The sequence below is a fragment of the Acidimicrobiales bacterium genome (genome assembly GCA_035294085.1).
GTDB lineage: Bacteria > Actinomycetota > Acidimicrobiia > Acidimicrobiales > Bog-793 > DATGLP01.
This window is the reverse complement of sequence record DATGLP010000027.1, coordinates 1-57671: the sequence shown is the minus strand read 5'-3', so window position 1 is coordinate 57671 and position 57671 is coordinate 1. Positions and strand designations below refer to the sequence as shown.

Annotated in this window: 55 protein-coding genes, 1 tRNA gene and 1 pseudogene; 22 read left to right on the top strand and 35 right to left on the bottom strand. The window is 73.6% G+C overall.

What is annotated here, in order from left to right:
- Nucleotides 1-368: 368 nt before the first annotated feature.
- From VKV23_10075 to VKV23_10035, 9 genes and pseudogenes are all read right to left on the bottom strand, one after another.
- The gene (locus VKV23_10075) at nucleotides 369-875 is read right to left on the bottom strand and encodes a hypothetical protein (GenBank protein ID HLI16383.1); all 507 of its coding nucleotides are present in this window, start codon (nucleotides 873-875) and stop codon (nucleotides 369-371) included.
- 111 nt (nucleotides 876-986) lie between these two features.
- A complete protein-coding gene (locus VKV23_10070; protein ID HLI16382.1) occupies nucleotides 987-2000 on the bottom strand; it encodes a trypsin-like peptidase domain-containing protein in 1014 nt (337 codons plus the stop codon).
- 135 nt (nucleotides 2001-2135) lie between these two features.
- On the bottom strand, nucleotides 2136-3509 hold the full coding sequence (gene dnaB / locus VKV23_10065) for a replicative DNA helicase (GenBank protein ID HLI16381.1): 1374 nt from the start codon (nucleotides 3507-3509) through the stop codon (nucleotides 2136-2138).
- Between the two features lie 331 nt (nucleotides 3510-3840).
- The gene (gene rplI, locus VKV23_10060) at nucleotides 3841-4287 is read right to left on the bottom strand and encodes a 50S ribosomal protein L9 (GenBank protein HLI16380.1); all 447 of its coding nucleotides are present in this window, start codon (nucleotides 4285-4287) and stop codon (nucleotides 3841-3843) included.
- A 158-nt stretch (nucleotides 4288-4445) separates the two neighbouring features.
- Nucleotides 4446-4703 (bottom strand): annotated as a pseudogene (rpsR, locus tag VKV23_10055) (30S ribosomal protein S18).
- The gene (gene ssb, locus VKV23_10050; protein HLI16379.1) at nucleotides 4703-5158 is read right to left on the bottom strand and encodes a single-stranded DNA-binding protein; all 456 of its coding nucleotides are present in this window, start codon (nucleotides 5156-5158) and stop codon (nucleotides 4703-4705) included. Before ssb ends, rpsR begins: the two are co-directional and overlap by 1 nt.
- Before the next feature lie 17 nt (nucleotides 5159-5175).
- Nucleotides 5176-5517, bottom strand: a complete 342-nt coding sequence (gene rpsF / locus VKV23_10045; GenBank protein HLI16378.1) for a 30S ribosomal protein S6 — start codon at nucleotides 5515-5517, stop codon at nucleotides 5176-5178.
- Between the two features lie 161 nt (nucleotides 5518-5678).
- On the bottom strand, nucleotides 5679-6539 hold the full coding sequence (gene panB, locus VKV23_10040) for a 3-methyl-2-oxobutanoate hydroxymethyltransferase (GenBank protein ID HLI16377.1): 861 nt from the start codon (nucleotides 6537-6539) through the stop codon (nucleotides 5679-5681).
- Nucleotides 6540-6589: 50 nt separating this feature from the next.
- Nucleotides 6590-7012 (bottom strand): DUF5318 family protein, encoded by a 423-nt coding sequence (locus VKV23_10035; GenBank protein ID HLI16376.1) that lies wholly within the window; start codon nucleotides 7010-7012, stop codon nucleotides 6590-6592.
- Between the two features lie 99 nt (nucleotides 7013-7111).
- Here VKV23_10035 and VKV23_10030 point away from each other — a divergent pair, with 99 nt between their 5' ends.
- Both VKV23_10030 and VKV23_10025 read left to right on the top strand, forming a co-directional pair.
- Complete coding sequence (locus VKV23_10030) at nucleotides 7112-7840, top strand: PadR family transcriptional regulator (protein ID HLI16375.1); 729 nt, start codon at nucleotides 7112-7114, stop codon at nucleotides 7838-7840.
- Nucleotides 7837-8913: an inositol-3-phosphate synthase gene (locus VKV23_10025; protein HLI16374.1), complete on the top strand. Its 1077-nt coding sequence runs from the start codon at nucleotides 7837-7839 to the stop codon at nucleotides 8911-8913. The genes VKV23_10030 and VKV23_10025 overlap by 4 nt, the downstream gene beginning before the upstream one ends.
- Here VKV23_10025 and VKV23_10020 read toward each other — a convergent pair.
- Both VKV23_10020 and VKV23_10015 read right to left on the bottom strand, forming a co-directional pair.
- Nucleotides 8831-10330 (bottom strand): CCA tRNA nucleotidyltransferase, encoded by a 1500-nt coding sequence (locus VKV23_10020; protein ID HLI16373.1) that lies wholly within the window; start codon nucleotides 10328-10330, stop codon nucleotides 8831-8833. The genes VKV23_10025 and VKV23_10020 overlap by 83 nt on opposite strands.
- A gap of 40 nt (nucleotides 10331-10370) precedes the next feature.
- A complete protein-coding gene (locus VKV23_10015; protein HLI16372.1) occupies nucleotides 10371-11393 on the bottom strand; it encodes a histone deacetylase in 1023 nt (340 codons plus the stop codon).
- Nucleotides 11394-11478: 85 nt separating this feature from the next.
- On the opposite strand from VKV23_10015, the gene VKV23_10010 reads away from it, so the two are divergent.
- The 10 genes from VKV23_10010 (at nucleotide 11479) to VKV23_09965 (ending at nucleotide 21666) form a co-directional block, all read left to right on the top strand.
- Entirely contained in the window at nucleotides 11479-13587 is a 2109-nt protein-coding gene (locus VKV23_10010) for a hypothetical protein (GenBank protein HLI16371.1), read from the top strand.
- A complete protein-coding gene (gene murJ, locus VKV23_10005) occupies nucleotides 13584-15260 on the top strand; it encodes a murein biosynthesis integral membrane protein MurJ (GenBank protein ID HLI16370.1) in 1677 nt (558 codons plus the stop codon). Before VKV23_10010 ends, murJ begins: the two co-directional genes overlap by 4 nt.
- Nucleotides 15226-16062: a DegV family protein gene (locus VKV23_10000; protein HLI16369.1), complete on the top strand. Its 837-nt coding sequence runs from the start codon at nucleotides 15226-15228 to the stop codon at nucleotides 16060-16062. The genes murJ and VKV23_10000 overlap by 35 nt, the downstream gene beginning before the upstream one ends.
- Before the next feature lie 183 nt (nucleotides 16063-16245).
- On the top strand, nucleotides 16246-17022 hold the full coding sequence (locus VKV23_09995; GenBank protein HLI16368.1) for a hypothetical protein: 777 nt from the start codon (nucleotides 16246-16248) through the stop codon (nucleotides 17020-17022).
- Between the two features lie 10 nt (nucleotides 17023-17032).
- Nucleotides 17033-17869, top strand: a complete 837-nt coding sequence (locus tag VKV23_09990) for a hypothetical protein (GenBank protein ID HLI16367.1) — start codon at nucleotides 17033-17035, stop codon at nucleotides 17867-17869.
- A 15-nt stretch (nucleotides 17870-17884) separates the two neighbouring features.
- Nucleotides 17885-18907, top strand: coding sequence for a signal peptidase I (locus tag VKV23_09985; GenBank protein ID HLI16366.1), 1023 nt, complete (start codon nucleotides 17885-17887; stop codon nucleotides 18905-18907).
- A 44-nt stretch (nucleotides 18908-18951) separates the two neighbouring features.
- The gene (locus VKV23_09980; protein HLI16365.1) at nucleotides 18952-19269 is read left to right on the top strand and encodes a hypothetical protein; all 318 of its coding nucleotides are present in this window, start codon (nucleotides 18952-18954) and stop codon (nucleotides 19267-19269) included.
- Entirely contained in the window at nucleotides 19262-20239 is a 978-nt protein-coding gene (gene trxB / locus VKV23_09975; protein HLI16364.1) for a thioredoxin-disulfide reductase, read from the top strand. The genes VKV23_09980 and trxB overlap by 8 nt, the downstream gene beginning before the upstream one ends.
- A gap of 50 nt (nucleotides 20240-20289) precedes the next feature.
- Nucleotides 20290-20613, top strand: a complete 324-nt coding sequence (trxA, locus tag VKV23_09970) for a thioredoxin (GenBank protein ID HLI16363.1) — start codon at nucleotides 20290-20292, stop codon at nucleotides 20611-20613.
- Nucleotides 20614-20661: 48 nt separating this feature from the next.
- Entirely contained in the window at nucleotides 20662-21666 is a 1005-nt protein-coding gene (locus VKV23_09965) for a peptidoglycan-binding protein (protein ID HLI16362.1), read from the top strand.
- 185 nt (nucleotides 21667-21851) lie between these two features.
- On the opposite strand, the gene VKV23_09960 is transcribed toward VKV23_09965, so the two are convergent.
- The 8 genes from VKV23_09960 to rpmH form a co-directional block, all read right to left on the bottom strand.
- Nucleotides 21852-22772, bottom strand: coding sequence for a ParB/RepB/Spo0J family partition protein (locus VKV23_09960; protein ID HLI16361.1), 921 nt, complete (start codon nucleotides 22770-22772; stop codon nucleotides 21852-21854).
- Nucleotides 22759-23505: an AAA family ATPase gene (locus VKV23_09955; protein ID HLI16360.1), complete on the bottom strand. Its 747-nt coding sequence runs from the start codon at nucleotides 23503-23505 to the stop codon at nucleotides 22759-22761. The genes VKV23_09960 and VKV23_09955 overlap by 14 nt, the downstream gene beginning before the upstream one ends.
- Nucleotides 23506-24736: 1231 nt before the next feature.
- Complete coding sequence (locus VKV23_09950; protein HLI16359.1) at nucleotides 24737-25372, bottom strand: RsmG family class I SAM-dependent methyltransferase; 636 nt, start codon at nucleotides 25370-25372, stop codon at nucleotides 24737-24739.
- Between the two features lie 30 nt (nucleotides 25373-25402).
- Entirely contained in the window at nucleotides 25403-26326 is a 924-nt protein-coding gene (gene jag / locus VKV23_09945; GenBank protein ID HLI16358.1) for an RNA-binding cell elongation regulator Jag/EloR, read from the bottom strand.
- A 3-nt stretch (nucleotides 26327-26329) separates the two neighbouring features.
- Nucleotides 26330-27433, bottom strand: coding sequence for a YidC/Oxa1 family membrane protein insertase (locus VKV23_09940; protein ID HLI16357.1), 1104 nt, complete (start codon nucleotides 27431-27433; stop codon nucleotides 26330-26332).
- A 15-nt stretch (nucleotides 27434-27448) separates the two neighbouring features.
- Complete coding sequence (gene yidD / locus VKV23_09935) at nucleotides 27449-27679, bottom strand: membrane protein insertion efficiency factor YidD (protein ID HLI16356.1); 231 nt, start codon at nucleotides 27677-27679, stop codon at nucleotides 27449-27451.
- A complete protein-coding gene (rnpA, locus tag VKV23_09930) occupies nucleotides 27676-28023 on the bottom strand; it encodes a ribonuclease P protein component (protein HLI16355.1) in 348 nt (115 codons plus the stop codon). Before rnpA ends, yidD begins: the two co-directional genes overlap by 4 nt.
- Nucleotides 28020-28154: a 50S ribosomal protein L34 gene (gene rpmH, locus VKV23_09925; GenBank protein ID HLI16354.1), complete on the bottom strand. Its 135-nt coding sequence runs from the start codon at nucleotides 28152-28154 to the stop codon at nucleotides 28020-28022. The genes rnpA and rpmH overlap by 4 nt, the downstream gene beginning before the upstream one ends.
- A 165-nt stretch (nucleotides 28155-28319) precedes the next feature.
- Here rpmH and dnaA point away from each other — a divergent pair, with 165 nt between their 5' ends.
- From dnaA to VKV23_09890, 7 genes are all read left to right on the top strand, one after another.
- Entirely contained in the window at nucleotides 28320-29681 is a 1362-nt protein-coding gene (gene dnaA, locus VKV23_09920) for a chromosomal replication initiator protein DnaA (GenBank protein HLI16353.1), read from the top strand.
- A gap of 240 nt (nucleotides 29682-29921) precedes the next feature.
- Complete coding sequence (gene dnaN, locus VKV23_09915; protein HLI16352.1) at nucleotides 29922-31043, top strand: DNA polymerase III subunit beta; 1122 nt, start codon at nucleotides 29922-29924, stop codon at nucleotides 31041-31043.
- Nucleotides 31040-32122, top strand: a complete 1083-nt coding sequence (gene recF, locus VKV23_09910; protein ID HLI16351.1) for a DNA replication and repair protein RecF — start codon at nucleotides 31040-31042, stop codon at nucleotides 32120-32122. The genes dnaN and recF overlap by 4 nt, the downstream gene beginning before the upstream one ends.
- Nucleotides 32119-32478, top strand: coding sequence for a DUF721 domain-containing protein (locus tag VKV23_09905; GenBank protein HLI16350.1), 360 nt, complete (start codon nucleotides 32119-32121; stop codon nucleotides 32476-32478). The genes recF and VKV23_09905 overlap by 4 nt, the downstream gene beginning before the upstream one ends.
- An 84-nt stretch (nucleotides 32479-32562) precedes the next feature.
- Nucleotides 32563-34509, top strand: a complete 1947-nt coding sequence (gene gyrB, locus VKV23_09900) for a DNA topoisomerase (ATP-hydrolyzing) subunit B (GenBank protein HLI16349.1) — start codon at nucleotides 32563-32565, stop codon at nucleotides 34507-34509.
- A gap of 49 nt (nucleotides 34510-34558) precedes the next feature.
- On the top strand, nucleotides 34559-37036 hold the full coding sequence (gene gyrA / locus VKV23_09895; GenBank protein HLI16348.1) for a DNA gyrase subunit A: 2478 nt from the start codon (nucleotides 34559-34561) through the stop codon (nucleotides 37034-37036).
- Between the two features lie 38 nt (nucleotides 37037-37074).
- Nucleotides 37075-37148 (top strand) — tRNA-Ile (locus tag VKV23_09890).
- A gap of 106 nt (nucleotides 37149-37254) precedes the next feature.
- On the opposite strand, the gene VKV23_09885 is transcribed toward VKV23_09890, so the two are convergent.
- Nucleotides 37255-37659 carry a PIN domain-containing protein gene (locus VKV23_09885; GenBank protein HLI16347.1) on the bottom strand — a complete coding sequence of 135 codons (405 nt, stop codon included), beginning with the start codon at nucleotides 37657-37659 and terminating at the stop codon, nucleotides 37255-37257.
- The gene (locus VKV23_09880; protein HLI16346.1) at nucleotides 37656-37898 is read right to left on the bottom strand and encodes a type II toxin-antitoxin system prevent-host-death family antitoxin; all 243 of its coding nucleotides are present in this window, start codon (nucleotides 37896-37898) and stop codon (nucleotides 37656-37658) included. The genes VKV23_09885 and VKV23_09880 overlap by 4 nt, the downstream gene beginning before the upstream one ends.
- A 985-nt stretch (nucleotides 37899-38883) precedes the next feature.
- Here VKV23_09880 and VKV23_09875 point away from each other — a divergent pair.
- The gene (locus VKV23_09875; GenBank protein ID HLI16345.1) at nucleotides 38884-41214 is read left to right on the top strand and encodes an amino acid permease; all 2331 of its coding nucleotides are present in this window, start codon (nucleotides 38884-38886) and stop codon (nucleotides 41212-41214) included.
- A 31-nt stretch (nucleotides 41215-41245) separates the two neighbouring features.
- On the opposite strand, the gene VKV23_09870 is transcribed toward VKV23_09875, so the two are convergent.
- From VKV23_09870 to VKV23_09840, 7 genes are all read right to left on the bottom strand, one after another.
- A complete protein-coding gene (locus VKV23_09870; GenBank protein HLI16344.1) occupies nucleotides 41246-42121 on the bottom strand; it encodes an ABC transporter permease in 876 nt (291 codons plus the stop codon).
- On the bottom strand, nucleotides 42121-43125 hold the full coding sequence (locus VKV23_09865) for an ATP-binding cassette domain-containing protein (protein ID HLI16343.1): 1005 nt from the start codon (nucleotides 43123-43125) through the stop codon (nucleotides 42121-42123). The genes VKV23_09870 and VKV23_09865 overlap by 1 nt, the downstream gene beginning before the upstream one ends.
- Nucleotides 43126-43893 (bottom strand): hypothetical protein, encoded by a 768-nt coding sequence (locus VKV23_09860; protein ID HLI16342.1) that lies wholly within the window; start codon nucleotides 43891-43893, stop codon nucleotides 43126-43128. It abuts the gene before it with no gap.
- Nucleotides 43890-44795 (bottom strand): ATP-binding cassette domain-containing protein, encoded by a 906-nt coding sequence (locus VKV23_09855; GenBank protein HLI16341.1) that lies wholly within the window; start codon nucleotides 44793-44795, stop codon nucleotides 43890-43892. The genes VKV23_09860 and VKV23_09855 overlap by 4 nt, the downstream gene beginning before the upstream one ends.
- A 277-nt stretch (nucleotides 44796-45072) precedes the next feature.
- Nucleotides 45073-45510 carry a hypothetical protein gene (locus VKV23_09850; protein HLI16340.1) on the bottom strand — a complete coding sequence of 146 codons (438 nt, stop codon included), beginning with the start codon at nucleotides 45508-45510 and terminating at the stop codon, nucleotides 45073-45075.
- Complete coding sequence (locus tag VKV23_09845) at nucleotides 45507-46118, bottom strand: hypothetical protein (GenBank protein HLI16339.1); 612 nt, start codon at nucleotides 46116-46118, stop codon at nucleotides 45507-45509. Before VKV23_09845 ends, VKV23_09850 begins: the two co-directional genes overlap by 4 nt.
- A gap of 108 nt (nucleotides 46119-46226) precedes the next feature.
- A complete protein-coding gene (locus VKV23_09840) occupies nucleotides 46227-46826 on the bottom strand; it encodes a DUF2237 domain-containing protein (GenBank protein ID HLI16338.1) in 600 nt (199 codons plus the stop codon).
- A 79-nt stretch (nucleotides 46827-46905) separates the two neighbouring features.
- On the opposite strand from VKV23_09840, the gene VKV23_09835 reads away from it, so the two are divergent.
- Nucleotides 46906-51039 (top strand): cation-transporting P-type ATPase, encoded by a 4134-nt coding sequence (locus tag VKV23_09835; GenBank protein HLI16337.1) that lies wholly within the window; start codon nucleotides 46906-46908, stop codon nucleotides 51037-51039.
- A 12-nt stretch (nucleotides 51040-51051) separates the two neighbouring features.
- Here VKV23_09835 and VKV23_09830 read toward each other — a convergent pair whose 3' ends face one another.
- The 7 genes from VKV23_09830 to VKV23_09800 form a co-directional block, all read right to left on the bottom strand.
- A complete protein-coding gene (locus tag VKV23_09830; GenBank protein ID HLI16336.1) occupies nucleotides 51052-51402 on the bottom strand; it encodes a hypothetical protein in 351 nt (116 codons plus the stop codon).
- Between the two features lie 22 nt (nucleotides 51403-51424).
- Complete coding sequence (locus tag VKV23_09825; GenBank protein HLI16335.1) at nucleotides 51425-52540, bottom strand: IS630 family transposase; 1116 nt, start codon at nucleotides 52538-52540, stop codon at nucleotides 51425-51427.
- 89 nt (nucleotides 52541-52629) lie between these two features.
- Nucleotides 52630-53682 (bottom strand): hypothetical protein, encoded by a 1053-nt coding sequence (locus VKV23_09820; protein HLI16334.1) that lies wholly within the window; start codon nucleotides 53680-53682, stop codon nucleotides 52630-52632.
- Nucleotides 53683-53690: 8 nt separating this feature from the next.
- Nucleotides 53691-54011, bottom strand: coding sequence for a YbjQ family protein (locus VKV23_09815; GenBank protein ID HLI16333.1), 321 nt, complete (start codon nucleotides 54009-54011; stop codon nucleotides 53691-53693).
- Nucleotide 54012: 1 nt separating this feature from the next.
- Nucleotides 54013-54765, bottom strand: coding sequence for a class I SAM-dependent methyltransferase (locus VKV23_09810; GenBank protein HLI16332.1), 753 nt, complete (start codon nucleotides 54763-54765; stop codon nucleotides 54013-54015).
- Between the two features lie 59 nt (nucleotides 54766-54824).
- The gene (locus tag VKV23_09805; protein ID HLI16331.1) at nucleotides 54825-55523 is read right to left on the bottom strand and encodes a hypothetical protein; all 699 of its coding nucleotides are present in this window, start codon (nucleotides 55521-55523) and stop codon (nucleotides 54825-54827) included.
- Nucleotides 55524-55587: 64 nt separating this feature from the next.
- Nucleotides 55588-56409, bottom strand: coding sequence for a DegV family protein (locus VKV23_09800; protein HLI16330.1), 822 nt, complete (start codon nucleotides 56407-56409; stop codon nucleotides 55588-55590).
- Between the two features lie 57 nt (nucleotides 56410-56466).
- Between VKV23_09800 and VKV23_09795 the strand changes: the two genes are divergently transcribed.
- Nucleotides 56467-57312 carry a MerR family transcriptional regulator gene (locus VKV23_09795; protein HLI16329.1) on the top strand — a complete coding sequence of 282 codons (846 nt, stop codon included), beginning with the start codon at nucleotides 56467-56469 and terminating at the stop codon, nucleotides 57310-57312.
- Nucleotides 57313-57671: the final 359 nt, after the last annotated feature.

The window sequence follows — 57671 nt, the reverse complement described above, 5'->3', positions numbered from 1 at the left end:
AGGCGCGCGCCGGTTCGCTCGCCACCTCCTCCCTGCGGCCGTCTCGGTCCGCCGGCGTCGGACCGTGCCGTCGGCCACGAGGATGGGCGCGAGGGCGTGAGGTCTGACCCGGTCCTCGAGCCGCTGGCGGACCGCAGGCCGACGGCGACGGCCTCCGTGGAGCGCAGGTCCAACGCCACACCCTCGAGCTCCCCGAGGCCGCGATCACCTCGCACGGCTCGTGCGCGTCCTCGGCGCTCCTGGTGCGCAGCAGCTGTCCCCGGCCTCGCCGCGCCACCGGCGCGACGGGTCGTCGGCGGGCGCTCGCCGGGCCGCGCCGGCGACAGCACCAGGGCGCCGTCGGCTGCCCCCGTCCGCACGAGCGAGGATCAGTAGGTCGCGCCGCCGGTCACGGGGAGGATGGTGACCAGGCGCGCCGTGATCGTCGCCCCCGAGCGCGCGCCGAGGACGTAGACGAGCTCCCCGGCGGCGACGGCCGACGCCGACGCGGCGCCCGTAGCGCTCCGGAAGACGGTGGAGGGGCGCTCGAGCACCGTGAGGGTCTCGCCCCGGCGCGTCGTCATCGTGAAGCCGGACGACGAGACCGCGTCGACCCGACCGAGCGCGCCCGGCGCGTGCCGGGCCGCGCGAGGGCCGAAGCCGGGCCGTGCCACGCCCGGCCCACCGGGGGCGACGGGGGGCGTCGTCGGCAGGCCGCTCGGCGCACCGGCGAGCGCGACCGACAGCCCCGTCACCGCGCCGGCGAGCAGCCCGGCGGCCGTCCAGCCGGCCCAGCGGCTCGCGAGCACGCCGAGCACTCGCCGGCCGCGGCGCTGGCCCCTCCCCACCGCGTCGGGCGCGGCGGGCGGGTCCTGCGGACGCTCAGCTGCGCTCACTCGTCCACCTGCCGTCTCGCCTCCTCGAGTGGACGCCTCCCAGGATGCAGGGGAGAGCTACGTCCACGCTGGACGGGACCTGGGAAGATGCTCGGAGGCGGTCGACCGCCCTCACTGCGCCGGTCCGCTGGCGAGCGTTACCTCGGCGTGCTGGGCGGTGCCGGAGCGGGTGAGCCAGTCGAGCTCGACCGACGAGCCCGGCTCCGCCGCGACGAGACGGGCGGTGAGCGCCGCGACCGACGAGACGGCCGAGCCGCCGAGCGAGGTGATGACGTCGCCGGGCACGAGCCCGGCCGCCGCGGCGGGCGTGCCGGGCAGGACGGCGGCGACGACGGGACCCTGCGCCCACCCGCTCCCGTCGAAGTAGAGGCGTTGGACCGCCTCGACGCCGAGGAAGGCGGTCGGGCCGACGTGGATCGCCGCCGAGCGGTGGCCCGCCTCGATGGCCCGGACGATGCGCAGGACGCGGTTGATCGGCAGCGCGTAGCCGACGGTGGCCGAGCCGGACGGCGCACCGGTCGAGCCTGCGGTGTCCATTCCGATCACCCTGCCAGCGGCCGAGACGAGGGCGCCCCCCGAGTCGCCCGGCTGCAACGGGGCGCTCGTCCCGAGGACGGCGACGAGCCGCTCCGAGCCGCCGAAGGCGTCCTCGGCGGTGATCGTCCGGTGCAGCGTCGTGAGCACGCCGGTCGCCGCGCGCGGGACCCCGCCGCGACCGCCGGCGTTGCCAACCGCCGTGACGGGCGCACCGATGCGGAGGCGCTGCGAGCTGCCGAGCGGTACGCGGGCGAGGCCGTGCGCCCCGACGAGCCGGAGGAGCGCGACGTCGTCGCGGATGTCGTAGCCGGTGACGGTGGCCCGGTAGGTGCGGTGGTTGCCGACGTCGGTGACCACGATCGAGGTCGCGCCGCGCACGACGTGGTTGTTCGTCACGACCACCCCGTCGGCAGCGAGCACCATGCCCGTCGCCGCTCCCTGCTCGCCGAGCATGCCGAGGACGACGCGCACGTCCACGAGGCCGGCGTCGACGCGCGCGACGGCGGCGGCGTTCGACGGCCGGGTCCCCGGCGAGGGCGCGGCCACGAGGGAGAGCCCGGCCAGAGCGAGCAGTCGGCGAGTCCACATGGCCTCGAGGGCAGTATGACGTCCCGACCTGAGCGCGATGCCGGAGCGACCTGAGCGCCAGCTGTGTCGCCGTGTCGACCGTCGCTGGTGAAGCGCTGACGCGCCTCGTCGGGCCGCTGCCGCGGCGCGCGACGGTCAGACCCGTGCCATGTTGACGAACCGGGCGAAGTTGCCGACGAAGCCGAGGTGCACGACACCGGTCGGACCGTTGCGGTGCTTGGCGATGATCACCTCCGCCGCGCCCCGCTCGGTCGTGTCGGGGTTGTACACCTCGTCGCGGTAGATGAACATCACGACGTCGGCGTCCTGCTCGATCGCTCCCGACTCGCGCAGGTCGGCGAGGAGCGGGCGCTTGTCGGCCCTGCTCTCGAGGCCTCGGGAGAGCTGGCTCAGGGCCACGACGGGGATCTCGAGCTCGCGAGCGAGGATCTTGAGCCCCCGGCTGATCTCCGAGATCTCGACCTGGCGGTTCTCCGCCGTCGAGCGGCCCGTCATGAGCTGGAGGTAGTCGACGACGACGAGGCCGAGGCCGTCGCGGCTCTTCATGCGCCGCGCCTTCGCACGGATGTCCATCACCGTCACGTTCGGGTTGTCGTCGATGTAGAGCGGCGCGTTGCCGATCCGGCCGATGGCGTGGCTGATCTTCGGCCAGTCGCCCTCGAGGAGGCGCCCGTTGCGCATCCTCGTGGCGTCGACGCGTGCCTCCGCGCACAGCACGCGCTGGGCGATCTCGAGGTGGCTCATCTCGAGGGAGAAGAAGAGCACCGGGATCCCCTGGATCGCCGCGTGCGCCGCCAGCCCGAGCGCGAACGCGGTCTTGCCCATGGACGGCCGTGCCCCGACGACGACGAGGTTGGAGGCCTGCAGCCCCGACAGCTGCTCGTCGAGGTCGGTGAAGCCCGTCGGGACCCCGGTGATGGTCTCCTTGCGCCCGTAGAGCTCCTCGAGGCGGTCGAGGCTGCGCGACAGGAGCTCCTGGAGCGGGGCGACCGTGTCCGCCGAGCGCCGCTGGGCGACCTCGAAGATCATCGACTCGGCCCGATCGAGGGCCCCGGCGACGTCCTCCGGCAGCCCGTAGCTCATCTCGGCGATCTCCTGGGAGACGCCGATCAGCCGGCGCAGGAGCGCGTGCTCTTCGACGATGCGCGCGTAGCGCTGCGCGCTCGAGATCGCTGGCGTGTTCGACTGGAGGGAGACGAGCGCGGCGGCGCCGCCGACCTCGTCGAGACAACCGGCCCGACGCAGCTCCTCGGCGACCGTCACGGCGTCGGCCGGCTCGCCCTGGGCGTAGAGGGAGGTGATCGCGGCGAAGATCTGGGCGTGCGAGGGCTTGTAGAAGTCGGCCGCGCTGCAGCGCTCGAGCGCGACCGCGATCGCGTCGCGCGAGAGGAGCATCGCGCCGAGGAGCGACTCCTCGGCCTCGAGGCTGTGCGGCGGCACGCGGTTCGGGTTGGCCTGCGTGGCGACCTGGCGGACCCGCCGGCGGGTCTCGTCGAGCGGCTGGAGCATCGGCCGCTCAGGGTGCCTCGTGCCGCCTGTTGGCGGCTAGTGCCCGATCCTCTGGATATCGCGGGCCCGGCTGTGGAGCACGGGGGGACGACGTCGAGGTTCCTGTGGCCTCTCGCGCGCGCCGGGGCGGTTCGCGGTCCGACCCACCGAGCGCGCGCCACCCTCGCATGCGGCGCAACCTAGGCGCCCGGTGTCGCACTCCGACCCGTCCCGTCGCTCGATGGGCCGGCGACCGTGGGCGGGGAGGCGGCGGCTCGCCGCAGGGCCGCTCCTCGCGTCGACGGCGCGAGGTCCGGCGCGCCCCACGGCGACTCCACGCCGGGGAGCGGCGCTACGCGGGGACGACCTCCACGGTGAGGGCGAACTCGACCTCGGGGTGGAGGCGCACGCGCACCTCGTGGACGCCCAGCGTCTTCACCGGCTCGTAGGCGACCAGCTTGTGCCGATCGAGCTCGACGCCGGCCTGGGAGGCGACGGCCGCGACCACGTCGCTCGCGGTGACCGAGCCGAAGAGGCGGCCCTCCGAGCCAGCGCGGGCCGCGACCGTGAAGGTCATCGGCACGAGGCGCTGCGCGATGGCCTCCGCCGCCTCGCGCTCCTTCGAGTCGCGAAGGTCGCGTCGACGGCGCATCGCGGCGGCCTGGGCGGCGATCTTGTCGCTCGCCACGATGGCGAGACCGGAGGGGACGAGGTGGTTGCGGGCGTAGCCGTCGGCGACGTCGACGATGTCCCCTCGCCGGCCGAGCCCGGCGAGGTCCGAGCGGAGGACGACCCTCATGCGTCGGCCCCGACGTCGAGCGCGGCCGTCCCGTCGCCTCCGGGCGCGAGCTCCGCGGCGTCCGGAGTCGCCTCGCGCGCCTCCGCACCCGGCGGCGGAGCGGAGGACGCGGCGCGCCTCGCGCGGCTGCCCGGGCGCTCGGTCGTCATGCGCTGGGTGTACGGCAGGAGGGCGAGCTCTCGCGCGGTCTTGATGGCGACCGCCACCGCTCGCTGGTGCTGGGCGCAGTTGCCCGAAACCCGGCGGGCACGGATCTTGCCGCGGTCGGACATGAACTTCTTCAGCAGGTTCACGTCCTTGTACTCGACGTGCGCGATCCGCTCCTTGCAGAAGACGCAGACCTTCTTCTTGACCTTGCGCCCGGCGTCCTTCGGGGCACGGCGGCTCGAGCGGTCGCGATCGTTGCTGCGCGCCATCAGAACGGCTCCTCGTCCTCGGCCGCGTAGGCGGGCTCGGGCGCGTGGCGCGCCGGGCGCGCCTGGGCGGCGCCGTCCCCGCCAGGACCGCGGCGCTCGTTCTTCACGACCTGCGCGGTCGCCCACCGCAGGCTCGGGCCGAGCTCGTCGGCGACGATCTCGATGCGCGACCGCTTCTCGCCCTCGGGCGTCTCCCACGAGCGCTGCTCGAGCCGCCCGGTGACGATGACGCGCGCGCCGCGCGTCAGGCTCTCGCTCACGTTCTCGGCCATCTCACGCCAGCAGACGACGTCGAAGAAGCTCGTCGCCTCCTCCCACTCCTGGGTCTGGCGGTTCTGCCAGCGGCGGTTCACCGCGAGCCCGAAGCTGGCCGTCGCCTGGCCAGAGGGGGTGAACCGCAGCTCCGGGTCGCGCGTCACGTTGCCGACGAGCGTCACGGTGTTTCCGTTCGACATGGCTGCCTCCGATCGGACTAGCGAGCCTGAGCCGCTTCGGGCTCCGGGCTGGTGGCGGGACGGGCGACCCGGTGCTCGGGCTGGCGGATGACGCGGTGGCGCAGCACGTCGTCGGAGAGCGAGAGGAATCGGTCGACCTCGGCCACGGTCGCCGGCTGCGCGCTCACCTCTACGAACACGTAGTAACCCTCGCTGCGGTGCTTCATCTCGTAGGCGAACGGCCGACGCCCCCAGCGGTCGATGCGACCGGGGCGGCCGCCGCGCGCGCTGACGAGCTCGACGACGCGCTCGATCGTCTCCCGGATGGCCTGCTCGTCCAGCGTGGCGTCGAAGATGATCGCGATCTCGTAGGGCCGCACGGGCGGCTCACCTCCTTCGGACCCGGCGCCGGTGCGACCGGGGCCCCGGCTCGTTCACCGGGACAGGGGTGGTCTGTGGCGCGGTCATCGTAGCCGAAGCCTGCGCCGCGGCCGCCTCCCCGGAACACCCCCGGAGCGTCGCGCCGCGGCTCCCGGCCCGCCTACCGCGGCGCTCCATCGGCGGCCTCGCGCGCCAGAGCCTCCTCGAGGCCGGGCGGCGCGTGGTAGGTCTCGGCCTCGGCGGGGAAGGTGCCGGCGCGCACGTCCGCCGCGTAGGCCGCGACGGCCAGACGAGCCGCCTGCGCGAGCTCGGCGTAGCGCCGCACGAAGCGCGGCGGCGACTCGGTCAGGCCGAGCAGGTCGTGGAGCACGAGGACCTGACCGTCGCAGGCCGCGCCCGCCCCGATGCCGATCGTCGGGACCTCGATCGCCTCCGTGACGCGCCGGGCCACGACGTCGGGCACCCCCTCGAGGACGATGGCGAAGCAGCCGGCCGCGGCGAGGGCCTCGGCGTCGAGCTCGAGGGCTGCGGCTTCGCGCGGCGCCCGTGCCTGAACGCGCAGGCCGCCCATCGCCCGCACGGACTGCGGGGTCAGCCCGAGGTGGCCCATCACCGGGATCTCGGCGTCGAGGAGGGCCCGGAGCACGTCGAGGCGGCGACGGCCGCCCTCGAGCTTCACGGCGTCGGCGCCGGCGCGGATGAGGGTGGCGGCGTTGCGCAGGGTGTCGGCAGTGCCGACGTGGTAGCTCATCCAGGGCATGTCGGCGACGACGAGGGCGTTCGGGCGCGCCCGGGCGACGGCGGCGACGTGGTACGCCATCTCGTCGATGCCGACCGAGAGCGTGTCGTCCAGGCCGAGGACGACGTTGGCGAGCGAGTCCCCGACGAGGATGGCGTCCACGCCCGCCCCGTCGACGATGCGGGCCGAGGGGAAGTCGTACGCCGTCACCATGACGATCGGCGCTGCGCCGAGCCGCCGCTTGCGCCCCGCGAGAGCGGGTGCGGTGACCTTCGTGGCCATGACCAACCTCCACCGTCCAGCGCCTGGCGGCTGCCGGCGGCGATCGAAGGCTAGCGCCGTGGCAGCCGGTCGCGCCGGCGGGCCGCCGAGGAGCCGAACATGCGCACGAGGTGGTTCCACGAGCACGCAACGCAGACCTCGACGACGTAGAAGACGAGCTCGCCACGCCTCGCCGCGAGCGCGGCGAGCTCGCTCGGCCCCGAGATCGCACGGCCGCTCGCCGGCAGGCCGGGGCCGAAGGCGAAGGACACGTGCACGAGCTTCGCGGCACCGCAGATCGGGCAGTCCGCCGAGCTCGGTCGCCCGAGGTTGCGGGCCACGCGCAGCAGCTCCGGCTGCGCGTCGCAGACGTCGAGGCGCGACAGGCGGCCGCGGTGGAAGGCACGGACCGCGGCGTCCCGCGCCAGGCGGTACTCGACCTGCCCGAGCACCGCCTGGGTGGATCTCGCCGAGGACTCCGGCCCCGTTGGCACCGCGCCAGGCTACCCGACGCCGCTCCCGCCGACCCGGTCCGAGCCAGCGACCGATGCGATATATCGTTTCGATACATCGATGCGTGCTATCGTTGCACCGTGCTCGAGCTCGCCATCCTCGGCCTCCTGAAGGAGCGACCGATGCACGGCTACGACCTGCGCAAGCGGCTGCGCGACGGCTTCGGGCCCCTCTCGAACCTCTCCTTCGGCTCGCTGTACCCGGCGCTCGCCCGGCTCGAGGCCGCCGGCGCGCTCCGCTCCGTCGCCGTCGAGCCCGCCAGGGAGGACCGCGGACGCGTCGCGGCCTCGCTCGCGCTCACCGGTTCGCTGGCCGGCGAGCGCGCGGCGCTCGCCGCTCGCCGGGCCACCGCGAGGGCCGCCGCGGCCCTGGGAGGACGGAGCACCCGGGCGCGCAAGGTCTACGAGATCACCCCCCGGGGCGAGGAGCTCTTCGACCGCCTCCTCGAGGACCCCGACGCCGGAAGCGACGGGCGCGCCTTCTCGCTCCGCCTCGCCTTCGCCCGCCACCTGAGCCCCCAGGCCCGCGTCCGCCTGCTCGAGCGACGGCGGATCCAGCTCGCGGACCGGCTGCGGCGGGCGGCGCGCTCCGCGCAGGGACCGCCGCTCGACCCCTACGAGCGCTCCCTCGCCGAGCACGCCGCCGAGAGCCTGGCGAACGACCTCTCGTGGATCGAGCGGCTCCTCGCTGCCGAGCGGCGGGCCCTCGGCGACGAGGAGGCCGCCGCCGGACCCGAGGCGGACGACGACAGGGGCCGCGTCCGAGCGGCCGCCGGCACGACGAGCACGGAGGGAAGGACCGGTCCATGAGCAAGATCAAGGTGGCCATCGCCGGCGTCGGGAACTGCGCGAGCGCGCTCGTCCAGGGGGTCGAGTACTACCGCGACGCCGAGCCCGGCGAGGCGGTACCCGGCCTGATGCACGTCGTGCTCGGCGGCTACCACGTCGCCGACGTCGAGTTCGTCGCGGCCTTCGACGTCGACGCCGACAAGGTCGGCCTCGACCTCGCCAAGGCGATCCACGCCGGCCGGAACAACACGATCCGCTTCGCGGACGTGCCGACCCTCGGGGTCGCCGTGGAGCGCGGCCCGACCCTCGACGGGCTCGGCACCTACTACCGCCGGGCGATCGAGGAGTCGCCCGAGGAGCCGGTCGACGTCGCGACGGTGCTGCGGCGCAGCGGGGCGGAGGTCCTCGTCGCCTACCTCCCCGTCGGCTCGGAGGCCGCGCAGAAGCACTACGCGAACGCCGCCCTCGAGGCGGGCGTCGCGTTCGTCAACGCCATCCCCGTCTTCATCGCCTCGGACCCGGCCTGGGCGCAGCGCTTCGCCGACGCCGGGGTGCCGATCGTGGGCGACGACATCAAGAGCCAGGTCGGCGCCACGATCGTGCACCGCGTCCTCGCCCGACTGCTCGAGGACCGCGGCACGGTCCTCGACCGCACCTACCAGCTCAACGTCGGCGGCAACATGGACTTCATGAACATGCTCGAGCGCGACCGCCTCGAGTCGAAGAAGGTCTCGAAGACCCAGGCGGTGACGAGCCAGATCGCCCGCGGCATCGCCAGTGACTCGGTGCACATCGGACCGTCCGACCACGTCGCCTGGCTCGAGGACCGCAAGTGGGCCTACCTCCGTCTCGAGGGCCGCAACTTCGGCGACGTCCCGCTCAGCATCGAGCTGAAGCTCGAGGTGTGGGACTCCCCGAACTCCGCGGGCGTGATCATCGACGCCCTGCGCTGCGCGCGCATCGCCCTCGACCGCGGCATCGGCGGGCCGCTGCTCGGGCCGTCCGCCTACTTCATGAAGTCTCCCCCGGTCCAGTACCGGGACGAGGAGGCGCGCCGCCTCGTCGAGGACTTCGCCGCGGGCGGGCCGGCCTAGAGGTCGGCGCCTCGCCCCGGCGGTCGGGGGAGCCCCCGAAGGCGCGCCACCAGGCATCCAGGCGACGTCCGGCCTCCTCCTCGCCGAGGAGGCCCTCCTCCAGCCGCACCTCGAGCAGGTAGGCGAGGGCCCGACCGACCGCGGGCCCCGGCCCGATGCCGAGGCGCGCCATCACCTGGTCCCCGTTGAGCTCCGGACGGATCGCGTCGAGCGCCTCCTGCTCGCGAAGCTGCGCCAGCCGCGCCTCGAGCTCGTCCATGCGGCGCTCGAGCTCGCGCGCCTTCGCGCGGTTGCGCGTCGTGCAGTCCGCCCGAGTGAGCTCGTTCAGCCGGTCGAGGAGGTCCCCCGCGTCCCTCGCGTAGCGGCGCACCGCCGAGTCGGTCCACCCCATCTTGTACGTGTGGAACCGCAGGTGCAGCTCGACGAGGCGGGCGACGGCGTCGACCTCGTCGCTCGGGTAGCGCAGCGCCGTGAGGCGCTGGCGGGCCATGCGGGCGCCGACGACGTCGTGGTGGTGGAAGGTCACCCCCTCGGGCCCGATGGCGCGCGTGCGCGGCTTGCCCACGTCGTGGAGGAGGGCGGCCAGGCGGAGGATCCGATCCGGGCGGGTCTTGCCCACCACGGCGATGGTGTGGGCGAGGACGTCCTTGTGCCGGTGCACCGGGTCCTGCTCGAGCGAGAGCGCGGGCAGCTCCGGGAGGAACTCCTCGGCCAGCCCGGTCCGCACGACGAACCAGAGCCCCGGGGCCGGGTCGGGCAGCACGATGAGCTTGTCGAGCTCGTCGCGGATGCGCTCCGCCGAGACGATGGCCAGCCGGTGGCGCAGCGAGCGCACCGCCTCGACGAGCGCCTCGTCGGGGACGAGCCCGTAGCCGCTGATGAAGCGCGCGGCGCGCAGCATCCGCAGCGGGTCGTCCGAGAAGGACACCTCCGGGTCGAGGGGCGTGCGCAGCCGCCGAGCGGCGAGGTCCGAGAGCCCGTCGCTCGGGTCGATGAGCTCGAGATCGGGCAGCCTGAGCGCCATGGCGTTGACGGTGAAGTCGCGGCGCGCGAGGTCCGCCACGATGTCGTCCCCGAAGCGCACCTCGGGCTTGCGAGACTCGGGCGTGTAGACCTCGGCGCGGTGCGTCGTGATCTCGACGCGCCGGCCCCGGCGCACGGCCCCGATCGTGCCGAAGGCCCGCCCCTGGTGCCACACCGCGTCCGCCCAGCCGGCCAGGAGCGCCTCGACCTCCTCGGGACGCGCGTCGGTCGTGAGGTCGAGGTCGGCGTCGTCGACGGCGAGGCCGTCCGGGCGGCCGACGAGCGCGTCGCGGACGGTCCCGCCGACGAGGTAGAGGCGCCGTCCGACGGACGCGAAGCGCTCGGCGAGGGGCGCGGTCTCCTCGATGAAGGGGCGGAGGCGCTCGGGGATCACGGCGCGTGAGGGTAGTGCTCCACCCCCGGACGCCCCCCGCTCAGGGCGCGTCGCGATGGCCGTGGAGCGCCGCCGCGGCCGCGATGACGCGCCGCGCCGGCTCGTCGGCCGGCGAGCCGCCGGTCGCCGGCTCCGGACGGTAGGAGGTGCCGGCGAGGACGGCGACCGTCGCCGCAGCGCTCGCCGCCAGCGCGGCGAGGTCGTAGCCGCCCTCGAGGAAGAAGATGCGCCGCCCCGGCGCCGCGAGCGGCAGCACCCGCTCCGTGAGGTCGGCGAAGTCGCCGGCGCTCAGGCCGAGGTCGGTGAGGGGATCGGCCCGGTGGGCGTCGTAGCCGGCCGACACGAGGAGCCAGTCGGGCCGGAAGCGCTCGGCCAGGGGGACGACGACCTCGTCGACGGCTCGCCGGTAGGCGTCGCCCGAGGAGCGAGGGGGGAGGGGCACGTTGGCGGTCGCGCCCGTCCCCGCCCCGGCCCCGACCTCCTCGAGGCGACCGGTGCCCGGGTAGAGCGGGGACTGGTGGAGCGAGACGTAGCACACCTCCCCCCGGTCGTAGAAGGCGGCCTGGGTGCCGTTGCCGTGGTGGGCGTCCCAGTCGACGATGAGGACGCGCTCGCCGCCTGCCGCGAGCGCCGCCGCCGTGACGGCGACGTTGTTGAGCAGGCAGAAGCCCATCGCCCGACCGGCGAGCGCGTGGTGGCCGGGCGGGCGCAGCGCGAGGAAGGCAGCGTCCGCCTCGCCCCGGCGTAGGCGCTCGGCGGCCTCGAGCCCGGCCCCCGCCGCGCGCAGCGCGGCGTCGAAGGACGCCTCGCCGACCGCCGTGTCCGGGTCGAGCTGCCCGCCACCCGCCAGGCACACCTGCTCGAGGCGCGCGACGTAGCCCTCGTCGTGCACGCGGGCGAGCTCGCCGCGCGTCGCCCGGCGCGGGTCGAAGCGCCGGAGCGCACCCTCGAGGCCCGCGGTCGCGAGCCCCTGGCGCAGCGCGGCGAGCCGCGCCGGCGCCTCGGGGTGGCCGGATCCCGGGTCGTGCCCCTCGAAGGCCGGGTGCTCGGCGAACAGGATCACCCGACGACCCTACCGGCACCATGCCCGCCCGCCGTGCGCCCTAGGCTGCCTGCGACCAGGCACCGAACGGAGGTCAGCCCTACCCGTGGCGTCGTGCCCGCGACCCTCGCCCCCGCCGTCACCGGCCCGGCGCCTGCTCGCCGCCCTCCCCGCGGCGCTCCTTACCGCCGCCGTCCTCCTCGCCCCGGCGACGCCCGCCGAGGCGGCGTCGGGCACGTCGTCGCTCGAGCTCACGAGCCAGACCACCTGGGTCCGGGGCAGCACGATGGTGCTCGGGCTGCGCGTCGCGTCCCCGCTGCCGCTGTCGCGCCTCGCGCTCAAGGTGGTGCTCTACCCCCAGCTCCCCAACCGCACCGCCTTCCAGGAGTCGCTCGAGGGGACGCCGAGCACCCTCCCGCTCGCCGCACCGCCGCCCGTGCCCCTCGCCGAGCTCGCCGCACGAGGCAGGCGGACGGCGAACGTGCTGCTGCACCTCAGGGTCGTGACCGGGTCCACGCCCCCCGCAGCGGCAGGTCGCACACCGGTGCTCGGCCTGGAGTGCACGACCCGCTGCGACGGCGTCTACCCCCTGCGCGTCGTCCTGCTCGACCGCGCCGCGCCCGATCCGCTGGCCTCCCCGCTCGCCGCGTTCACGACGCACCTCGTCTACGTCGCCGACGAGGGTGGCCGCCCGCTCGAGGTCGCCATCGTCCTGCCCGTCGGGCTGCGCCCGCTCCTCGACGCGACGGGCGCGCCGACGCTCGGCCCGACCGCGACGGCCTCGATCGAGCACCTCGCGCAGGTCGTCGCCGCGAACCCGAGCACCCCCGCCACCCTCGAGGTCTACCCGCAGGCGCTCCTCGCGCTCTCCCGCACGCGCACGGCCGTGGCCCGCCGCGCGCTCGCCGCCCTGCAACGCCTCCTCACGGGCGGCTCGCCGAACCTCGAGGTCCTCGGCACCCCCTTCGCGCCCGTCGGGCTGGCCTCGCTCGCCGCCGCGGGCCTCGGCGCGCAGTGGGCGGACCAGCTCCGCCGCGGGGAGCAGGTCGACGCCGCCCTCCTCGGGACGCGCCCGGCGCCGAGCCCCTACGTGTCGTACACGGCGCTCGACGCGGCCGCCCTCGCCCTCCTCGACCATTCCGGCGTCCACGACCTCGTGGTGCCCGCGTCGAACCTCGCCGCGCAGTGGGGACCGCAGACGCCGACGGCCCCGGTCGCCCTCGCGTCCGGCTCGACGCCACCGGCCTCGACCGACGCCTTCGGCGCCGACCCCGAGCTCGCGAGCTACTTCTCGCGCGCCGGCGACGACCCGGTCCTCGAGGCCCACCGCTTCCTCGCCGAGCTCGCCCAGATCTACTTCGACGAGCCAGCGGCCGCGCAGGGGCGCGCCGTCGTGGTCACCCCGACGACGTGGGGCGGCAGCACGGCCTTCCTCGGCACCATCCTGCACGCGCTCGCGCCGGGGACGCCCGGTGCGACGGTCAGCGCGGTCACGCTCGCCGACGCCTTCAACGACGTGCTGCCGGGGGCGAACGGCGGACCCCTCTCGGCCACCCTCGCCGCCGCGCGCGCCGGGCCTCCCGGTGCGACGCGTGCCGCCGTCGCGCGCGCCCGGGCCGAGGCCGCCATCGTCGCGTCCGTGCTCGCCGACCGACGCGAGCTGCCGCTGCGCCAGGACCTCAGCGACGCCATCTACCTCGCCGAGTCGGCAGGCATCTCGGCGCCCGAGCGCCGGCGCTACCTCTCGGCGCCCGCGGAGGCCTTCGACGAGCTGCGCAGCTGGGTCTCCATCGCCGGGGGAGCGCGCACGGTGACGCTCACGGCGCCGAGCGCCAAGGTGCCCCTCACCCTCGTCGCGGACCTGCCTCGTTCGGTCCCTTCGCTCCACGCCCTCCTCGAGGTGCGCTCGAGCAGACTGGCCTTCCCCGACGGCTTCGCCCGCACGGTCGTGCTCCGGCCGAAGGACAACGGCTTCTCCTTCCGGGTCACGGCCCGGACCTCGGGCGTCTTCCCGCTCGACGTCGTGGTCCTCACGCCGCTCGGCCACGCGATCCTCCTCAAGACGACCTTCAACGTCCGCTCGACGGCGATCTCGGGCGCCGTCATCGCGCTCTCGCTCGGAGCCCTCCTCGTGCTCGCGGCCTGGTGGTGGCGCTCGGTGCTCCGCCACCGGCGGCGGTCCGCCGTCGGGCGCGAGCCGGCGCCCCCGGCGTGAGCGGCGGCAGCGCCCCGCCGGCCGCAGCCCGCCTCGAGCGAGCGAGCCGACGACGGGCGCGCCTCGCGCGCGCCTCGGTCGGGACCGGCCTCGGGACGCTGCTGTCGCGGGCTACCGGCCTCGTGCGCCTCGTCGTCGCGGCCTACGCCCTCGGCGGCCTGCGGCTCGCCGACGCCTTCAACCTCGCCAACAACACCCCGAACATGGTGCACGACCTCGTGCTCGGTGGGGTCCTGGCGGCCACGTTCGTGCCGGTCTTCGTCGACCAGCTCGCCACCCGCCCGCTGCGCCAGGCGGAGGCGTCGATGTCGGCGGTCGTGACGCTGGCCGGCACGGTCCTCGTCGCCGCGACGGTGCTCCTCGTGCTCGGGGCCCCGGCGATCATCGACCTCCTCACCCTCGGCAGGGCGACGCCGACCGAGCACGCCATCGCCGTCACGCTGCTCCGGCTCTTCGCCCCCCAGCTGCTCTTCTACGGCGCGATCAGCATCGCCTCGGCGCTGCTCGCGACGAAGGACCGCTTCGGGGCGGTCGGCTTCGCCCCCGTCGTCAACAACGTCGTCGCCATCGTGGTGCTCGCCGTCTTCGCCGCCCTCGCCGGGCGCCGGGCCGTCGAGAGCGGGGCGGTGCTCCACGACCGTGCGCTCATCGCCTTCCTCGGGGTCGGCACGACCGCGGGGGTGGCGCTGCAGGCCCTCGCCCTCGTCCCCGCGCTGCGCCGCGCGAAGGTGCGCGTCTCGTTCCGCTGGCGGCCGCGCGACCCGGCGGTGCGCGCCATCGTCGCGCTGTCCGGCTGGACCTTCGGCTTCGTCGTGGCGAACCAGGTCGCCCTCTTCGTCGTGCTCGCGATGGAGTTCCACCTGGGGACGAGCAACGTCACCGCCTACACCTACGGCTTCACCTTCTTCCAGCTGCCCTTCGCCGTCGTCGCCGTCTCGGTGATCAACGTCGCGTCGCCCGACCTCGCCCGGCTGCACACCGCCGGACGTCTCGACGCGGTGGGGCGGCGCCTCGGGGTCGCGCTGCGCCAGACGCTCGCGTTCGTGCTCCCCGCCGCCGTGGGCTACCTCGTGCTGGCACGGCCGATCGTGACCCTCACCTTGGAGCACGGCGCCTTCGGGGCAGCGAGTGCCCGGCTCACGGCGTCGGTGCTCGCCATGTTCGCCCTCGGCCTGCCCGGGTTCTGCACCTTCTTCCTCGCCGTGCGCGCCCTGCAGGCGATGCGCGACACGCGTACCGCCTTCGTCCTGTACGTGCTCGAGAACGGGACGAACCTGCTCGCCGCGGCCCTCCTCTACCACCCGCTCGGCGCGCGCGGCCTCGCCCTCGCCTACTCGATCGCCTACACGGTCGGCGCCGGGGCCGCCCTCGCGGTCCTGCGCGAGCGCCTCGGCACGATCGGCGGCCGGCGCCTCCTCGCCGCAACGGCGCGCTCGGCCGCCTTGAGCCTGCTGATGGCGTTCGCGGTCGCGCTCGTCTCGGCGCTGCTCGGCGCCGGCGGGGGGGCGTGGGGCTGGCTCGCGCTCGTGCTCGAGGTCGCGGTCGGCGCCGCCGTGTACCTCGGCGGCGCGGGCGTAGCGGGGTCGCTCGCCAGCTGGCAGACTTCCCGGCACACACCGAGCGGAACGAGGGGGGCTCGTGGCGATCGCAATCGTCACCGACGGGGCGGCTGACCTGCCCGCCGAGCTCGTCGCGAAGCACAGGATCGGCGTCGTCCCCCTCGAGGTGCGCCTCGCCGGGCACGACGCGCTGCGCGACGACGCGCTCTCCCCCGAGGCGTTCTGGCGCCTCAGCGCCAGCTCGGGCGCGCTCGCCGAGACCGCGGCGCCTTCCCCGGGGGCGTTTCGCGACGCCTTCGTCGCGGCAGCCGAGGCCGGGTACGACGGCGTCGTGTGCGTGACGCTCTCGTCGCGCCTGTCGGCCACCTACGAGGCCGCCGTCGCGGGCGCGCGCGAGGCGCGCGCCACGCTCGCCGTGGAGGTCGTCGACTCGCGCTCGGTGACGATGGGCGAGGGCCTGCTCGTGCTCGAGGCGGCCGAGCGGGCGGAGGCGGGCGAGCCCCTCGGCGCCGTCGCGCACGCCGTGCGCGCCGCGCTCGAGGACGTCGCGGTCGTCGGGACGCTCGACACGCTCGAGAACCTCCGCCGGGGAGGACGGATCGGCACGGCGCAGGCGCTCGTCGGCTCGCTGCTGTCGATCAAGCCGGTCATCGAGGTGCGCGACGGGGTGGTCGAGGCGGAGTCCCGCCAGCGCACCCGGGCGCGCTCGCTGCGCTACCTCGCGGACAAGGTGGCCGGCCTCGGCCCCCTGAAGCGCCTCGCCGTCGTGCACGCCGCAGCCGACGACCTCGACGCGATGCTGGCGCTGCTCGAGCCGCTCCACCCGAGCACCGAGACGATCGTCTCGTGGATCGGTCCGGTGGTCGGCGCGCACACCGGCCCGGGGACGATCGGCGTCTGCGCCCAGCGCGCCTGAGCGCGCGCCGGCCGTGCCGAGGCGTAGCCACCGAGCGCGCGCGCTCCACCACGTTGCGCATCGGCATGTCTCGCTGCACGACGTGCTGTCCGAGCCCGAAGCCCGTAGCATCGCCTGAAAGGAAAATGCTCGAGGCGGACAAATGCCGAGCGGCAACCGGACAGGACGGAGACGCGAGCGACGATGGACGAGCGACCGGGCACGACCTTGCCGGCGAGCGCCAGCCGAGCCTACCTCCTCGCCGGCACCCGCCGGCGCAGCGCGCTGCGCCGGCGCTTCCTCGCCCTCGGGGTGGCCGTCCTCGCCGTCCTCGGCGCCAGCATGGGCGTGTCCTTCCTCGGGGCGACCGGCACGACGCAGCTCTCGGTGAGCGCCGGCAGCTCGAGCACGAACTACGTCTTCCCCGCCGTCGCCGGGGCGAACGCCACCGCCGTGCCGGCGAACGTGACCTCGACGAAGTACGGCGGCTCGGTCGGCTCCGGGGGGAGCGTGACGGCCCAGCTGCCGAGCTGGAGCCCCGTCGCCAACACGGCCGGCTCGGTGACGACGCCGGGCGACCTCGCGATCATCGACGCCACCTCGGTCACCGACGGGCTGCTCGTCGACGTCTACGTGACGAACCTCGCCGCGCTGCAGTCCGACTACAGCTCCTTCGCCTTCCCGGTCAACGTCTACTACGCCTCGACCTCGGGCGCGGGCAGCGCGCCGCTCACCGGCGCCTGCTCAGCGACGGCCGGCTGCAACTGGCAGCCGGCGAACGGCACCGGCTCGGCGCCGAACGTCCTCACCTCGGTCACGTACCTCACGAACGACTCCGGGGTGGTGAGCTTCAACCTGCCGCCGGGCGCCTACTACGACATCACGATGGAGACCGGCGGCGCCTACTACTGCACCGCGACGACCTCGAGCGCCACGGCCTCGCTGAGCCCGGCCTTCTACTTCACGGCGCAGGCCTACTAGGACGCGCACGATGACGAGCGCGCCTGCCACCGCCACCCGGCCAGCGCCGCACACGGCCGCGTCGCCGGCCGCCGCGCGCCGCGGCGGGATCGTCGCCCACCGCAAGGCGCTCGCCGCGAGCGCCGTCGCGCTCGCGGCCCTCGTGAGCGGCTCGCTCTTCTACCTCGGGGCCACCGGCTCGACGACGACCTCGATCAGCCCGCCCGCCGGCGCCCCCTCGAGCACCGCCGCGGCCCAGGTGACGCCCGTCGCCGGCACGATCCAGCGCCGGACCGGTCAGGCGCTGAAGCAGGTGGGGATCCTCCTCGCGAAGGTGACGACGGCGGCGTCGACGGCGAACCACCTGAAGGTGAGCGTCGACTGGCTCGACCCGAACGACGCCGGCAGGGTCCTCAACAACCCGAACGCCCAGCTGTCGATCGGCCTCTACCACGACGTGCACACCGGGGCGTGCAACCAGGCGACGAGCTACACGGTGACGAACTCGCCGACCTCGGTCACCCTCACCGACCCGACCGACGGCGCCACGTACTGCGCCCTCCTCGACACGAGCGCGACCGGGAGCTCGACGGTGTACACCGGCGCCCTCTTCCTCTCGAAGACGCGCCTCGGCGGCTACCTCCTCCCGAAGGAGGACCTCAGCTCGAGCGGGGACAGCGTCCTGTGCACGGCGAACACGACGAACGACGCGGACACCCCCTGCGACCCGTCCTACCTCGCGTCGAACCTGGCCGAGCGCGTGCTCTACGTCGGCCTGTCGATCGTGACGCCGGGCGGCAACCCCCACGGCCAGCAGCCGCAGGCGGGGAGCCTCAGCTTCTTCGTCCGGGCGAACGCGACCGGCTGAGCCGGAGGGCCTGGGGTGAGGCGACGACTCGGCCGGGCCCGGCGCATCGCCGTGGTGCTCGCCTGGTCGGCGATCCCCGCCCTCGCCCTCGCAGCGGCTGGCGCCTACGTCGGCGCCGCGCTCGTCTGGCACGTCAACCCGCCGGTCGTGCCGGTCGAGGGCCAGTCGATGGCGCCCGTGCTGCGCACCGGGGACCTCGTCCTGCTCCACGGCGTGAACCCCGCCACGGTGAAGGTCGGCGAGATCGTCGCCGTGGCCGTCCCGAGCGAGGACCGCTCGAAGTACGGGCTGCCGGCCGAGGTCGTCCACCGCGTCGTGCGCGTCACGCGCACGAGGCAGGGCCTCGTCTTCCAGACGAAGGGCGACGCGAACGCCGGGCCCGACGTCTTCCTGACCCCGGCGAGCGACCTCATCGGGCGCGAGACCGGAGTCGTCCCCGACGCGGGCTACCTCCTCCTCTTCTTCCGCAGCCGCCAGGGGGAGATCTTCCTCGGCGCGGTCCTGCTCGTCGCCCTCGTCTACGTCCTGCTCGCCTGGCTCGAGCAGCGCAGCGCGGAGAACCCGACGCCGCGGCTGCTCGAGGCCCTCCTCGAGGAGACCGAGCGCGTCCGCGCCGAGCTCGCCGGGCCTGCCGCAGGCGCCGACCCCGGCGACGGGGCGAGCGAGGCAGGCGAGCCGGCTCTCGGCGCCGCCGGCACCCCCGTCCCGGCGCGCACCACCTCCGTCGCCGGGACGCTCGCCGAGCTCGCTGCAGCGGTCGGCGAGAGCACCCGGCGCAGCGACGAGATCGAGCGCTCGCTCGCCGAGCTCGTCGAGGCGGTGCGCGAGTACGCCGGGCACCTGCGCAGCCACACGGCCGCTGTCCAGGCGCTCGCGCTCGCCGCCGAGCACCTCGAGGCGATGGCTGCGGAGCTGCGCTCGGCTGCGGGCGGCGCGCCGGCCGGCTGGTACCCGGACTTCACGGGCGAGCCGCAGCTGCGCTACTTCGACGGCGAGCGCTGGACGGGCCACGTCGCGCCGATGACGCCGTCTGCCTGAGCTGCCGCCAGCGCGCGTGCCCTAACCTCGCGAGCATGCCGGCGGTGACCGAGCGAGCGGAGGGGGACGACTGGGCCGCCCGGGCCGTCGCGCAGCTCGAGTCCGTCGTCGAGCTCGTGCGCGGCCGCTCGGTCCGGCCCGTCCTCTTCGCGGCACGCGCCCTCGCGGCGGCCATCGTCGCGGGGACCTTGGCGATCGGGGTGGCCGTCGCCTTCACGGTCGGGGTCGTCCGGCTCCTCGACGCCGACGCGTTCGCCGGGCGAGTGTGGGCCACCGACTTCGTGCTGGCGGGAATCTTCGCGACCCTCGGGGGGTTCTTGCTCTGGGCGAGCAGGCGGACGGGAAGGGGCGACGGTGGCTGACGAGGAGAGCTGGGCGCACGGTGCGCTGCGCAACGTCGTCATCATCGGGTCGGGGCCGGCGGGCCTGACCGCGGCGATCTACACCGCGCGGGCCGACCTCGCCCCGCTCGTGCTCGAAGGCGAGCCCTCGTCGACGAGCGACCAGCCCGGCGGCCAGCTGATGCTCACGACGGAGGTCGAGAACTACCCGGGCTTCCCCGACGGCGTGATGGGGCCCGACCTGATGGCGAGCTTCCGCAGCCAGGCGCTGCGCTTCGGGGCGCAGATCGAGACGGCGCGGGCGACCCGAGTCGACCTCGGCTCGCGGCCCTTCGCAATCTGGACCAGCGAGGCGAGCGCCGAGCCGGCCGTGCGGGCGCGCGCCCTCATCGTCGCCACGGGGGCGCGCTCGCTCATGCTCGGAGTGCCCGGCGAGGCGCGCCTGCTCGGCCACGGCGTCTCGACGTGCGCGACCTGCGACGGCTTCTTCTTCCGCAACCTGCCGGTCGCGGTCGTCGGCGGCGGCGACTCCGCGCTCGAAGAGGCCATCTTCCTCTCGAAGTTCGCGAGCTCGGTCCTCGTGATCCACCGGCGCAAGGAGCTGCGCGCGTCGAAGATCATGCAGGACCGCGCGCTCTCCAACCCGCGCATCTCGTTCCTGTGGGACACGGTCGTCGACGAGGTCCTCGGGGAGCAGAAGGTCCGGGCACTCAAGGTGCACGACACGGTGACGGGCCAGGCGCGCGAGGTCGAGGTGGCCGGCCTGTTCGTGGCCATCGGCCACGCGCCGAGCACCGGGCTGTTCGCCGGCCAGCTCGACATGGATGCGGGTGGCTACATCCTCACCCACGACGGGACGAAGACGAGCAAGCCCGGCGTCTTCGCCTGCGGCGACGTCCAGGACCGCGTCTACCGCCAGGCGGTCACGGCTGCCGGTTCGGGCTGCATGGCCGCCATCGACGTCGAGCGCTACCTCGAGTCGCAGCACTAGCAGCGCGCGGACGCGCCCAGGACGTCCACGCGCGACCAGAAGGAGGGAACGTGTCCAGCGCGCTGACCGTCACCGACGACACCTTCGACGAGCTCGTCGGCCTCTCGCCGGTGCCCGTCCTCGTCGACTTCTGGGCGGAGTGGTGCGGGCCGTGCCGAATGGTGGCACCGATCCTCGACGAGATCGCCCAGGAGAAGGCCGGGGCGCTCACGGTAGCGAAGCTGAACGTCGACGACAGCATCAAGACCGCCCAGCGCTTCGAGGTGCTGAGCATCCCGACCCTCATCCTGTTCAAGGACGGCGAGCCGGTCGTGCGCGTCGTCGGAGCGAAGTCGAAGTCCGCCCTCCTCGCCGACATCTCGCCGCACCTGTAGTCGCGCGCGGGCCGAGCGGCGCGATGGCCGCGCCCGTAACATGAGCGCGTGCCCAGCACGTCCCCGCCCGGCGCCACCGCGCTCCCGCTGCGGCGAGGGGACCGGGGCCCAGCCGTCGAGGACCTCCAGCGCCGCCTCGCGGGCCTCGGCGCGACCTGCGACGACCCCCCGGGGGACTACGGCGCCTCGACCGAGGAGGCGGTCCGTCGCTTCCAGCGCCAGCGCGGCCTCCCGGACCACGGCACCTGCGACCGGGACACCTGGCAAGCGGTGGTCGAGGCCGGCTACCGCCTCGGTGACCGCCTCCTCTACCGCCGCAGCCCGATGCTGCGCGGTGACGACGTCGCCGAGCTGCAGCGGCGGCTGAGCGCCCTCGGCTTCGACCCGGGCCGCATCGACGGGATCTTCGGCGACGACACCGCCCGGGCGCTCGCTGACTTCCAGCGCAACGCCGGGCTGCTGATCGACGCCATCTGCGGTCGCCGGACGCTGGAGGAGCTCTGGCGCCTCGAGCCCCGCCCCGGCGGCCACGACCTCGTCAGCCCACTCGCCGAGCGTCTGCGCGTCGCGCGAGACGGCGCGGGCGGCCTCGCGGGGCGACGCGTCGGCGTCGGCGAGCCCGGCGGGTTCCCCCAGGGGGTCGTCGCCGTGTGCAGGGCCCTCGGCGACGTCGGGGCGGTCGGCCTGGCCTTCCACCACTTCGACCCGTCGCGCCAGGCGGCGGAGGCGAACGCCGCGGGCGTCGCCTGCTTCATCAGCCTGGTGCTCGATCCCGAGTCGGGCGACTGCGTCACCGCCTACTACCGCGGCTTCCACTACGAGTCGCTCGTGAGCCGCTCGCTCGCCGAGCTCGCGCAGTCGAGGCTGCCCAAGGTGCTCGACCTCGGCGACGGCGGCGTCACGGGGATGGCGAGCCCCATCCTGCGCGAGACGCGCATGCCGGCGATCGAGGTGCGCCTCGGGCGGCCCGAGGTCGTCGTACAGCGCACGGCCGAGCTCGGCCAGGCCCTCGTCGAGGCCCTGAGCAGGTGGGTGACCACCGACCTGGCCTGACGAGCAATCCACAACCTGTGCATGAGGTTGTGGATCAACGTCGAGCTGCGCATGAGCCGGCCCGGGACTGCTGGCCGCAACTGCTGGCCGCACCGATCTCCCTGCTCAGACGGCAGATCGGGCGCAGGTGCAGGTGGCTCCCGCCGACGTCGCGATCTGCCTCACGCTCAGCTCGAGGGAGAGGGTCACCCGATGGCCGAGGGCGCCTCGCTGACCATGGCGCGGTAGATGCGCTCGAGGTCCTCGAGGGTGGCGAACTCGACGACGATGCGGCCGCGCTTCGCCCCCATCTCCACGCTGACGCGCGTGTTGAGATGCTGGGCGAGGAGCTCCTCGAGCTCGAGCACCCCCGGGGGCCGCAGCCCGCGCCTGTCGAGCGTCCGCGCCGGCCCGGCTGCGCTCGCGGCTGGCGAGGAACCGGGCACGTCCGGCGGGTCCTCCCGTTCGAGCGTGCGCACCAGCTCCTCGACGGCGCGCACCGAGAGGCCGTCGGCGAGCACCTGCTGCGCGAGCTTCTCCTGGAGCTGGCGGTCGGGCGTCATCAGGAGCGCCCGGGCATGCCCGGCGCTCAGCCGGCCATCCTGGACGTAGCGCTGCACGGACGGAGGCAGCTGGAAGAGCCGCAGCGCGTTCGTCACCGCGGCCCGACTCCGCCCGACCCGCTGCGCGACCTGCTCGTGGGTGAGGCCGAAGTCCTCGATCAGCTGCTGGTAGGCAGCTGCCTCGTCGAGCGGATTGAGGTCCTCGCGGTGGAGGTTCTCGACGAGCGCCTGCTCCAAGCTGGCGACGTCACTCGCCTGCTGCACGAGCGCCGGGATGACCTGCAGCCCCGCGCGCCGGGCGGCTCGGCACCGCCGCTCGCCCGCGATCAGCTCGAAGGCATCCTCGTCGATCTGGCGCACGAGGACCGGCTGGAGGACGCCGACGGCGCGGATCGAGTCGACGAGGGACGACAGCGCCTCCTCGTCGAAGTGCTTGCGCGGCTGGAACTGGTTCGGCTCGATCTGCGAGAGGGGGATCTCGCGCAGCGCCGAGCCGGGACGTCCCGACGCCTCCGTCGGGATGAGGGCTCCGAGACCCCGTCCGAGTCCGCTACGCCGCGCCACCGCTGACCTCCTTGGCAAGCTCCCGATAGGCAATCGCGCCCCGCGACCCGGGGTCGTGCACGGTCACCGGCTCGCCGAAGGAGGGTGCTTCGGAGATCCGGACCGAGCGAGGGATGACCGTCCGGCACACGGCCCCGGCGAAGTGCGCACGCACCTCCTGGACGACCTGGTCCGCGAGCTTCGTCCGGGCGTCGTACATCGTGAGGACGATCGTCGTGACCTCGAGCCCGGGGTTGAGGTTCGCGCGCACCAGCTCCACGTTCCGCAGCAGCTGGCCGAGGCCCTCGAGCGCGTAGTACTCGCACTGGATCGGCACGAGCACCTCCCCGGCGGCAGCGAGCCCGTTCACGGTGAGCAGGCCGAGGGACGGCGGGCAGTCGATGAGGACGTAGGAGAACTCGGCGCGAAGCGGCTCCATCGCTCGGCGCAGCCGCAGCTCCCGCGAGAAGGCGGGGACGAGCTCGATCTCCGCACCAGCCAGGTCGATCGTCGCCGGCGCCACGAACAGGTTCTTGATCGACGTCGGCTCGATGCAGTCCTCGAGCGGCACGTCGTGCAGGAGGACGTCGTACATGGAGACGTCGAAGTTGCGCCCCTCGATGCCGAGGCCGGTCGTCGCGTTCCCCTGGGGGTCGAGGTCGACGACGAGGACGCGATACCCGAGGTCAGCGAGGGAGGCCCCGAGGTTCACCGTCGTGGTGGTCTTGCCGACGCCGCCCTTCTGGTTCGCCACCGCGAGCACCCGCGGCAGAGGCCGGCCGGGCGGGCCACCTGGGACGCTCGCTCCAGCCGCCGCGTGACCGACGTCAGCTCGCCGCCTGGTGCTCACCGCCGACTCGACCTCGCCATGTCGCTCCTGCCTGCCGCGCCGCGCGTCGACGGCTGGGCACCCGGCGTTTCACGTGGAACCTCCCGGCCGATCCGTCGAGCCACGCGCGGAGCCGGGCGCCCGGTGAGCATACCCCCGCCGCCACGCCGCCGCTGATGGCGCGCGTTCCACGTGGAACCGCAGGCGCAGCCACCGGCGCACCACCCCGCCTCCTGCCGGGACTGGGGCACGTTCTCGAGCAGACGACCCGCCCGGCCCCCGACTGGCTCGGACGCGGCCCTCGCGCCCGAGCACCGGCTGTGCCCCGCGTCGAGGAGGCAGCAGGTGCCACCGCGACCGACGCCCGAGCGGCGCCAGGAGGGGAGCGGCGAGGGCGCTCGGAGGAGGAGCCCCGACCTCCTCGGATCTCGAGCCGCTCCGTCGCCTGGTAGTCGTTCCGCCGAGCCTCGACAGCTGGTCTCGTGCCGCGAGACTGGGCCGATCCAGCGCGAGGTCGCCCCACGAGGCAGATCCTCGCACGACACGAGTCGCCCTGCTGGTCCCCGACGCACGCGCCCGTGACGGGCCGGTCCGACGGACGCCGAGCGCGGCGTCCCGCGCTCGCCTCGCGAGCCCGCCGCTCCGGCGCCGCCCGGCCACGGCCAGGCGAAGCGTCCGCTACCGAGGCCGACCGCTTCGGCTGGTCGGACGAGCCCCTCGTCCGCGACCACCGGGCCTGGTGCGACGGCACGGCTAGAAGCGGGAGGCACCTGGCCGGCGCTCGACGAATCACGCCGGCCAGGTCGCCGCGCGCACCGAGGCGACGCCGCGTCGGTGCTCGATCCCGGTCCTGCTCGCGATTCCACCGGTGCCGCTCGCGGCGACGCGTGTCCGCACCGTGACCACCTGATGCTGCGGCTCGCGCCGATCCGCACCGCGGGCGCTGGCGCGTCCTGTGGACGCGCCCGCCGGCGAACCTCGGGCGACGAGGCGACCGGACGGTGCGGCGTCGCCGGCGGGCACGGCCCACGGACCAGTCTTCGAGTCGTTCCGGGCCGCGCCGTCCCCGCGGCCACGTCGCGCCGAGCTGATCGGACCACGGGCTGAACCGCACCTCGGCGCCTCCGCCACGGGGCCCCTCGACGGTGCGTTCCCGTCAGAACAGCGGCCGCTTCGCCGGGATGCCGACGCGCCGAGGGAAGGCGCCAGGACAGGCGCGCACCTGCCGGAGGACGGCGAACGCGAACGGCGCCTCGTGGATTGCCTCGAGCGCAAGGCCGAGCCGGCTGCAGCCGGCAGCCTCCCAGCGGGCGCTCCCACCCGGTGGCTCGGACACGACGAGACGACCGCCTGGTGCGAGGAACCCGGCCGCGCACTCCGCCGTGGTGCCGGGCCCGCCGAACCCTCGCGCCACGACGGCCTCGAAGTTCGCCCGCAGGCGGCGGTCGTGCCCCAGCTCCTCGGCGCGCCCGGGAAGCACGCGCACTCGCTCGCCCAGTTCGAGGCGGCGGATGGACTGCGCGAGGAAGGCGGCCCGCCCCTTCCTGCCCTCGAGGAGCACGACCTCGCGCTCGGGGAGGAGCTCGGCGACGACGAGCCCGGGGAGGCCGCCGCCGCTGCCGAGGTCGAGAACCCGCCGCGACGGCTCCCGGGCGAGGAGGTCGGCGAAGGCGGCGGCATGCGCCACGTGGTCGGCGAGAGAGGCCGGCCCGATGGCACCGAGCGCCTGCGCCTCGGCGAGGACGTCGAGGAGCGCCTCGCTCACCCCGATGGCGTCGGGGACCGCGGCCACGGCGACACCGCACCCGGCACGGCGGCTCGGTCAGCTCGAGGGCGCGCCGGCGCCGGCCGCTCGCCTCGCGGCGGGTCGGATCACGACGTAGCGGCCCGGCTCGACGCCTTCGGAGGCGGTCTCGACCCCTTCGATCGGGTTGACGGCGTCGTGGACGATCTTCCGGTCCGCGGCCGACATCGGCTCGAGCGCCTGCGTCTCGCCCGTCTCGAGGACCTCGGCGGCCGCCCGTCGGGCGAAGGCGGCGAGCGCCGCAGCTCGACGCGCCCGGAAACCTGCGACGTCGACGGATACCCTCGCCGCTCGCTGCTCGCCGCCACGCCGCTGGAGGACGGTCCGAGCCAGCTCCTGCAGCGCGTCGAGGGTCGCGCCACGTGGGCCGATGAGCAGCCCGAGGTCGTCGCCGTCCACCTCCACGGCGACGGCGTCGTCCTCCACGCGCACGGAGGTGGTGGCGTCGAACCCGAAGCGCTCGACGACCCCCCGCACGAACGCGCCAACGAGCTCCGCCTCCTGCTCGACGGTCATCTGCCCCTCCTCGCCCCTCGCTTCGACACGTGCCCTCGCGGCAGCCCCGCCGCGACGCCCGCCGCGCCGACGCGGCGCTCGTCGGGCCTGGTCCGCACCACCCGCCGCCGCCCCGCTCGCGGATCCCCCCTGCCCGGGCGGCGGCACGCCCCGCTCGCTCGGCCGGCGCGTCCCGGCGCCAGCCGACCGGCTGCGGCTCTCTCCCTGGTCACGCGCGCTCCGACCGCGCTGGGGGCGCTTCGGCCGTGGCGCGGAAGGTCGCACGCGGGCGCGTACACGAGCCTCCCCACGCCGCAGCCCGAACAGCCCGGTGCGCGGCTCCTCGAGGATGACCACCTCCGCATCGTGCTCGTCGACCCCGAGCACGTCGAGCGCAGCCTCGAGCGCCGCGGCGACCGTCGAACCGGTCGTCTCCACCCACTCCATCGCCTACCTCGGCTTGCGGGGGCGTTTCCCCTGGGCCCTCGGGTGCGGGCGCCGCTGGTGACTCCGACCCTCGCCTGCCGGGGTCGTGCGCGCGATGGCGCCCTTCTTCGGCGCCTCGGCGGTCCGAGCCGGCGGCCGTCCACCCCCGTTCTCGCCGGGCTCGAGCGCCGGCGTCGCGAACACCCGTCCGAACAGGCCCTTCGCCCGCGATGCCGCCGGCACCCGCACCTTCGCGTCCACGACCTTGCCGTCGGCTCTGGCGCGCGCGTGCAGCCGCGCGAGCGACTCGCGGATGTGCGGGTCGCGCCGGTACATGTACTCCTGCTGGGCGATGCGGAAGAGGCTCGAGACGATGAAGTACACGTTGACCCCAGCGGGGATCGAGATGTAGATGATCGCGAAGATCACCGGGAAGATCTTCTGCATCTGCTGCATCTGCGGGTTCGCCTGGGCCGCCGCCGGGTTCCGGCCGTTCAGCTGCTTCATCTGCACGTACTGCAGCCCGATCGCGAGCAGGATGAGGATGATGAAGGGGACCTTCTGGCCCCAGGTCAGCCACGAGGTCCGCACCGAGTCGGCGAGGTTGATGCCGAAGGCGTTGAGCTGCGGGTGGGCGGTGTGCAGGTTCTGCTGGATGATGTCGCGGTAGAGGCGGGTGCCCCTGTCGATGTAGAGGGGGGCGAGGACCCTGTTGCCCACGCCCTCGTGCGTGAGGCCCCGGATCGTCATGTACAGGATCCAGAAGATCGGGAACTGCAGCAGCATCGGCAGGCAGCCCCCGGTCGGGCTGACGTTGTTCTCCCGGTAGAGGGCCATGAGCTCCTCGTTGAGGCGCTGACGGGCCTCCTGTCGCTCCTGGACCGTCGCTCCCGGCTGGGCCTTGTACTTCGCCTGCAGCTTGCGGATCTCCGGCGCGAGGAGCTGCATCTTCATCATCGAGCGCGTCGCGCGGCGGTTGATCGGGAAGACGACGACCATGACGGCGATCGTGAGGAGCGCGATCGCGACCGCGTAGTTCGGGATGAGGGCGTAGAACTCGGCGATCAGCCAGGCGAAGGCGACGAAGAACGGGTGGGCGATCTGGCCGATCGTCGAGGCGAGCAGCACGAGGTCCCCCTAGCCCTAGCCCGGCACGGGGTCGAAGCCCCGTCCACCGAGCGGGTGGCAGCGCAGGAGGCGCCGGAGCGCGAGCGAGGACCCGCGCAGCGCCCCGTGCGCCTCGAGCGCCTCGAGCGCGTACTGGGAGCACGACGGGACGTAGCGACAGTGCGACGGGTGCCCGGCACGGGCCACCTGGTAGGCGCGTACGAGCGCGACGAGCGCGACACGCAGCCACCGTCGCGGCTCGCTCACCGTCCGCTCCTCCCGCTCGCTCTCCGCATCGTGTCGATCACCTGCTCCCTCAGCTCCTCGAAGCTCAGCGAGGCGACGTCTGGCCCGAGGCCGATGAGGTAGTCACCCGGGGGGAGCTCCGCCGAGCACCCGGCGACGATGGCGCGCAGGCGCCGCCGCCAGCGGTTCCGGGCGACGGCCCCACCGACCTTCCTGCCGACCGCGAACGCGACGCGCACCTCGCCGCCGGCGCCTCCGGTCGGTTCGAAGTGTACCGTGATCGGGCCGCTCGCAGCTCGTCGGCGGGAGCGGGCGAGCGCACGGAAGGCCCGGTGCCCCCGGACCGCTGCCGGGCGGGGACTCAAGCAGACAGTCGCGCCCGTCCGCGGCGCCGACGGGCCTTCAGGATCGCCCGCCCGGCGTGCGTCGCCATCCGGTGCCGGAACCCGTGTCGCTTCGCGCGCTTCCTCGTGTTCGGCTGGTAGGTCCGCTTCATGCTGCCCCTTTGCGAAGACGGCGCATCCTAGCGCGCTCCGCCCGTGGTCTCGGGACCTCGGCACAGCACCGTAGCGGGCTGTAGGATGCTGACCTCCGCGGATCGTTCCCATAGTCCACAGATGTGGACCCTCCTGTGGAGAACTTTGACGGAGGGCGCAGTGCTGTGACCGACGCTCAGCAGCTATGGGACGACTGCGCCGGCGCGATCCAGTCCCAGGTCTCCGAGGCGGTGTGGCGCACCTGGTTCGTCGGCGTCGAGCCACTCGGCCTCGTGAACGGGGAGCTGCGCCTCGCCGTGCCGAACCACCTCGTGCGCGAGCGCCTCGAGAGCCGCTTCGCGGGACTCCTGCGAGACGCCGTGCTCGATGCCGCAGGGACCGCGATCCCGATCCGCTTCGACGTCGTCACCGCCGACGACGTCGAGCGCCAGCCGGAGCCGGAGCTCGCGCGACAAGCCGGCGCCCTCGAAGCCGCGCTCCCGGAGCCGGAGGCGACGGACCGGCCGTCGCCGGGACGCTACACGTTCGAGAGCTTCGTGATCGGCCCCTCGAACCGCTTCGCGCACGCGGCATCCCTCTCGGTCGCGGAGGCGCCGGCGCGTGCCTACAACCCCCTCTTCCTGATCGGTGCCGCGGGTCTCGGCAAGACGCACCTGCTCCAGGCGATCCGCAGCTACGTCATCGACAACTTCCCCCGCCTGCACGTCCGCTACGTCTCGACGGAGACCTTCATGAACGAGTTCGTCGAGGCGATCCGGAACAACACGACGGGGGCCTTCAAGCGCCGCTACCGGGACTGCGACGTGCTGCTCATCGACGACATCCAGTTCCTCGAGGGCAAGGAGTCGCTCCAGGAGGAGTTCTTCCACACCTTCAACTCGCTGCACGAGGCCTCGAAGCAGCTCGTGCTCACCTCCGACCGCCCTCCAGGATCGATCGCCACGCTGGAGAGCCGGCTGCGGAGCCGCTTCCTGTCCGGGCTGATCGCCGACATCCAGCCACCGGAGCTCGAGACGCGCATCGCGATCCTGCGCACCAAGGCCGCTCACGAGCGCGCCGTCGTGCCCGACGACGTGCTCGAGTTCATCGCCGGCAACATCAAGGACAACATCCGCGAGCTCGAAGGCGCCCTCATCCGCGTCACCGCCTACGCGAGCCTCACCCGCCAGCCGCTCACGCTCGAGCTCGCCGAGACCGTGCTCTCCGACCTCGTCGCTCGGCCCCAGCCCCGCCGGATCACCGCGCAGCACATCCTGACGGCAACCTCCGAGCACTTCGGCTTCAGCGTGGACGAGCTGCGCAGCGCCAGCCGACGACGTCCCCTCGTCATCGCCCGCCAGATCGGCATGTACGTCTTCCGGGAGCTCACCGACTTCTCCTACCCCGCCATCGCCCGCGAGTTCGGCGGGCGCGACCACACGACGGTCATCCACGCCGTCGAGAAGATCGCCCGCCTGATGAAGGAGCGCCGGCAGGTCTACGAGCAGGTGACGGACCTCATCGTCCGCATCCGCAATGGCGAATGAGCCACGCGGGGGAAGGCGAACGGGGATTCCTGTGGACAGCGCACGCGCTCCTGTGGACCTCCGCCGACGCGTCCACAGGCAGCCTCGCGGCACCACGCGCGTCTGTGGGCGCGCCGGGGACGACGCGCGCGTCGAGACCGCCGCGTCGACCTGCGAGGATACCGCTCCGTCCACAATCCCCAGCACCTACTGCTACCGCGAACCTGCATCACACCCGACGAGGAAGGGAGTGCACGACCGGTGAAGTTCCGCGCCGAACGCGACGGCCTTCTCGAGGTGCTGAGCACCGCGAGCCGGGCAGCCGCACCGAGGTCCGCCGGCATCGCCGGGACGCCCAGCATCCAGCTCACGCTCCGCGGCAACCGTCTCGAGGCGACTGGCTCGGATCCCGACCTCGTCATCGAGGTCAGGACCGAGGTCGCGGGTGAGGCGGATGGCAGCGCCCTCGTGCCGGCGCGCCTCGCCGTCGACATCGTGCGAGCGCTCGAGCCGGGCGCGGTGAGCGTGGTCGGGAGCGAGGACGAGGTCCGTCTCGCGGCTGGTCGAGCCGAGTTCGTGGTGCGCTCCCCGCTCGGAGCGGAGATCACGCGCCTCAGCTCCGTCGGCGGGGAGGGGATCGTCCTCCCCGCGGCTCGCTTCGCCGAGGGCTTGCGCCAGGTGGTGCGTGCCGCGCTGACCGACGACACGCGCGCGCCGCAGCTCACGGGGGTGCTGATGGTGGCGACCGAGAGCGGGCTGCGCCTCGTGGCGACCGACTCGTACCGGCTCGCGTTCCGGGACCTCGTCGGGTTGAGTGCCCTCGGCGCTGGCTCGGAGGTGCTGGTGCCGGCGCGCGCGCTCGGGGAGATCCAGCGCCTCGTCGCCGGCGAGCCGGACGGCGAGGGGACGGTGGTCCTGCGCTACAGCGACCTCGACGCGGTCTTCGAGGTGGGGGACGTGCGGCTGACGACGCGCCTCCTCAAAGGTCCGTTCCCCGACTACGAACGGCTGCTGCCGCCTTCGTACCCGAACGTGCTCACGGTGGAGCGGGAGGCGTTCGGCGCGGCGCTGCGGCGGGTGCGCCTGATGGTGCGCGACGCGCGGGAGGCGAGCACCCCGGTACGGCTCACGTTCTCGGATGACGGGGTCGAGCTCACCGTCCTCACGGCCGAGAGCGGGCGCGCCAGCGAGCGGGTCGCCGGCGCGTATCGCGGCGAGGAGCTCACCGTGGCCTTCAACCCGGGCTACCTCCTCGACGGGGTCGAGGCGGTCCCAGGCGACGAGCTCCTCCTCGAGGTGATCGATGCCACGAAGCCGGCCACGCTGCGGGCCGGCTCGCAGGACGACTACCGCTACCTGCTCATGCCGGTGAGGGTTTCCTGAGCGAGATCTCCTGGGTCGCGGTCACCGACTTCCGGAACCTGGAGGCGGCCAAGCTGCACCCCGCTCGGGCCGGCCTCACGGTCGTCGCCGGTGAGAACGGCGCCGGCAAGACGAGCCTGCTCGAGGCGATCGCGTACGCGTCGACGCTCCGGTCGTTCCGATCGAGCCCGCGCGACGCGCTCGTGCGAAGCGGCGCGGCTCGAGCCTTCGTGCGCCTCGAGGCGCCGCCTCCGCCACGCCGAGCCCTCATCGAGGTGGAGATCGTCCCCGGCCGTCATGACCAGGCGTTCCTGAATCGCCAGCGGGTCGTGCGCGGCGCCGATCTCGCTGCGGCGTTCCAGGTCACGGTGTTCGCGCCCGACGACCTCGCGCTCGTGAAGGGCCCACCCGAGCGGCGCCGGGACTTCCTCGACGACCTCCTCGAGGCGAGCGACGGCCGGCTCGGCTACCTGCGGCGTCGCGTCGAGCGGGCCCTGCGCCAGCGCGCCAATCTCCTGAAGCAGGCCGGCGGGCGGGCCTCGACGGCGGTGCTCGCGAGCCTCGACGTCTGGGATGCGCAGCTCGCGCAGCTCGGCGAGGCGCTCACCGCCGAGCGCGAGCGGGTCGCGAAGACGCTCGAGCCGGCTGTCGGGGCCGCGCTCGACCGCCTCGCCGGCGCAGACCTCGGGGTGCTCGAGCTGTCCTACGAGCGCTCGTACGAGGGATGCCTGGCCGACGCGCTCGTCCGGGCACGTGCGGAGGACCTGCGGCGCGGCGTGTCGACCCTCGGCCCGCACCGCGACGAGCTCGTGGTGCGTGTCGGCGGCCTCGATGCGCGGACCCGCCTGTCACAGGGCCGCCAGCGCGCCCTCACGCTCGCGCTGCGCCTCGCGGCGCACGACCTCGTGACCGCGGCGCGCGGCAGTGCGCCGGTCCTGCTCCTCGACGATGCCTTCTCCGAGCTCGACGACCGAACCGCACGCGCGCTCGTCACCGCGCTACCCCCAGGCCAGGCGATCCTCACGACCGCGGGACCGCTGCCGACCGGGGCGGATCCCTCCCTCGTGGTGAGGCTCGTCGACGGTAGGATCCGGACGTGAGCGCCGGCGCGGGCTGGGCGTTCCCCGGGGTCGCGAGGAGCGGGGCGAGCACGGGACCGACGGCGCTCCGAGACGCGCTGCGCGCCTACCTCGCGGGCGCCGGCCTCGACGGGGCCGAGCGCCTCGCGGAGATCGCGTCCTGCTGGTACGAGGTGGTCGGGCCGCAGGTCGCCGCCCACGCCACGCCTCGACGGCTGCGCGGCGACGAGCTCACCGTGAGCGTGGACCACCCGAGCTGGGCGACGCAGCTCGCGTTCCTCGGCCCCGGCATCTGCGCGGCCCTCAACGAACGGCTCGGCACCGAGGTCGTCCAGCACCTGAACGTCCATGTCGCGGCCCGACCGGGCCTAGACTGACGAGGTCGATCCCGTCGAGCCGCCGACGCCGGGGCGGGCGGCCCGCCGGCACGCAGAGCCGTTGTAGCCGAGGAGACGCGCCCGTTGGCCCTAGACACTCAGCACGCCGTGGAGGGCGAGGCCTCCTCCTACGAGTCGAGCGACATCACGGTCCTCAAGGGCCTCGAGCCGGTCCGCCTGCGCCCGGGCATGTTCATCGGCTCGACGTCGTCGAGCGGGCTGCACCACCTCGTCTGGGAGGTCGTGGACAACTCGGTCGACGAGGCGATGCAGGGCTACTGCACGCGCATCGACGTGACGCTGCTCGCCGACGGCGGCTGTCGCGTGGCGGACGACGGCCGGGGCATCCCGGTCGATCCCCACCCCGACGATCCGACGCGAAGCGCCGCCGAGATCGTGCTCACCGTGCTGCACGCTGGGGGGAAGTTCGGCGGGTCCGGCTACAAGGTCTCCGGCGGCCTGCACGGCGTCGGCGTGTCGGTCGTGAACGCGCTGTCGCGCCGTCTCGAGCTCGAGATCGATCGCAACGGCTGGCGCCACCGGATGACCTTCGAGGACGGCGGCAAGCCAACCGGTCCGCTCGAGGTCGTGGGCCCGGCGCCGAGGGGTCGCACCGGCACGACGGTGACCTTCTGGCCCGACCCGACGATCTTCGAGGAGGTCGAGTTCCGAGCCCAGACCATCCTCGAGCGCCTGCAGATGATGGCGTTCCTCCAGCGGGGCCTCGAGATCCGCTTCACCGACGAGCGGCCGGGTCACGCCCAGCGCGAGGTCTTCCGCTACACGGGCGGGATCGAGGACTTCGTCCGTCACGTCAACGAGCCGAAGGAGGCGCTCTTCAAGAAGGTGGCCTACTTCGCGCAGAGCGAGGCGGACCAGGAGGTCGAGGTCGCGCTCCAGTGGAACACCGGCTACTACGAGGCGATCCACTCGTTCGCCAACGGAATCGCGACGCTCGAGGGCGGGATGCACGAGGAGGGATTCAAGAAGGCCCTCACGAACGTCGTCAACCGCTACGCGAGGAGCCGCAACCTGCTCAAGGAGTCGGATCCCAACCTGCTCGGCGAGGACATCCGCGAGGGTCTGACCGGGATCATCTCGGTGCGCCTGCGTGAGCCGCAGTTCGAGGGCCAGACGAAGGCGAAGCTCGGCAACGTCTCGATCCGCTCGCTCGTCGAGCGCACGACGAACGAGAAGCTCGCCGAGTGGCTCGAGGAGAACCCGCGCGAGGCCGGGCAGATCGTGCAGAAGGCGCTCCTGGCCCAGCGCGCCCGGGTCGCGGCCCGCCAGGCCCGCGAGCTCACGCGCCGCAAGTCGGCACTCGACGGCGCCGGCCTGCCGGGCAAGCTCGTCGACTGCTCCTCGCGCAACGCGCGCGAGTCCGAGCTGTTCATCGTCGAGGGCAACTCGGCCGCGGGATCGGCGAAGAACGCCCGGGACCCGCGTACGCAGGCGATCCTGCCGATCCGGGGCAAGATCCTGAACGTCGAGAAGTCCCGTGTCGACCGGATGCTCAAGAACGCGGAGATCCAGGCGCTCATCATGGCGATCGGCGCCGGGGTCGCGGACGACTTCGACCTCGCCAAGATCCGCTACCACAAGGTGATCATCCTGGCCGACGCCGACGTCGACGGGTCGCACATCCGCACCCTGCTCCTCACGTTCTTCCTCCGACAGATGAAGCCGCTCATCGAGGCCGGTCACGTCTACGTCGCGCAGCCACCGCTGTACTCGACGCTCGTCGGCAACTCCAAGGTCTACCTGAAAGATGACGCCGCGAAGGAGCGCTTCCTCGCGGAGCACCCCGGTCACAAGCAGGAGTTCCAGCGCCTGAAGGGTCTCGGCGAGATGGATTTCGCCGAGCTTCGCGACACGACGATCGATCCTGCGAAGCGGTCGCTGCTGCAGATCTCGATGGAGCAGGCGAGCATCGCCGACGAGGTCTGCTCGGTGCTCATGGGCGACGACGTCGAGGTCCGCCGCCGGTTCATCCAGACGAACGCGAAGGACGTGCGCTTCCTCGATATCTGAGACCGGCGCAGGCTGCAACGGGGACAGGCGAAGAAAGGCAGCGCGAGCGATGCCAGGAGGGCCGCAGGCGCCGCCGGCTGCACCGGCCGGAGGCGGGATCGAGCCGATCGAGATCCAAGAGGAGATGGAGCGCTCGTTCCTCGAGTACTCCATGTCCGTCATCGTGTCGCGGGCGCTGCCGGACGTGCGGGACGGCCTGAAGCCCGTGCACCGGCGCCTCCTCTACGGGATGTGGGACACGGGCCTTCGTCCCGACCGGCCGCACGTGAAGTGCGCGAAGGTCGTGGGCGACGTCATGGGCCGGTTCCATCCCCACGGGGACCAGGCGCTGTACGACGCGCTCGCCCGCATGGTGCAGGACTTCAGCCTGCGCCACCCGCTCGTGGACGGCCACGGGGACTTCGGGGCTCCCGGGCCGGACGGCGGCCCGGCGGCGATGCGCTACACGGAGTGCCGCCTCGCCCCGCTCGCGCTCAGCCTGCTCGAGGGGATCGACGAGGACACCGTCGACCGTGTCCCGAACTACGACGGCTCGGACGAGGAGCCGACCGTGCTGCCGGCCCGCTTCCCGAACCTGCTCGTCAACGGCTCGCAGGGCATCGCGGTCGGGATGGCGACGAACATCCCGCCCCACAACCTCGCTGAGGTGATCGACGCCACCCGCTACCTCCTCGCGCACCCCGACGCGGGCGCTGAGGATCTCATGCGGTTCGTGAAGGGTCCGGACTTCCCGACCGGCGGCCTCATCCTGGGCCGTGCCGGCATCCTCGACGCGTACCGGACCGGGCGCGGGTCGGTGAAGCTGCGCGCGCTCGCCGAGATCACCGAGTCCAAGGGCGCCACCCAGATCGTCGTCACCGAGATCCCCTACCAGACCTCGGTCGAGGTCATCGAGAAGCAGATCGCCGAGGCCATCGAGGCCGGTGACCTCGCCGGCATCTCGGCCGTGCACAACCTCTCGGCAGGGGGGAAGCCGCGCCTCGTCGTCACGTTGAAGCGGGATGCCAACGCCAACGTCGTGCTGAACAACCTCTTCCGGCACACGCAGCTGCAGACGAGCTTCGGCGTGCACATGCTCGCGCTCGTCGACGGCGTCCCCCGCCTCGTCAACCTCGCCCAGGCGCTGAGCGCCTACGTCGCCCACCAGGTCGACGTCGTCACCCGCCGCTCTCGCTTCCGGCTCCGGAAGGCCGAGGCCCGCGCGCACATCGTCGAGGGTCTGCTGCGTGCCATCGACATGCTCGACGCCGTCATCGCCGCGATCCGCGCCTCCGCGGACCGGCCGGCGGCGCGCGCCGCGCTCATGGGCGAACCGTTCTCCTTCAGCGAGGACCAGGCGAACCACATCCTCGACATGACCCTGGGCCGCCTGACGCGCCTCGGGCGCTCTGAGCTCGAGGAGGAGATGGCCTCGCTGCGGGCGACGATCGCGGAGCTCGAGGCCATCCTCGCGAGCCCACAGCGGCTCCGCGAGGTCATCTCCGAGGAGCTCGGCGCCATCCGGGAGCGCTTCGCCGAGGAACGACGCACCCGGATCGTGAACGACCCCGGGGAGCTCGCCGCCGAGGACCTCATCGAGGACGCCGAGGTCGTCGTGACGTTGACGCGGGCGGGCTACATCAAGGCGGTGCCGGCGGATGCCTTCCGAACCCAGTCACGCGGCGGTCGAGGCGTCCAGGGGGCCCGCCTCAAGGAGGAGGACCTCGTCTCCGACGTCGTCCACACGAGCGCGCTCGCTCACCTGCTGCTGTTCTCGAACCGGGGCAAGGTCTACCGGCTGCGCGTCCACGAGGTACCCCTGAAGGACCGCACCGCCCGAGGCACGCCAGTCGTGAACCTCGTCTCCCTGGATCCCGGCGAGCGGATCCAGGCGTTGGTTGCGACGAGAGAGTTCGACCCCGACCACTTCTTGCTCTTCGTGACGAGATCGGGTCAGGTGAAGAAGACGCCGTTCAGCGAGTACGACAAGTCCCGGCGCGAAGGATTCATCGCGATCAACCTCCACGAGGGCGACGAGCTCGTCCGCGTGCTGCCGACGAGCGGGCACGACGAGATCTTCATGATCACTCGGCACGGGATGACGATCCGCTTCCGGGAGGAGGAGGTGCGCCCGATGGGACGCGGCGCGACCGGCGTGCGCGGGATGCGGCTTCGCGCTGGCGACGAGGTCGTGTCGAGCGACGTCGCACGCGAGGGCGTCGACCTCCTCCTCGTGACCGACGCCGGCTACGGCAAGCGGACGAAGCTCGATCACTTCAACCTCCAGGGACGGGGCGGTCAGGGAGTCCGAGGGATCCGCCTCACCCAGCGCCGCGGCTACGTGGTGGCTGGCCTCATGGCGAGCCTCGAGGACGAGCTCCTCGTCGTTTCGTCAGCGGGCGTCGTCATCCGCACGGCGGTTCGCGAGATCGCCGCCCAGGGGCGCGATGCGACTGGCGTGCGCGTCATGCACCTCGACGACGGCCAGCACGTGGCCGCCGTCGCGCTCCTCACGAGCGCCGAGGTCATGGGCGCAGAGACGAGCTGAGAGGCCGGGGAAGCCGTGGTGTAGCGTGAAAACGATCCGGGGCTATAGCTCAGTCGGTTAGAGCGCAGCACTGATAATGCTGAGGTCGGTGGTTCGATTCCACCTAGCCCCACAAGAGCGGGAGGAGCCGGTACCCACCGACCGGGGAGAAGAGGTCGTCGCGTCGCCGCCCCCAGGTCGGGTCGCAACGGTCACGGGCATCGCGAGTGATGGCCGCGTCACACCTTGCGAACCTGGAGCAGCGGATGGGCCCTCGCCATCTGGTCGTAGTCGTCGTCCTGGGTCACCAGCGGCAACCCGAGGTCGATGGCGGTGGCAGCGATCATGGAATCGGTGAGTTTCACTGTGCGCTGTATGCCAGCGCTTCGGCAATCGACCACCAGACGCGCCCAAGCGCTCATGACCGTCTCGCCTATCGGGACGGGATCGATCCTGCGGGCCAACGCCAACGTGCCTGCCCGGCGCGCTCGCAGCGCGCTGTCCGCGGCACTGAGCACGCCCAGTTCGAGCTCGCCGATGGTCACGACCGAAACCGTCACCCGGTCTGGTAAGCCTCCCAGTGGCCGATCAGCCTCACGGGCGATGAAGACCGAGGTGTCGAGCAGCCCAGCCGGATCGCTCAAAGCTCGTCCAAGGTCTGCCCGGCGAGCGCCTCGAGGTCCTCACGCAGTCCCGGGTCGGCCGCGCACGCCGCCAGCTCTCGACGCAGGAGATCACCCGGGACCCACCTGCATCGCTGAGCATGAGGAACGATGTCGGCGACCGCCTCGCCATGGACGGTGAGCACCACGCGCTCTCCTGCCCGGACGGCGTCGATAACCTGGCCGGTCCGATTTCGCAGGTCGCGCACGCCGATCTCCATGTGCGACAGTGTAGCACACCGCGAGTGCTGGCCTGGGGAGGGTTCCAGCGCGCACCAGCCGCAGCTCGAGGCCCGATCCACAGACCGTGCCCACCCGACCAGCTCGGCCGTAGCGAGTCCCACCGCTCGAGAAGCAGCGAGGAGGCCTCGGTCTCCCGTCGCCAGGACGGTCTCGGCGTCGGCGACCGGACCTGCCGAGGCCAGGTGCACGGCGCGAGAGGCGCGGAGGCCGAGCTGCTCGACCAAGCCTCCGGCCTCTCGAACCAGTCCCCTGGGCACCTCGACCAGGTCGAGCGAGTCGTGGAGGCTCTCGAAGTCGCGGGCGGCCTCCCTCAGCCCTGACGCGCCGATGCGGCCGAGCCGGCGGGCCAGCGCCAGGGCTGCTCTCCGTCCTGCGTAGAGAGGCGCGACGACACGACCCGGTCGGCCTCGTCCCAGAGCCGACAACCGATCGTGCTGGAGGGCTCCTCGACGATGATGGGCACGATGGCCGAGGTGTCGGAGTAGACGATCGACGGGGCTGCTCACCGACCAGATCGCTCGCGCCCTCTCTCGGGTTCTCGACCGACGAGCAGGACTGCGGCGACCTGCCTGGAATTCCCCTTGATCGCGACGATCCGAGCGACGGCTCTGCCTCGGTCGGTTACCACGACGTCGTCGCCCTCCCGGACCCGGGCCAGGTCGTCGCTCAACGGAGCCCCCCCGGGGTTCCTTGCAGGTCCCATCGTTGGACGACGAAACGGGCGCGGCCGATACCGATGGCGCGAGGGCTCCCCGTACCGGGCTCCACGAGACGAGCAGCCAGCTCGCCGCGGCGAGTACTGATGGTCGCCTCCGAGAGCCCATCGGCTGGCAGCCGGCAGCGCGAGGATCCTTCCCTGGTCGAGGCACCGAGGTCAATACACTGGGCTGCCGAAGCGGCGGCACCCCGGCTGGCCAGGCCGGGGCCATCTCGGCACGGTGACCGTGCCTCGCGAGGTCCTTCGTGGCTATTCGGTTCGATCACACCGAGGGGGCGCCGTGGTCGGCCGCGGCCGAGCACGCCGGGCCGGGTGGGCTCACGGCGAGGCTCCCCGAGACCCGTGCCTACCGCCTGAAGCGGTGGCTGCTCGGGCCGCCCCTCGTGCGCGAGCAGCTGGCGACGGAGCGCCTGTCGAACCCCGTCGCCCTCGCCGTCCTGTCCTCGGACGTCCTGTCCTCGTCGGCGTACGCGACGGAGCAGATCCTCACCATCCTCGTGCCCGCGATCGGGCTCGCTGCGTACTCGCTGGTGGTGCCGCTGACGGTCGCGATCCTCGTCGTCCTGGCGGCTGTCACGATGTCGTACCGAGAGGTGGTCCGTGCCTACCCGAAGGCCGGCGGCGCCTACATCGTCGCGCGGGAGAACTTCGGCCTCACGGTCGCCCAGGTGGCGAGCGCGGCGCTCCTCGTCGACTACGTGCTCACGGTCGCGGTCTCGGTCGCCGCCGGCGTGGACGCCCTCGCCTCGGCCGCCCCGGCACTCGACCACTACATCACGCCGACCGCGGTGGGCGTGGTCCTGCTCATCGCCTACGGGAACCTGCGCGGCGTCCGGGAGGCCGGCCGCTCCTTCGCGGTCCCGACGTTCTTCTTCATCGCCAACATGGCGCTGCTCGTCGTCGTCGGCACGGTGCGGGCGCTCAGCGGGCGGCTGCACGCCCACCCGATCCAGCACGTCGCCGGCTCCGTTCCGATCGGAACCGGGAGCAGCGGTCTGCTGGCGGGCGCCTCGCTCTTCATCGTCCTGCGCGCTTTCGCGAGCGGCGGCTCGGCGCTCACGGGGACGGAGGCGATCTCGAACGGCGTCAGCGTCTTTCGCGACCCGCAGTCGACGAACGCGCGCAAGACCCTCGTCATGATGGCGACGATCCTCGGCTCGATGTTCCTCGGGCTGTCGGTGCTCTCGGCCATCGTGCACCCCGTGCCCTTCGTGCACGGGACGCCGACGGTGATCTCCCAGGTGGCGAAGTACGTCTACGGCACCTCGCCGCTCGGGCGCGTCGCGTACTACGCGATGCAGGTGTCGACGATGGCGATCCTCGCCCTCGCGGCCAATACGAGCTTCACCGGGTTCCCGTTCCTCGCCAGCTTCGCCGCCCAGGACGGGTTCCTGCCGCGCCAGCTCACGCGGCGCGGTCACCGGCTCGTCTTCTCGAACGGGATCATCGTCCTCACCCTCGCCTCGGTGGCGCTCCTCGTCGCCACCGACTCGCGTGTCGACTCGCTCATCGCCCTCTACGCGATCGGGGTCTTCACGGGGTTCGCCATGTCGGGGCTCGGGATGGCGAAGCACCAGCTGACCCACCGCGAGCCCGGGTGGCGGCGCCGCCTCGTCGTGACCGCGACCGCCGGGATCCTCGCGTCGATCGTCGACGCGATCTTCGTCGTCACGAAGTTCACCGAGGGTGCCTGGGTGGTCGTCGTCTTGATCCCCGTGCTCGTCGTGACCTTCGTGCGCCTCAACCGCCAGTACGAGCGGGAGCGAGACGTGCTCCGCAGCGGCGCGGCGGCGGCCGCGGAGGCGCCGGCGCTGCGCCGCCACGCCGTCTTCGTCTTCGTCGACGAGCTCGACATGGCGACCTCGCGGGCGATTCAGTACGCCCGGACGCTCAACCCCGACGAGGTACGCGCGGTGCACTTCCTCATCGACGCCCAGCACGCCGAGGCGCTCCAGCGGGAGTGGGCGCTCCTCGGCCTGACGAGGCCGAGCCTCGAGGTCGTCGACACGCCCGACCGCCGACTGGCGCGCGCCGCGCTCGAGCTCGTCGCCGAGACGGCCGCTGACGGCCAGACGGAGGTGAGCGTCCTCCTGCCCCGGCGCGCGTACGCGCGGTGGTGGGAGCGACTCCTCCACGACCACACCGCTGACCGCATCGCGCAGGTCGTGAGCCAGGTCGCCCACGTGAACGCGACGATCGTCCCCTTCCACCTGTCCGGTTCGCTCGCCGATCGCCTCCGGCGCGTCCCGCAGCGGCGTGAGCAGGGCGAGACGGGCACGTCCGCCACCCCCGCTGGCGCGGTCCCGATCGCCCAGTGCCGTTACCGCCAGCAGGTCACGGTCGCGGGACGCGTGCGCTCGGTGCGCGTCCAGCCTTGGGCCGGCAGCCCGAGCCTCGAGGTCACCCTCGTGGACGCCGCCGGCGACGCCCTCGACGTGATCTTCCTCGGCCGTCGGCGGGTACCCGGCATCCAGCCCGGCAGCCGGCTCGTCGTGACCGGGCGCGTCGGACGCCACGCCGGCCGCCTCGCGATCCTCAACCCCTTCTACGAGATCCTGTCGTCGGCTGCCGACTAGCACCCCCGGCCTGCCGGAGCGACCGCCCGCCTCACGACAGGACGCGCCGGCGGAAGTTGCGCAGTCCGAGTGCCAGGAAGACGGTGCCGAAGCCGGCGACGACCGGGTACAGGACGTAGAGGGGCAGGTGGGCCGCGCCGGTGAAGGCCGCCCGCATGCCCTCGTTCACGTAGATGAGCGGGTTGACGAGCACGAGCGTCTGCAGCCAGTGCCAGCGCCCGATGGTCACCGGGGCGAGGCGGGTCCAGCCGTAGTACGTCCCGCCGAGGAAGGTGATCGGCAGGATGATGAAGCCGAACATGAGCCCGATGTTGCGCGGCTCGAAGCTCGTGCCGAGGACGAGGCCGAGGCCCGACATGGCGACGCAGGCGAGCGGAACGAAGGTGCAGATGATCCACCAGTGCAGCTCGAGGTGCGCGTGCACGCCTCTCGCGTGCACCACCGCCGCGATCGGCAGCACGATGGCCGCCGAGAGCAGCCCCTGGATCGCGCCGGAGAGCACCTTCGCCACGGCAACGAGCCAGATCGGGCACGGCGCCTGGACCCGGTCCTCGATCTCCCGGGTGAAGCCGAACTCCTGCGCCATTGCGAGGGCGATGGACTGCACGCCCTGGAACATGACCGAGATGCCGACGACCCCGGGCACGAGGATCGTCGCGAATGCCGACTCGGCGGCGGGTGTCCGCCCGCCGACCCCCTGGCCGATCTTCGGGAACACGTAGAGGAAGACGAAGCACAGCAGGAACGGCTGGATCAAGGTGCGCAGGACGAACTCCCAGAAGTGCTTGCGAAGGACGACGACGTCGCGTAGGAGCAGCGCGCCGAGCGCGCTGCGGCTCGCCGCGGCGACCGAGCGCAGCGGCCGCTCCCCGATGCGCGGCGCCGCCTCGACGGCGGCCGAGGTCATCACTCGCGCAGCTCCTTGCCGGTGAGGGTGATGAACACCGTCTCGAGGCTCGGTTCGGCGATCGACAGGTCGACGATGTCGAAGCCGGCACGCTCGGCCGAGTTGACGATCCGTGGGACGAGGCGATCGGTCCCCTGCACGTGGAGCTCGAGTCGGCCGTCGGCGTGGCGGACCCGATTGACGCCCCCGAGGTCGCGGACGAGGACCTCGCCGAGCCGCCGGGGATCGCCCGTCGATCGCACGGTCACGACGGTGTCGGCGCCGATGCTCTGCTTCAACGCGGCCGGCGTGTCGAGGGCGAGGATGCGGCCGTGGTCCATGATCGCCACCCGCCCGCAGAGCCGGTCTGCTTCCTCCATGTAGTGGGTGGTGAGCAGGATCGTCTGACCCTCGCGGTTCAGCTCGCCGAGCAGGTCCCACAGCGCGAGGCGGCTCTGGGGATCGAGGCCGGCCGTCGGCTCGTCGAGGAAGAGGACCGCCGGCCGGTGGAAGATGGCGCGGGCCACCATCAGGCGCTGGGCCATGCCGCCAGACAGGGCGTAGACGGAGGCGTTCGCCCAGCGCGAGAGCTGGAAGCGCTCGAGGAGCTCGTCGGCCGTCCGCCTGGACGCCTTCGCTCCCATGCCGAACAGCCGACCGTGGAAGTAGAGGTTCTCGAAGACGGTGAGCTGGCGGTCGAGGGTGTTCTGCTGGGACACGATGCCGGAGAGCTGCTTGGCGAGCGCGGGGTGGGCAGCGACGTCGATTCCCCCGACGAAGGCGCGGCCGGAGGTCGGCACGACCCGCGTCGTCAGCATTCCCGCCGTCGTCGTCTTGCCCGCTCCGTTCGGTCCGAGCAGGCCGAAGATCTCGCCCGCCTCGACGTCGAGGTCGAGCCGGTCGACGGCGGCGAAGTCGGCGCCCGGGTAGACCTTGGTGAGCTGCTCGGTGTGGATGACGCCGCGGCGGACCGAGCCGTCGCGAAGCGTCGAGCCGCCGGTTCGGCCGGATTCGGTCGCGGCCACTCAGGCGATGTCGCGCCGCATCGTCGTTCGGGCCGCCGCGACGGCGAGGGCGACCGCCACGCCAGCGACGAGGGCGACCGCGGCGGCGAAGGGGAGCGCGGCCACCCCGCCCGCGAGCTGCCCTCCGGCGAGGGTGAGGGCTGCCGTGTAGGGGAGGTAGGGCTGGACGACGTTGTACAGGCCACCGACGATCTGCTCGACCACGAAGCCCCAGGCGAACACGGCGACGATCGAGGCCACCTGGCCTCGGATCAACGTCCCGACCGCGACGCCCGCGACGGCGAGGAGGGCGCTCCCGAGCGTCGCACCGAGGCCGTAGCGGGCGATCGTGCCCCCGCCGAGCACGACCGGGTAGCCCTTCGCGGCGACGAAGGCGAGCCCGATGGCCGTCGTGAGCGCAGCAGCGAGCGCACCGAAGATCGCGCCGCCGACGAGGCCGGCGAGCGACTTCGCGACGAGGACCCGTGCCCGGTCGGGCACCCCGAGGTAGGTCGTCGTCGCGGTCGAGTGGCGGAACTCGTTCGTCGTCACGATGACCCCGAAGATGAGAGCCATCAGCATGGCGAAGTCCGTGCTCGTCAGCGCGTTCGCCAGACCCTGGGCGGTGTCGAGCGCGGGGCGCTCGAGGCCCGAGCGGGCCAGCGTGCCCGCCCGCTCGCACTTGAGGACCGTGATGAGGACCGTGAGCGCCGCGGCCGCGGTGAGCAGGCCGAAGGGCAGGCGGATGGTCCGCAGCTTCTCGAGCTCGATGCGCACGAGCCGAGTCACCGGTTCGCCCCCCGCTCCTCGGCGGCGGTCAGCTCGAAGAACACGTCCTCGAGGCTCGCTTCCTCAGCCCTGCTCTCGAAGATCGGGATGCCGAGGCTCGCCGCGAGCACGCCTACCTGCTCGGGGCTCGCCCCCCGCACCTCGAGCCGGTCGCCCGGTCCGAGGCTCCCTCGCATCCCTGCGCCCTCGAGCGCGGCGAGCAGCTCGGCCGCACGCGGCGTGCGAACGTGGACGACCCGTCGGTCGCCGGCCGTCAGGGCCTCGAGCGAGCCCTGGGTCACGAGCCGGCCGCGATCGAGGATGACGACGCCGTCGGCGATCTGGGACACCTCGGCGAGGATGTGGCTCGAGACGAGGATCGTGCGCCCCTCCGAGCGCAGGCGGCGGAGCAGCTCCCGCAGCCAGCGGACGCCTTCGGGGTCGAGGCCGTTGGCGGGCTCGTCGAGGACGAGGATGCCCGGCTCGGCGAGCAGAGCGCCGGCAAGGCCCAGGCGCTGGCGCATCCCGAGCGAGAAGCCGCCGACGCGTCGGTCGGCATCCCCGGCGAGACCGACGAGCTCGAGGACCTCCTCGACACGGCGGCCGCTCACGCCGGCGGTCATCGCGAGGATGCGCAGGTGGTCACGGGCCCGGCGGCCGGGGTAGAAGCTCGAGGACTCGAGGACCGCGCCCACGTGGCGCAGCGGGTGGTCGAGCTCGACGTAGGGCCGGCCCTCGATGAGCGCGCGGCCGCTGCTCGGCGTGACGAGCCCGAGCAGCATCCGCAGCGTCGTCGTCTTGCCCGCGCCGTTCGGCCCGAGGAAGCCGGTGATCGTTCCCTGCGGCACCTCGAAGCTCAGGTGGTCGACGGCGAGCGTCGGCCCGAAGCGCTTCGTCAGGTTCTGCACCTCGATCACCGCCATGCGGCCTCCTTCTCGCCGCCCCGCCTCGCGGCGGCCGAAGGCCGTCGAGGACGGCCGCCGACCGACGGCGGGGAGCCCGCCCCCAGCGTCGCTCCAGTGTCGACGGCCCCGCAGCGTAGGCGATCGCAACGAGGCCGCCGGCGCGTGCCGCCCTTTCGTCCCCCGCCGTCCGCAGGAACGGCCGGGCGGCGCGCCGTGCACGCGTGCTGCCACGACACCGCGTCGGCGGATGCGCCGTCGCCTCCTCGCGCCGTGCCGGGCGAGGCGCCGCCTCGCCTCACGCCTCTCGCGCCGGCTCGACCTCGTGGTAGCGGGCGACGGAGAAGGCGAGGAGCAGGGGGATGTTGATCGCGAAGACGACCAGCATCACAGTGAGGAGCACGAGCATCGTCCCGCGGGTGTGGTCGAGCACGAAGACGTACTCGAGCATCCCCGAGATCACCGCGTAGCCGAGCAGCGCCCAGCGCAGGACGAGGAGGAAGCGCTCCCAGGCGAAGGCGCGCAGCCGTGCGAGGGCCGCGGCGTTGGCGGCGAGCAGCGCTCCCGCGGCCGCGACGAGGCCGACGGCGGGCCCGAGGGGCGCCCGGCTCGGCAGGTACGACGCGAGGTAGATGCCGCCGACGACGACGAGCGCCATCGACGCGACGCAGGCCTCGGCGACGGGCGGCAGTCGCCTCGGCGCAGCGTCGGGGCGGCCGGCCAGCTCGGTCGTCACGACGCCAGCCTCGTCATGATCACGAGCGTGGCGACCTGCATCGCGCCGGTGATGCCGGCCGTGTACACGAAACGTCGCATGAGCCGGGCGATGAGGTCACGGTTCGGTCGTGGCTTCTTCAGCTCGAAGAGGACGGCCAGGTTGGCGGGCTCGAGGAACCCGATCGCAACGATGGCCATCACGCCGACGACGACGAAGGAGGCGACGACCCACCCGTGGTTCGGGTCGCTGGCGGTCAGGGTGCCGACGTGGCGCGCCAGCTGCCAGCCGGCCGCGAGCGTCATCGTGACGAGCGTCGGCATGAGCAGGAGCATCTTCGGCATGAGTCGAGTCGTGAACTCGATGCGCGCCGGGACCGAGAGGCGGCCGAGGATCGGCCCGATGACGAAGCCGAGGAACAGGTCGATCCCTGTCCACAGCCCGCCGCCGACGACGTGGAAGAAGTCCAGCGCCCACAGCCGGTTGGATTCGATCGCGGCGACGAGGCCGGCGAGCACGACGGCGACGACCGGCAACCCCGCGACCGGCACGATCCGGAAGTCCGGCCGGGCGAGGGCCTGTTCGGGTGGTGCGATCGTCGCCGGAGCGCTCACGGTCACGTCGGTCATGGCTCGCTCCTCACCGCTGTCGCCGCAGCGTCGGGGGCTCGGACGTCACGCCATTCTACGTTGGCTGCAAGCCACGTGCCGCAAGACAGTCCACTCCCCGACGGTGGCTCACTCCTCGAGCGACCCCGGACTGGCCGGTACGTCGACGGCGTACTCGCGCAGCGCGTCGAGGGGCACGATGTCGAGCGCCCGCTCGTGGGTCGACGCGAGGACCACGAAGCAGGCCGCCCCGTCGCGATAGGCGCGCAGCCAGTTCGCCGCGGTCACGCACCACCGGTCGCCCGGCACGAGCCCCGGGAACCGGAACTGCGGCATCGGAGTGACGAGGTCGTTGCCGATCCGGCGCTGGTGCTCGAGGAACTCGGCGGTGACGACGGCGCAGATCGTGTGGCTGCCGACGTCCTCGGGGCCGGTGTGGCAGCAGCCGTTGCGGTAGAAGCCGGTCAGGGGGTCGAAGCCGCAGGGCTCGAGCTCGCCACCGAGCACGTTGCGGTCGGCCATGACCAAAGTATCGCTCACCTCGAGGCGAGCCTCGAGGTGCGTCGAGTCGCCTGGTGCCGCCGGGGAGGCGGCGTCGGTGGGGTAGTACTGGTGCGTGCCCTGCGCCTCGCGCGAAGCCGTGCCGGACCGCTCGGGCGGGGCGCGCGCCGGTCCGAGCGCCGGACGCCGCCACCGGCGCATCTGGGCCAGCCGGGATCGCGCGCACATCGAGGTCCGAGCCTCCCGCCGCCTCGGGTCCGAGGCCCTGGCGCGTGACCTCGAGGCCGCGCTCCGGCGCCTCGAGGGCGTGCACTGGGCGCAGGTCGACGCCGTTCTGGGGCGCGTCGCGGTTGCCTTCGACGGGGACGAGGTGGGCGTCGGCGACCTGCTCGCGGTGGTCGAGGCCGCAGAGGCGGCGCACGGGGTCTCCGAGGAGCGCTTCGGCCACGATCGGCCGGAGCTGCCGACCGACGTCGAGCCGATCGTGCGCGCGCTCGCCGGCCTCGTCGCGGACGCCGCCGGGCTCGCGCTCGCCGTCGCCGGACGCGGACTGCCGCCGCTGCCGTTCGCCCAGGAGGCAGCCGCGCTCGTCTCGCTCCTCGACGCCCAGCCCCGCCTGCGCCGAGCCTTCGCCGCCGGCGTCGGGCCCGGGCTCGCCGACCTGCTGCCCGCCCTCGCGAGCGCCGCGGCGCACGGCCTCGCGCACGGTCCGCTCGCGCTCGCGACCGACGCGCTGCACCGCGTCCTGCTCCTCGACGCCGCCATCGCCCGGCGTGCCTGCTTCGAGCGCGTCTCCCCCGCGCTCGACCACGAGCCGCCGGAGGAGCACCGTGTGCCGCTCGAGCGGGGCGAGCGGCCCGCCCCGCTGCCAGATGGGCCGGTGGAGCGCCTCGCGGACCTCGGATCGCTGCTCTCGCTCCTCGGCGCGGCGGGCACGCTCGCGCTCACGCGCGAGGCGCGCCGTGCGGGCGCGGCGCTCTTCGCCGGGAGCTCCAAGGCGGGACGGCTCGGCCGGGACGCCTTCGCCAGCCGGCTCTCGACGGCGCTCTCGGCGGCCGACGAGCTCGTGCTGGACCCGGCGGCTCTGCGCCGCCTCGATCGCCTCGACACGGTCGTGATCGACGCCGAGGTGCTGCTCACGGCGCGCGTCGAGCCCGACGAGGTTGCGATCGCCTCTGGCGCGGACCACCTCGAGGTTCACCAGCGGCTCCGCTCGATGGTCGCCGAGGCGGACCGAGTCGTGCGCCGCGGCCGGTGGACGGCAGGCCCGCTCGGGCAGCTCGGCGCGGATGCGAGGCAGGTGCGCCACCTGGCGCGCGCGCTGCCGGTCGTGCCCACCCACGGGCTCACGGCAGCCGGGCGCGTGGTCGCCGTGATGACGCTGCGGCGCCAGGCGGTCGCCGGCTGGCAGGCTGTCGTCGACGCAGCGCGCCGTGCCGGGCTGATGGTGGCGATCGCGGGCGACGAGCTCGGTCTCGTCGACCGCTTCGGTGCCCACCTGCTCGTGGCGGGGGGCGACCGGCTCGTGGAGTCGATCCGGATGCTCCAGGGCGACGGCTGCGGCGTCGTCCTCGTCGGGGGGGGCGCCCCCGGCCCGCTCCTCGCCGCCGACTGCTCGATCGGCCTGCGCACCCGCTCCCCGGCGCCCGCCGCCGACATCGTCGCGAGCGACCTCGCAACCGCGGCGATGGTCGTCGAGGCGGTGGCGGTGGCACGGGAGGTGAGCCAGCTGAGCGCGCGCCTCGGCCTCGCCGGTTCGCTCCTCGGCATCCTGCTCGGGAACGTCGCCGCTCCTGGCCGGAGCGTCGCGCAGGCGATGGCGGGGACCAACCTCGCGGCGCTCGCCGCGATGGCCGTCGGGGCGCGCGCCGCGCGCTCGCTCGCCCGGCGGGGCCGTCCCCGCCTCGGGCCGGACCCGCCGTGGCACGAGCTGCCCGTCGACGAGGTCCTCACGCTCCTGCGCACCGGACGCGAAGGCCGGCGCGCCCCAGCTGCGCCGCCACGTGCCGGCAAGCAGGCGAGAGGCCCGGGCACCCGCTTCGTCGGTGCCGTCGCGGCGGAGCTCGCCAACCCGCTCACCCCCGTGCTCGGCGCCGGAGCGCTCGCCTCGGCTGCCCTCGGCTCGGTGCTCGACTCGGCCCTCGTGGCCGGCGTCGTGGTGCTCAATGCCGTCCTCGGGGCCGGTGTCCGCTGGCGCGCGGAGGGCGCCCTCGCCGCGCTCGAGGCCTCGAGCGCTCCCGACGTCGTGGTCCGCCGCTCGGGCCGCCCGGTGCGCGTCGCCGCGTCCTCGCTCGTGCCGGGCGACGTGGTCGAGCTGCGGGCCGGCGACGTGGTTGCGGCCGACGCCCGGATCGTGGAGGCGCACCACCTCGAGGTCGACGAGTCGAGCCTGACGGGCGAGTCGCTGCCGGTCGCCAAGCGCGCGGCGCCGTGCTTCGCGCCGCTCGTCGCGGAGCGCGTCTCGATGCTGTACGAGGGAAGCGCCGTCCTCGGCGGCTCGGCGCTCGCGGCGGTGGTCGCGGTCGGGGCCGACACGGAGGCGGCGCGCGCCGACGCCACGGCGCAGTCGCCCCCCGAGAGCGGCGTCGAGGCTCGCCTCCGCCGGCTGACGGACCTCGCGCTGCCCGTCACGGCGCTCGCCAGCGCGGCGCTGCTCGGCGCCGGCGCGGCGCGTGGACGGCCACCCGCGGAGGCGCTCGCGACGGCTGTCGGCCTGTCGGTCGCGGCCGTCCCTGAGGGCCTACCCGTCACGGCCACCCTCGCCCAGCTCGCCGCGGCGCGCCGGCTATCGGCCCACGGCGCGCTCGTGCGCAACCCGAGGGCGCTCGAGGCGCTCGCCCGGGCGGACGTCCTGTGCATCGACAAGACGGGCACGCTGACCGCGGGGCGCGCGCTGCTGACCGAGGTTGCTGCGGGGCCTCGGCGCTCGAAGGTCGCCACCCTCGGGCCGCCCGAGCGCCGGGTGCTCGCCGCTGCGCTGCGGGCGACGCCGCCAGCGGGAGCCGGCCTCGTGCACATGACCGACCGCGCCGTGGTCGAGGCGGCCGCCGCCCTCGGCGTCTCGGAGGAGGTCGGGGCGCCGGGCTGGCGGCGCGAGGAGGAGCTGCCGTTCTCGCCGAGCCGTACCTACCACGCGACGTTGGGCCGCGACGCGGAGGGCCTCCTCCTCAGCGCGAAGGGAGCGCCGGAGGAGATCCTCGAGCGGTGCGCGAGCTGGCGCGACGGCGGCAGGGACCTGCCGCTCGATGGGCGCGCCCGTCGGCGGCTCGGGGCGCAGGTCGAGCGGCTCGCCCGACGCGGCCTGCGGATCATCGCGGTGGCGCAGGGTCGGCCGGCACACGCCGGCCGCCTCGACGACGCCGAGGTGACGGGGCTCACCTACCTCGGCTTCGTGGCGCTCTCCGATCCCGTGCGCTCCACGGCCGCCGAGGCGGTGCGGGAGCTGGCTGCCGCGGGTGTCGAGCTCGTCATGGTCACGGGCGACCACGCGAGCACGGCAGAGAGCGTCGCCGCGGAGCTCGGCATCTTGAACGGCCGGCGCGTGGTCACCGGTGCCGAGCTCGAGCGCCTCGGCGACGACGAGCTCGACGAGCTCGTCCCGTCGGTCTCGGTGTTCGCGCGCGTCACCCCGGCCGACAAGGTGCGCATCGTCCAGGCGCTCCGCCGCCTCGGACGGTCGGTCGCGATGACCGGGGACGGCGCGAACGACGCCGGCGCGATCCGCCTCGCGGACGTCGGCCTCGCCCTCGGGGCGCGGGCCACGCCCTCGGCGCGCGCCGCCGCCGACGTCGTCGTCCTCGACGACCGCCTCGAGACCATCCTCGCTGCGCTCGCGGAGGGCCGGGCGATGTGGGCGTCGGTCGCCGAGGCGCTCGGCATCCTCCTCGGCGGGAACGCGGGGGAGCTCGCGTTCACCGTCGGGGTCGGTCTGCTGACCGGGCGCAGCCCCCTCTCCGCACGCCAGCTCCTGCTCGTCAACCTGCTCACGGACGTCCTTCCTGCGCTCACGATCGCGCTGCGACCGCCCCTCGACCGCCCTGTCGCCGAGCTCCTCGAGGAGGGCCCGGACCGCTCGCTGTCGGGGCCGCTCGCCCGCAAGGTCGCCGAGCGCGGCCTGTGCACGGCGGCGGGCGCGGGGCTCGCGTGGGCCATCGGCCGCGCGACGGGCCGTCGGCGTCGCGCCGACACCATGGCGCTCGCGGCGCTCGTCGGCTCCCAGCTCGGCCAGACGATCGCCGCGGCGCGAGGGGACCTCCTCGCGACGACGGCGGCGCTCGCGTCCGGTGCGGTCCTCGTCGCAGCCATCGAGGTGCCCGTGGTGCGGCGCTACTTCGGGTGCGTGCCCCTCGGGCCGTCCGGCTGGGCGGTCGTGACCGTCTCGTGCGCGGCGGCGACCGTCGCCGCGGTCCTCCTGGCCCGGCGCGCCAGCCTCCCCCGCTAGTGGTCCCGCGCGTTAGTTCGTCGGTGAATCATCGAGCCACGCCGTCGGGTCGCGGAGGTAGAGACCGCACGCGCAGTCGAGAGCCTCCTCCGGGCTCCCGGCTGGCATCCCGGTCGGGAGGAAGGAATCCTCATAGTCGTCGTGGCTCGCCCGGTAGAGGGCGAAGCCCCAGAGGCTCGCCGAGCCGCCGTAGCGCAGACGGCACAGCTTCTGGATCGTCCCGTCGGAGAGGTGGCCGTCGACGTAGGCGAAGTTCGAGCGGAAGCGCACGTCGAGGCCGGCGAGCTCCGGCCAGCGCTCCCGGGCGTGCTCGCAGAGGCGGGAGGTAAGGCTCTGCTTGGTTGATGCTGGCGGCGCCTTCACCGCCCCATTGTGACCGCGGAGCTCAGGCAGCAAGCAGGGCGCGACCCTCCAGGCGCTCGAGCATGGCGGCGAGGTCGTCGGTGCTGAAGCGCCAGTCGAAGGGTCGGGCGCTCGCGTTGTAGTGCTGTTCGAAGGCCAAGAGGCGCTCCGCGAGAGCGCCGAGGCCCGCGAAATCGCCGGAGCGGACGACCTTGCGTTGGATGATCGAGAAGACCACCTCGATCTGGTTGAGCCAGGAGGCATGGACCGGGAGGTGGATCAACCGGGCGTTCGGGAAGGCGGCTTCCATTCGCTCGATCGAGCGCTGCCCGTTGTGGGAGGAACGGTTGTCGACGACCCAGTAGACGCATCGGGCGCTCTTGTAGGGTTCCTTCGCCATCACCTTCTCAACGAGGGTCATGAACGGCTCGATGCCGGTCTTCTCCGCCACCTGGCCGAACAGGGCTGCTCGGTGGACGTCGTAGGCGCCGAGGTAGGCGAGCGTGCCGCCTCGGCGGTACTCGAACTCGATCCGGCGAAGCCGCCCCGGCGCTGCTTCCAGGTCGCTGTGGCGCCTCGACAGCGCCTGCAGCTGGGACTTCTCGTCTGCGGAGATGACGTAGTCGTCGGGCCCGAGGAGGTGGCCCTCAAAGCGGCGCTCGTAGAGGTCGAGGACCCGGGCGGCCTTGGGCGCGAAGTCGGGATCCCGGGGGAAGATCCAGGATCGGTAGCGCCAGGGCTTGATCGCCGCCGCGTGCAGCCAGCGTCTGATGGTCGAGGAGGAGATCGCCTCGACGAGGCCCTCTTGGACGGCCTGGGCGGCGAGCTCGTGCGAGCTCCAGCGCGTGAGGGGCACCTCCCGGCGACCGGGCGGCTCGCAGGCCATCGCCTTCACGTGGGCGACGACCTCGCCGCTGAAGCGACGTGGGCGACCCGAGCGCTTGCGATCGGCCAGCCCGGCTAGGCCCTCCGCACAGAAGCGCTTGCGCCACTTCGAGACCGCGTCGACACAGACGCCGACACGTCGCGCGATCGCCACGTTGGTGACGTCGTTCGCTGCGAGCAGCACGATGCGCGCCCGCACCACGTCACGATGGGCGACGGTGCGCGACGACGCCCGCTGCTCGAGGACTGCTCGATCCGCGTCTGACAGGCGCACTGTGAACGGCGAGCGGCGAGGCATCAGCACCCCCTGGCTGGCATGCGACCGGTCAGAAAGTTACACCGATGTATTTATCGGCAGGGCCACTAGCGACAGCGAAGGTTCGCCCGCGTGACCTGGCGCACGGGGACGTAGAGCGTGCTCGGCAGGGCCGCGCCGTTGGCGAGATCGAGGACGGCCGAGAGGAGCCAGCGGCCCCACGCGCCCGGCTCGAAGGACACCGCGCCGACGTAGTCGGGGCGTGCGCAGACCTGTGAGAGCCCGAGGGCGTCGCCGCCGATCGACTCGGCGAGGAGGCGCCCGCCTCGGCGCGCGAGCGTTGCGGCGTACATGCCGGCGACGACCTCGTCGTTGATGCCGCTCAGCAGGAGCACCGCGTGAGGCGGCACCCGGCGCAGGGCTCGCGCCGCGGCGGCGAACGCCTCGCGCTCGAGGCCGTCGGTCGCGAGGAGGCGGACATCGGCGGGTCCGAGGTCGGCGAGGGCCTGCCGCGCGCCGCTCACGATCCCTGCGGCGCGCGCCGCGGCGGACGGGCCGGCGTGGGGGTCGGCGCCGACGAGGAGGTAGAAGGTCGCGCCGCGGTCGCGAGCGCGCGCGGCTCGCCCGAGCGCCTCGCCGGCGACGAACCCGGCATGGCGGTCGTCGAGGGACACGAAGGGGCGTGCGCCGAGGCGGAGGCCGGCCGACACCGCCGGGACACGAGCCCGGGACACGAGTCCGGCGATGACCTTCTGGGCCGCTGGGACCACCTGGAAGTCGACGAGGCCGTCGATGCCGGCTCGCAGCATCGAGCGGACGTTCGCGACGGCGGTGGCCCCGTCGAGGTTGTCGGTCGCCTCGAGCAGCGTCACGCAGCGGAGGCGTCGCGCCGTCGCGGCGATGCTGGCACTCACCGCCCTGGCGAACGGCTGCGTCTCGTTGAAGACCTCGTAGCCGATGCGGTAACGAGGGCGGACGCACAGACGCCTGGTCGGCTGGCCGAGGCCTGCGCCGTGCCCCCTCGGGGCGCGGGCGGGGAGCCGGGGGACGGCGCCGGCCACGAGCAGGCTCGAGCAGGCGAGGGCGCAGCCCCAGGTGCGGCGCGCGCGCGTCGCGCCGCGCTGGGCGTCTCGGGTACGGCCCGGCGGGAGGGCTCGCACCGGGCGCCTCAGCGCGGCTCGACGCGCACGGCGGTCCCGTAGGCGCAGACCTCCGTCCACATCCCGCCGAGCTCGGTGGTGTCGAAGCGCATCGCGAGCACGGCGTTCGCGCCGCGCGCGGCAGCGGCGTCGGCGAGTCGCTCGATGACCTCGCGGCGGCTGCGCTCGAGGTTCTTCGTCATCCCTCGCAGCTCGCCGCCGACGAGGGAGCGCAGGCTGGCGCCCGCCTGGGAGAAGGCGTTGCGCGAGCGGACGGTGAGGCCGAAGACCTCGCCGAGGACCTCGACGACTTCGTAGCCGGGGAGGTCGTTCGTCGTGGCGATGAGCACCTCACACCTCCTGCGTCTTCGGACCGGGCTTCGTGCCCCGCACGACGGCGGCCTCGCTCACCACCGGGATGGCTCGTACGTCGGCGAGCCCGGCGCGGCGGAGGATGTCGACCCAGGCGCCGATGGGCACGGGGCGTTCCTGCAGGCGCAGCAGGTAGCGCGAGGCGTTCTTGGCGATGCGCCACCAGCCGCCAGGGCCGCGGCGCGCGAGGACGGCGACCTTGGAGGCGATGACCTCGCGGTCGCGTCGGTCAGCGCCGCGGCCGAACATCATGTCGCCGATGACGAGCCGCCCGCCGGGCCGCAGCCAGGTCGCCGCCCGGGCGACGAGGCGCGCCTTGTCCCGGTCGCGCAGGTGGTGGAGGGCGTAGTTCGACACGACGAGGTCGACGGAGCTCGGCCCGAGGTCGAAGCGCTCGATGGGGCTCGCCACCGCCTCCACGTTGTCCACCGAGGCCGCGTCGGCGTTCGCCGCGAGGAGGTCGATCATCGCCTCGCTGATGTCGACCGCGATGACCCGGCGCACGAGGGGGGCGAGGCGCAGCGCGAGCTGGCCCGACCCGCACCCGAGGTCGACCGCCTCGTCGTCGCTCGACGGCGCCGCCTCGGCGAGGACCCGCTCGACGACCTGGCGAAGGCCAGGGCTGGTCCCCGCTCCGTGGTCCCACGCCGCGGCGCGCCGCGTCCAGAAGCGGCGCTGGCGCGCGAGGTTCGCCTTCCCCTCGCCGCGAGCTGGGCGCGGCCTCGTCCTCACGTCGGCGCCGTCCTTTCGCGCTCGGGGCCGCTCGATCTTCGCGTACCTCGCCGCGCGCGTCACGGCGTGGTTGGTTCGAAGGTGTAGCGGTAGGCGACGCGAGGCGAGCGGATGACGCCGACGGTGCGGTCGCCGGCGCGGACCGCGAGACTGACCGCTCGGGCCGCGAGCTCCACCGAGGCGGCGCCGCTCACCTCCACCGAGGCCGGGCTCGTCGCGGGGGTGATCGTCCTGGCGAAGACGAACCCGGTGGCGTCCGGCGGGGACTTGACGGTGGTCCAGCAGCGCGCCGCGGTCGTGACGACGAGGCGGTAGCGCTGGGCGGGGACCTCGAACGTCGCGCCGGTTGCGTCCGAGGACACGAGGAGCAGGCTCGCCGTCCCGCCTGGACGCGGTCGCGCGCGCCCCGACGGCGAGCTCGACTCGACGTGGCGGAACGGCCGCAGCCAGCCTGGCCGGACGTGGAGCACGACGTCGCCGGCCGCGGCGAGCACGAAGACGAAGGCGAGGGACCACACCGCGAGCCGGAGGACGACCGGGGCCGGCTCGCGCGTGAGGTGTCCGTCGTCCGCCGGCCTCTCCGCGTCGCCGGGCGGCTCGGCGCGTCGCCCGGCGAGGCCTCGCCCGACGGGCGACGGCGAGGCGACCGCCGGGAGCTCCGAGGTCGCCGCGATCGTGGACCAGTCCCACTGGTCGCGTGCCGTGGCGGTGCGCGCCGGCTGCCGGCCGCCTCCAGGAGTCGAGCCGTACCTCGTCACCTCGGCGCTCCTCTCGCCGGGAAGTGTAGGAACCACGCCCGCTCGGGCGTGGCGCGGGCGCCTCTCAGGGCGTCTCCGGCCGTGGGATCCACGCGGCGCCGACCACCCCGGCGCCGGTGTGGACCTGCATCGCCGGCGAGAAGCCGCAGACGAAGTCCACCCCGCCGAGCAGCTCCTCGAGGCGGCTCGCGGCGCGCGGCGCCCCTGCGTGGAAGACGGTGGAGCGCTCGACGCCGGGCCCGGCGCTCGCGCGGAAGGCCGCCGCGATCGCCTCCAAGGTGGCGTCGCCCGAGGCGATCGCCTCGAGCGGCTCCACGGCGCCGTCGCGCATGCGGAACACGCTCCTCGTCCCCGACAGCTCGCTCGCCCGCAGCACCGCCTCGGGGACGGGACCGCTCCTGCGGATCGGCTCGAGGGTCGCGAGCGACGCGACGAGCTCGACCCGGCGCGACGCCTCCTCGCTCGCCCGGACCACGGCCTCGAGGTCGCCGCCGCCCGCGGCGCGTTCGGCGGCGGCGAGCACGACGAGCGCCTGGCCCGCGGCCGCCGTGCGCGAGTCGACGACCACTGCAGGGCGGTTGGCCAGCTCGGTGGCGAGGGTGGCGTTGCGGAACATCGCCGCGAACTCGCCCGCCGGCGTGATGACGACCGCCGCGTCGCAGCCCGGGGCCTCGATCGCGGAAAGGTACTCTGTGACGAAGGGCCGGCTGGCCCCGAACAGCTCCTCGTGCTCGACCGCCTCGAGCACCGAGAGCCGCTCGCCGTCCTCGTCGCCGTCGAGGTCGGCCGCGTAGACGCTGATGGGGAGCACGCGGATGCCGTACCGCACCGCCAGCTCGGAGGGGATGCAGGTGCTGGAGTCGGTGATGACCGCGACACCACCCATGCACCGCACGTTACCTGCGGCCGCACACGGTTCCTGCAGGCTGGCGAGGTCCCGCCGATGAGTCGCGACCTGCCGGGGTCTGGCGGGCTCACGATGTCGCAGCTCGTCGAGCAGACGGGGGTCGCGGCGGCGACGATCCGCTACTACCTCGCGGCGGGCCTCCTGCCGCCGCCGGAGAAGCTCGCGACCAACCGGTTCCTCTACGACGCTCGCCACGTCGAGCTCCTGAAGCTCATCCGGCTGCTGCGCGAGCGGCGCGGACTGTCGCTCGAGGCCATCGGCCGTCTGCTGCCCGAGCTCGTGCCCGACCTCCTCGGCCGGCCGAGCACCGGTGTCTTCCGACGTGAGATGTGGGGCCAGCTCCTCGCTGCCACGCAGGCCCCCGGCGCCGGGCCGGCCACGCAGGCTCGCATCCTCGAGGCGGGTATCGCGGCCTTCTCGCGGCACGGCTACGCGGACGTCTCGATCGACGACGTCTGCCGGGCCGCCGCGGTGGCGAAGGGCTCGTTCTACCGTCACTACGCGTCGAAGGAGGAGCTCTTCTTCGCCGCGGCGCGTGCTGCGGGCAGCGCGGCGGTCGCCGCCTTCGAGGCCGCGGCGTGCGGGGGCGCCGGGCCGGCGGAGGCGACCGAGGCGCTCGCCGAGGCCCTCGCTCCCCAGCTCAGCCTGTGGCTCGACGTGGCCTCGTTCGCGACGCAGCGCCGGCCGGGCCACGCTCGTGTGCTGCGCGCCCTCGTCGCCGAGGTGACCGCCGCCGTGGCGCGCCACCTCGACGGCAGCAGCGAGGCGCGGGCCGATGCCGTCGTGGAGCGCGCCATGGCGCTCGCCGTGCGTCGCGCCCTCGACGAGCGCGCCGTCGTGCCCGCGCTCGCCGGGCTCAAGGCCGAGGACGCGAGCACCTGAGCCGTCGTGCTGGACGCCCCGGGCGCTCGTTGACGCCCCCGGGCACGTCTGCCAGGATGGCAGCGAACAAGTGGTGTGACGATCGAGTCACTGGCACTGTGCGCGAGGCGCCCGGTGCCCGACCGGTCGCCGAGCGGGCCCCGGCCTGCCGAGGTTCGAGGACCAGTCGCCAGGGGGCGCGGCCAGCAAGGAGGCGGACGTGGACGACTGCAGGCTTCCCTCGCCCTACCCGCTCCTCTCCTCGATCGCCTCGCCCGAGGACCTGCGCGCGCTGTCGGTCGCCGAGTGCGTCGAGCTCGCGGCCGAGCTTCGCGCCTTCATCGTCGACGCCGTGGGGCGCACGGGGGGCCACCTCGGCT

Bases quoted from the DNA above. Each gene is read 5' to 3' on its own strand.
- jag (HLI16358.1), bottom strand. From the start codon at position 26,326: ATGGAGTGGGTGGAGACGACCGGTTCGACGGTCGCCGCGGCGCTCGAG.
- dnaB (HLI16381.1), bottom strand. From the start codon at position 3,509: ATGCTCCAGCCGCTCGACGAGACCCGCCGGCGGGTCCGCCAGGTCGCC.
- VKV23_09845 (HLI16339.1), bottom strand. From the start codon at position 46,118: ATGACCGACGTGACCGTGAGCGCTCCGGCGACGATCGCACCACCCGAA.
- VKV23_09800 (HLI16330.1), bottom strand. From the start codon at position 56,409: ATGGGTGGTGTCGCGGTCATCACCGACTCCAGCACCTGCATCCCCTCC.
- VKV23_09795 (HLI16329.1), top strand. From the start codon at position 56,467: ATGAGTCGCGACCTGCCGGGGTCTGGCGGGCTCACGATGTCGCAGCTC.
- VKV23_09870 (HLI16344.1), bottom strand. From the start codon at position 42,121: ATGACCTCGGCCGCCGTCGAGGCGGCGCCGCGCATCGGGGAGCGGCCG.
- VKV23_09995 (HLI16368.1), top strand. From the start codon at position 16,246: ATGGACGAGCGACCGGGCACGACCTTGCCGGCGAGCGCCAGCCGAGCC.
- VKV23_09840 (HLI16338.1), bottom strand. From the start codon at position 46,826: ATGTGCGCGCGATCCCGGCTGGCCCAGATGCGCCGGTGGCGGCGTCCG.
- ssb (HLI16379.1), bottom strand. From the start codon at position 5,158: ATGTCGAACGGAAACACCGTGACGCTCGTCGGCAACGTGACGCGCGAC.
- VKV23_09880 (HLI16346.1), bottom strand. From the start codon at position 37,898: ATGGAGATCGGCGTGCGCGACCTGCGAAATCGGACCGGCCAGGTTATC.
- rplI (HLI16380.1), bottom strand. From the start codon at position 4,287: ATGAGGGTCGTCCTCCGCTCGGACCTCGCCGGGCTCGGCCGGCGAGGG.
- VKV23_09990 (HLI16367.1), top strand. From the start codon at position 17,033: ATGACGAGCGCGCCTGCCACCGCCACCCGGCCAGCGCCGCACACGGCC.
- VKV23_10025 (HLI16374.1), top strand. From the start codon at position 7,837: ATGAGCAAGATCAAGGTGGCCATCGCCGGCGTCGGGAACTGCGCGAGC.
- rpmH (HLI16354.1), bottom strand. From the start codon at position 28,154: ATGAAGCGGACCTACCAGCCGAACACGAGGAAGCGCGCGAAGCGACAC.
- panB (HLI16377.1), bottom strand. From the start codon at position 6,539: ATGGCCACGAAGGTCACCGCACCCGCTCTCGCGGGGCGCAAGCGGCGG.
- gyrA (HLI16348.1), top strand. From the start codon at position 34,559: ATGCCAGGAGGGCCGCAGGCGCCGCCGGCTGCACCGGCCGGAGGCGGG.
- VKV23_10070 (HLI16382.1), bottom strand. From the start codon at position 2,000: ATGTGGACTCGCCGACTGCTCGCTCTGGCCGGGCTCTCCCTCGTGGCC.
- VKV23_09855 (HLI16341.1), bottom strand. From the start codon at position 44,795: ATGGCGGTGATCGAGGTGCAGAACCTGACGAAGCGCTTCGGGCCGACG.